The sequence below is a fragment of the Paenibacillus sabinae T27 genome (assembly GCF_000612505.1).
GTDB classification, from domain to species: Bacteria; Bacillota; Bacilli; order Paenibacillales; family Paenibacillaceae; genus Paenibacillus_AQ; species Paenibacillus_AQ sabinae.
This window is the reverse complement of sequence record NZ_CP004078.1, coordinates 604,045-660,000: the sequence shown is the minus strand read 5'-3', so window position 1 is coordinate 660,000 and position 55,956 is coordinate 604,045. Positions and strand designations below refer to the sequence as shown.

At 56.2% G+C, this 55,956-nt stretch carries 41 protein-coding genes, 1 rRNA gene, 1 pseudogene and 3 riboswitches (1 of these 46 only partly in view); of the genes and pseudogenes, 6 read left to right on the top strand and 37 right to left on the bottom strand.

Annotated features, from left to right (window positions below):
• From PSAB_RS03045 to PSAB_RS02990, 12 genes are all read right to left on the bottom strand, one after another.
• Window positions 1-1,171: ribosomal RNA gene (locus PSAB_RS03045) — 16S ribosomal RNA — on the bottom strand (it extends 385 nt beyond the left edge of the window).
• A 308-nt stretch (window positions 1,172-1,479) separates the two neighbouring features.
• Window positions 1,480-2,289, bottom strand: a complete 810-nt coding sequence (locus tag PSAB_RS03040; RefSeq protein ID WP_025333124.1) for a transglutaminase-like domain-containing protein — start codon at window positions 2,287-2,289, stop codon at window positions 1,480-1,482.
• A 13-nt stretch (window positions 2,290-2,302) separates the two neighbouring features.
• Window positions 2,303-2,383, bottom strand: a riboswitch (cyclic di-GMP riboswitch).
• Window positions 2,384-2,455: 72 nt separating this feature from the next.
• Window positions 2,456-2,536, bottom strand: a riboswitch (cyclic di-GMP riboswitch).
• Between the two features lie 105 nt (window positions 2,537-2,641).
• Entirely contained in the window at window positions 2,642-3,301 is a 660-nt protein-coding gene (locus PSAB_RS03035) for a class D sortase (RefSeq protein WP_025333123.1), read from the bottom strand.
• A gap of 12 nt (window positions 3,302-3,313) precedes the next feature.
• Window positions 3,314-3,784, bottom strand: a complete 471-nt coding sequence (locus PSAB_RS03030; protein ID WP_025333122.1) for a GtrA family protein — start codon at window positions 3,782-3,784, stop codon at window positions 3,314-3,316.
• Window positions 3,777-4,781, bottom strand: a complete 1,005-nt coding sequence (locus PSAB_RS03025; protein WP_025333121.1) for a glycosyltransferase family 2 protein — start codon at window positions 4,779-4,781, stop codon at window positions 3,777-3,779. Before PSAB_RS03025 ends, PSAB_RS03030 begins: the two co-directional genes overlap by 8 nt.
• A 34-nt stretch (window positions 4,782-4,815) precedes the next feature.
• Window positions 4,816-8,637 (bottom strand): phospholipid carrier-dependent glycosyltransferase, encoded by a 3,822-nt coding sequence (locus PSAB_RS24905; protein WP_025333120.1) that lies wholly within the window; start codon window positions 8,635-8,637, stop codon window positions 4,816-4,818.
• 350 nt (window positions 8,638-8,987) lie between these two features.
• Window positions 8,988-10,388 (bottom strand): NCS2 family permease, encoded by a 1,401-nt coding sequence (locus PSAB_RS03015; RefSeq protein WP_025333119.1) that lies wholly within the window; start codon window positions 10,386-10,388, stop codon window positions 8,988-8,990.
• A 120-nt stretch (window positions 10,389-10,508) separates the two neighbouring features.
• Window positions 10,509-10,608: riboswitch (purine riboswitch) on the bottom strand.
• A gap of 158 nt (window positions 10,609-10,766) precedes the next feature.
• Window positions 10,767-11,360, bottom strand: a complete 594-nt coding sequence (locus PSAB_RS03010; protein ID WP_025333118.1) for a YdeI/OmpD-associated family protein — start codon at window positions 11,358-11,360, stop codon at window positions 10,767-10,769.
• Window positions 11,361-11,466: 106 nt separating this feature from the next.
• Window positions 11,467-13,005, bottom strand: coding sequence for a glutamine-hydrolyzing GMP synthase (gene guaA, locus PSAB_RS03005; RefSeq protein WP_025333117.1), 1,539 nt, complete (start codon window positions 13,003-13,005; stop codon window positions 11,467-11,469).
• Window positions 13,006-13,526: 521 nt separating this feature from the next.
• Window positions 13,527-16,103, bottom strand: a complete 2,577-nt coding sequence (locus tag PSAB_RS03000) for a DUF4129 domain-containing transglutaminase family protein (RefSeq protein ID WP_025333116.1) — start codon at window positions 16,101-16,103, stop codon at window positions 13,527-13,529.
• On the bottom strand, window positions 16,072-17,553 hold the full coding sequence (locus tag PSAB_RS02995; protein WP_025333115.1) for a DUF58 domain-containing protein: 1,482 nt from the start codon (window positions 17,551-17,553) through the stop codon (window positions 16,072-16,074). The genes PSAB_RS03000 and PSAB_RS02995 overlap by 32 nt, the downstream gene beginning before the upstream one ends.
• A 98-nt stretch (window positions 17,554-17,651) precedes the next feature.
• Window positions 17,652-19,097: a polysaccharide deacetylase family protein gene (locus tag PSAB_RS02990; protein ID WP_084266617.1), complete on the bottom strand. Its 1,446-nt coding sequence runs from the start codon at window positions 19,095-19,097 to the stop codon at window positions 17,652-17,654.
• A 136-nt stretch (window positions 19,098-19,233) separates the two neighbouring features.
• On the opposite strand from PSAB_RS02990, the gene PSAB_RS02985 reads away from it, so the two are divergent.
• On the top strand, window positions 19,234-19,881 hold the full coding sequence (locus tag PSAB_RS02985; protein WP_025333113.1) for a DedA family protein: 648 nt from the start codon (window positions 19,234-19,236) through the stop codon (window positions 19,879-19,881).
• On the opposite strand, the gene PSAB_RS02980 is transcribed toward PSAB_RS02985, so the two are convergent.
• The 5 genes from PSAB_RS02980 to bcp form a co-directional block, all read right to left on the bottom strand.
• Window positions 19,856-21,115, bottom strand: a complete 1,260-nt coding sequence (locus PSAB_RS02980; RefSeq protein WP_025333112.1) for an MFS transporter — start codon at window positions 21,113-21,115, stop codon at window positions 19,856-19,858. The genes PSAB_RS02985 and PSAB_RS02980 overlap by 26 nt on opposite strands.
• A 149-nt stretch (window positions 21,116-21,264) precedes the next feature.
• Window positions 21,265-22,773, bottom strand: a complete 1,509-nt coding sequence (locus PSAB_RS02975; protein ID WP_025333111.1) for a DHA2 family efflux MFS transporter permease subunit — start codon at window positions 22,771-22,773, stop codon at window positions 21,265-21,267.
• Window positions 22,770-23,219 carry a MarR family winged helix-turn-helix transcriptional regulator gene (locus PSAB_RS02970; protein ID WP_025333110.1) on the bottom strand — a complete coding sequence of 150 codons (450 nt, stop codon included), beginning with the start codon at window positions 23,217-23,219 and terminating at the stop codon, window positions 22,770-22,772. Before PSAB_RS02970 ends, PSAB_RS02975 begins: the two co-directional genes overlap by 4 nt.
• Window positions 23,220-23,483: 264 nt before the next feature.
• The gene (locus PSAB_RS02965) at window positions 23,484-27,761 is read right to left on the bottom strand and encodes a 2-hydroxyacyl-CoA dehydratase (protein ID WP_025333109.1); all 4,278 of its coding nucleotides are present in this window, start codon (window positions 27,759-27,761) and stop codon (window positions 23,484-23,486) included.
• Between the two features lie 127 nt (window positions 27,762-27,888).
• Complete coding sequence (gene bcp, locus PSAB_RS02960; RefSeq protein ID WP_025333108.1) at window positions 27,889-28,356, bottom strand: thioredoxin-dependent thiol peroxidase; 468 nt, start codon at window positions 28,354-28,356, stop codon at window positions 27,889-27,891.
• A gap of 132 nt (window positions 28,357-28,488) precedes the next feature.
• On the opposite strand from bcp, the gene PSAB_RS02955 reads away from it, so the two are divergent.
• Together PSAB_RS02955 and PSAB_RS02950 are read left to right on the top strand one after the other, a co-directional pair.
• Window positions 28,489-29,538 (top strand): LCP family protein, encoded by a 1,050-nt coding sequence (locus PSAB_RS02955; RefSeq protein WP_038595502.1) that lies wholly within the window; start codon window positions 28,489-28,491, stop codon window positions 29,536-29,538.
• A gap of 133 nt (window positions 29,539-29,671) precedes the next feature.
• The gene (locus PSAB_RS02950; RefSeq protein ID WP_025333106.1) at window positions 29,672-30,988 is read left to right on the top strand and encodes a glutamate-1-semialdehyde 2,1-aminomutase; all 1,317 of its coding nucleotides are present in this window, start codon (window positions 29,672-29,674) and stop codon (window positions 30,986-30,988) included.
• Between the two features lie 204 nt (window positions 30,989-31,192).
• Here the strand turns inward: PSAB_RS02950 and def are convergent, their stop codons facing one another.
• The 9 genes from def to PSAB_RS02905 all read right to left on the bottom strand — a co-directional run bounded on the left by def (window position 31,193) and on the right by PSAB_RS02905 (window position 38,934).
• Complete coding sequence (def, locus tag PSAB_RS02945; protein ID WP_038596438.1) at window positions 31,193-31,759, bottom strand: peptide deformylase; 567 nt, start codon at window positions 31,757-31,759, stop codon at window positions 31,193-31,195.
• A 105-nt stretch (window positions 31,760-31,864) separates the two neighbouring features.
• Window positions 31,865-33,175, bottom strand: a complete 1,311-nt coding sequence (locus PSAB_RS02940) for a stalk domain-containing protein (RefSeq protein ID WP_226991756.1) — start codon at window positions 33,173-33,175, stop codon at window positions 31,865-31,867.
• A 125-nt stretch (window positions 33,176-33,300) separates the two neighbouring features.
• Window positions 33,301-33,579: a hypothetical protein gene (locus PSAB_RS02935; protein ID WP_025333103.1), complete on the bottom strand. Its 279-nt coding sequence runs from the start codon at window positions 33,577-33,579 to the stop codon at window positions 33,301-33,303.
• A 26-nt stretch (window positions 33,580-33,605) separates the two neighbouring features.
• Window positions 33,606-34,484 carry an inositol monophosphatase family protein gene (locus PSAB_RS02930; RefSeq protein ID WP_025333102.1) on the bottom strand — a complete coding sequence of 293 codons (879 nt, stop codon included), beginning with the start codon at window positions 34,482-34,484 and terminating at the stop codon, window positions 33,606-33,608.
• Window positions 34,485-34,568: 84 nt separating this feature from the next.
• Window positions 34,569-35,339: an enoyl-ACP reductase FabI gene (gene fabI / locus PSAB_RS02925; RefSeq protein ID WP_025333101.1), complete on the bottom strand. Its 771-nt coding sequence runs from the start codon at window positions 35,337-35,339 to the stop codon at window positions 34,569-34,571.
• Between the two features lie 97 nt (window positions 35,340-35,436).
• On the bottom strand, window positions 35,437-36,444 hold the full coding sequence (gene uvsE, locus PSAB_RS02920) for a UV DNA damage repair endonuclease UvsE (protein ID WP_025333100.1): 1,008 nt from the start codon (window positions 36,442-36,444) through the stop codon (window positions 35,437-35,439).
• Entirely contained in the window at window positions 36,441-36,758 is a 318-nt protein-coding gene (locus PSAB_RS02915; RefSeq protein ID WP_025333099.1) for a hypothetical protein, read from the bottom strand. The genes uvsE and PSAB_RS02915 overlap by 4 nt, the downstream gene beginning before the upstream one ends.
• 42 nt (window positions 36,759-36,800) lie before the next feature.
• Window positions 36,801-37,895 (bottom strand): D-alanine--D-alanine ligase, encoded by a 1,095-nt coding sequence (locus PSAB_RS02910; protein WP_025333098.1) that lies wholly within the window; start codon window positions 37,893-37,895, stop codon window positions 36,801-36,803.
• Between the two features lie 19 nt (window positions 37,896-37,914).
• The gene (locus PSAB_RS02905) at window positions 37,915-38,934 is read right to left on the bottom strand and encodes an amidase domain-containing protein (protein WP_025333097.1); all 1,020 of its coding nucleotides are present in this window, start codon (window positions 38,932-38,934) and stop codon (window positions 37,915-37,917) included.
• A 297-nt stretch (window positions 38,935-39,231) separates the two neighbouring features.
• Here PSAB_RS02905 and acnA point away from each other — a divergent pair, with 297 nt between their 5' ends.
• Complete coding sequence (gene acnA / locus PSAB_RS02900; RefSeq protein WP_025333096.1) at window positions 39,232-41,970, top strand: aconitate hydratase AcnA; 2,739 nt, start codon at window positions 39,232-39,234, stop codon at window positions 41,968-41,970.
• 240 nt (window positions 41,971-42,210) lie between these two features.
• Here the strand turns inward: acnA and PSAB_RS02895 are convergent, their stop codons facing one another.
• The 8 genes from PSAB_RS02895 to PSAB_RS02860 form a co-directional block, all read right to left on the bottom strand.
• A complete protein-coding gene (locus tag PSAB_RS02895; RefSeq protein WP_025333095.1) occupies window positions 42,211-43,155 on the bottom strand; it encodes a serine O-acetyltransferase in 945 nt (314 codons plus the stop codon).
• Between the two features lie 94 nt (window positions 43,156-43,249).
• Window positions 43,250-44,845, bottom strand: coding sequence for a family 2A encapsulin nanocompartment cargo protein cysteine desulfurase (locus tag PSAB_RS02890; protein ID WP_025333094.1), 1,596 nt, complete (start codon window positions 44,843-44,845; stop codon window positions 43,250-43,252).
• The gene (locus PSAB_RS02885) at window positions 44,832-45,785 is read right to left on the bottom strand and encodes a family 2A encapsulin nanocompartment shell protein (RefSeq protein WP_025333093.1); all 954 of its coding nucleotides are present in this window, start codon (window positions 45,783-45,785) and stop codon (window positions 44,832-44,834) included. The genes PSAB_RS02890 and PSAB_RS02885 overlap by 14 nt, the downstream gene beginning before the upstream one ends.
• Before the next feature lie 119 nt (window positions 45,786-45,904).
• The gene (moeB, locus tag PSAB_RS02880; RefSeq protein ID WP_025333092.1) at window positions 45,905-47,365 is read right to left on the bottom strand and encodes a molybdopterin-synthase adenylyltransferase MoeB; all 1,461 of its coding nucleotides are present in this window, start codon (window positions 47,363-47,365) and stop codon (window positions 45,905-45,907) included.
• A gap of 4 nt (window positions 47,366-47,369) precedes the next feature.
• Window positions 47,370-47,798, bottom strand: coding sequence for a M67 family metallopeptidase (locus PSAB_RS02875; protein ID WP_025333091.1), 429 nt, complete (start codon window positions 47,796-47,798; stop codon window positions 47,370-47,372).
• Window positions 47,795-48,724, bottom strand: a complete 930-nt coding sequence (locus PSAB_RS02870; protein WP_038595499.1) for a PLP-dependent cysteine synthase family protein — start codon at window positions 48,722-48,724, stop codon at window positions 47,795-47,797. Before PSAB_RS02870 ends, PSAB_RS02875 begins: the two co-directional genes overlap by 4 nt.
• A 245-nt stretch (window positions 48,725-48,969) precedes the next feature.
• On the bottom strand, window positions 48,970-50,076 hold the full coding sequence (locus PSAB_RS02865; protein ID WP_144240464.1) for a hypothetical protein: 1,107 nt from the start codon (window positions 50,074-50,076) through the stop codon (window positions 48,970-48,972).
• A gap of 172 nt (window positions 50,077-50,248) precedes the next feature.
• Window positions 50,249-50,995, bottom strand: a complete 747-nt coding sequence (locus PSAB_RS02860) for an IclR family transcriptional regulator (protein WP_025333088.1) — start codon at window positions 50,993-50,995, stop codon at window positions 50,249-50,251.
• A gap of 410 nt (window positions 50,996-51,405) precedes the next feature.
• On the opposite strand from PSAB_RS02860, the gene PSAB_RS02855 reads away from it, so the two are divergent.
• The gene (locus PSAB_RS02855; protein ID WP_025333087.1) at window positions 51,406-52,431 is read left to right on the top strand and encodes an alpha/beta hydrolase; all 1,026 of its coding nucleotides are present in this window, start codon (window positions 51,406-51,408) and stop codon (window positions 52,429-52,431) included.
• A 77-nt stretch (window positions 52,432-52,508) separates the two neighbouring features.
• On the top strand, window positions 52,509-53,663 hold the full coding sequence (locus PSAB_RS02850; protein WP_025333086.1) for a Fe-Mn family superoxide dismutase: 1,155 nt from the start codon (window positions 52,509-52,511) through the stop codon (window positions 53,661-53,663).
• A 75-nt stretch (window positions 53,664-53,738) separates the two neighbouring features.
• Here the strand turns inward: PSAB_RS02850 and folE are convergent, their stop codons facing one another.
• From folE to queG, 3 genes and pseudogenes are all read right to left on the bottom strand, one after another.
• A complete protein-coding gene (folE, locus tag PSAB_RS02845) occupies window positions 53,739-54,332 on the bottom strand; it encodes a GTP cyclohydrolase I FolE (RefSeq protein ID WP_025333085.1) in 594 nt (197 codons plus the stop codon).
• A 51-nt stretch (window positions 54,333-54,383) separates the two neighbouring features.
• On the bottom strand, window positions 54,384-54,635 hold the full coding sequence (locus PSAB_RS02840) for a YneF family protein (protein ID WP_025333084.1): 252 nt from the start codon (window positions 54,633-54,635) through the stop codon (window positions 54,384-54,386).
• A gap of 218 nt (window positions 54,636-54,853) precedes the next feature.
• A pseudogene (gene queG / locus PSAB_RS02835) lies at window positions 54,854-55,931 on the bottom strand (tRNA epoxyqueuosine(34) reductase QueG); the annotation flags it as partial.
• Window positions 55,932-55,956 lie beyond the last annotated feature (25 nt).

Here is a 55,956-nt window from a genome sequence, read left to right as displayed (position 1 = left end):
AGTCACTCTAGAGTGCCCAGCTTCACCTGCTGGCAACTAAAGTCAAGGGTTGCGCTCGTTGCGGGACTTAACCCAACATCTCACGACACGAGCTGACGACAACCATGCACCACCTGTCTCCTCTGTCCCGAAGGAAAGGACTATCTCTAGTCCGGTCAGAGGGATGTCAAGACCTGGTAAGGTTCTTCGCGTTGCTTCGAATTAAACCACATACTCCACTGCTTGTGCGGGTCCCCGTCAATTCCTTTGAGTTTCAGTCTTGCGACCGTACTCCCCAGGCGGAGTGCTTACTGTGTTAACTTCGGCACCAAGGGTATCGAAACCCCTAACACCTAGCACTCATCGTTTACGGCGTGGACTACCAGGGTATCTAATCCTGTTTGCTCCCCACGCTTTCGCGCCTCAGCGTCAGTTACAGCCCAGAAAGTCGCCTTCGCCACTGGTGTTCCTCCACATCTCTACGCATTTCACCGCTACACGTGGAATTCCACTTTCCTCTTCTGCACTCAAGCTGCCCAGTTTCCAGTGCGACCACAGGTTGAGCCCATGGTTTAAACACCAGACTTAAACAGCCGCCTGCGCGCGCTTTACGCCCAATAATTCCGGACAACGCTTGCCCCCTACGTATTACCGCGGCTGCTGGCACGTAGTTAGCCGGGGCTTTCTTCTCAGGTACCGTCACTCTCTTAGCAGTTACTCTTAAGAGACGTTCTTCCCTGGCAACAGAGCTTTACGATCCGAAAACCTTCATCACTCACGCGGCGTTGCTCCGTCAGGCTTTCGCCCATTGCGGAAGATTCCCTACTGCTGCCTCCCGTAGGAGTCTGGGCCGTGTCTCAGTCCCAGTGTGGCCGTTCACCCTCTCAGGTCGGCTACGCATCGTCGCCTTGGTGAGCCGTTACCCCACCAACTAGCTAATGCGCCGCAGGCCCATCCCCTGGTGACAGATTGCTCCGCCTTTCCGCCTTCCGGTATGCACCAGAAGGTCTTATCCGGTATTAGCTACCGTTTCCGGTAGTTATCCCAGTCCAAGGGGCAGGTTGCCTACGTGTTACTCACCCGTCCGCCGCTAAGTTAATCAGGAGCAAGCTCCATCATAACTCCGCTCGACTTGCATGTATTAGGCACGCCGCCAGCGTTCGTCCTGAGCCAGGATCAAACTCTCCAAAAAGGTAGAGCCGATAGCTCAATCAAACAAACTGACGAGAATTTCTTCTCATTTAATACTCACTCGTTGTTCAGTTTTCAAAGATCAAACTTCTTTGCCGCCGTTCAACTTTTCGTTAGCAGCAACTTTTATAATATATCATGTACTCTTCAGAAACGCAAGCTTTTTTTAAAAAGTTTTTTTCAAGTTATCTTTAAACGCTTGTGCCTCCCAAGAGCGACTCACCTATAATACCTCTTCTCATTGAATATGGCAACCCCGAAATCACAAAAAAAAACAATCCACTTATTGGTTAAGCGGATTGTTTGTGCTTAGTAATACTTCACGGCCGTATATTTACTTGCGCTTTTAATCAGGGGAGCCGTCTTGCCGCTCTTGCCCAAGCCCGCATCAACTGTTGTATCGATAGTGACCCACTTGCCTCCGATGAGGACTTCGTTCCAGGCATGGTACTCAGCTACATAGCTGCTATTGCCCATGACCAGCTTGGCCGGTACATCCACACTCCGAAGCATGGCGGCGAAAAGGGAGGCGTAGTCATAGCAAATTCCTTTTTTGGAGGCAAGCGTATTGTCGATACTCGGCACATAATCATTGGCTACATTAGCGGCCAAAGCGTAATCATATTTAATATTGGAGACGATATAGTTGTAGATGGCGGTTACCTTTTCTTTGTCCGTGGCAGCGTTCTGAGTCAATTGTTTCGCTTTTTGTACCGCTTTGTCCGAGGGACTCCAATTCACATTCTGCACGGAGCTCAAATATACAGCGTTGGGGTCGCTTAGCGAGAGGTCGACCGAGTCGGAATACACCACTTTATATTTATTGCCGCTGGTGTTCTCAAGGATGGAGATGCGATAGGTACCGTTGCCTTGTTGAAGAGGGAAAGATTCATTAGGCTCCGATGCGAACAGGTTGTAGGTATAGCTGCTGCCGTTCTTGGTGATCATCAGTTTGGTGCGCTTGTTCTGCGGAACGTTATATTGAATGCCGACAACACCTTGGCTTAACTCCGAAGCATCCAGCCATTCGGACCCGCTGCTCGCAGCGGCTGCCGGAGTCGCTTCGGCGGAGGCGGCGACGATTAATAAAGCGAGGATCACCGCATACAACTTCTTCATGGATAAAACTCCTTTCGGTAGCTGGCTGCCATCCTGGCGGGAAGGCCCTGTAGCTTTGCGTCCCTGCCTTTCGGCAGGTTTGCCTTTGTCACACAAGCTTTATCTTTATTATTTTTGGAATAAATACCATAATTTATATTAAAACTCAAACAAAAAAGCCTCTTCATTCGGCAGCTGGCTGCCATCCTGACGGGAAGGCCCTGTAGCTTTGCGTCCCTACCTTTCGGGAGGTTTGCCATTTATCGTGTTTAGCTTTTCTACATATATTTTACCATATCAATATCAAATAACAATAGAATAATAGGAAGATATACCTGCTCCATCCGCCTCTTTTAACATTTTTCCGCTACAGTCACGGAAGTTTTGCGTGGACAATAAGCCGATGGGTCGGGTTGATCAGCGGATCGCAGGTAATCAGCGTCAAGATCCGGTCTTTTTTATTGCCCTCCAGCACGGAAATGTCTGTCGGATCAACGATCTGAATATCATAAACGATATAATTATAGACTTTCCCTCTGGTCTTAACGGTGATCGTATCTCCGATCTTCACTTCGTTCAGACGGTTAAACAGTCTGCCTTTGGTATGAGCGCGGTGAGCAGCAATGGCCGCATTGCCTACTTCTCCGAGCGGAGCGGTCTCGGTCAGATGCACGGCTGAATGCCTCATATTCGCTTTGGTGGCTCCTTCAAGCACGGGAAGCTTGGCATCAATCGTATCGATCTCAATCAGTCCGATCGCTTGCTCGCCGGCGTCCGAAGCCCCATTATTATCCGCAGATTCAGATTCTTCGCCCAATACCGATTCATCCGCAAGCAGCTGCGTCACTTTGGCGTATTTGAGCCGCAAGTCGGGATCGACAGAGGTCTGAGCCGTATTCGTTCCTTGTTCAAAGTTCCGTTCCGCTTCCTCCAGCAGCTTCTGCTGCTGCCAGTCTTCGAACCATTCGCTGGCCTTCGGATACAGGAGCAGCAGAACGCCCGCAATAATAATGATATAGGACAGCTTGCGCAAGTTATCTCACCTCTAACGTTGGTCCGCATCCCCTCCGGAGACCGCCTCGCCCGAAACGGACAGGGGCTGCTTCGGGTTCACGAACACCCATTTTCTGCTGCCGACAAAATTGATGATGACCGTAACAAAGGTAACCAGTACCTTCGATACCAGCTCCTTCAGTCCCAGCCGGTCGATTAGCAAGCTCATCAGCAGCAAAGATATACCCAGCACAACCAAATTCAAAACAATAAACCTCATCAGCTGCTTATAATCGAACCCGTCCTCTTTGGACCGCTTCCGGTCCTTGAACGTTATATTGCTGTTTAAAATAAAGCTGTTGGCCGTTCCCGCCCCATAAGAGATGATCTGGCCCACGACATAGTACAGTCCGAGCGAATTCAGCAGCGCGAACACGGCCATATCGACGAGCGTATTCAGCAGACCGACAATATTAAATTTAACGAACTGGATGATTTCGCCGCGCATATTTTTGTTATTCATGAGGCACGCCCTTCCGCGTAAGTCCAGCTTCCTCGCGAAGGAGCTCAGCTTCCTCTTCTTTCAGGCTGGTATAGCCCACGGTCCGGCGGACAATATACAGCGGCCGATCCTTCGATTCGTCGTAAATCCGGCCGATGTATTCCCCGATTACCCCGAGAATCATAAGTACAATCCCGTTAAACAGCAGATTCACCCCTACAATGGAGGCCCAGCCGGGCACGGTGCGGGAGGTGAACCATTTTTGCATCAAGACGAAGAACAGAAAGATAAAACTGGAAAAAGAGAGCGAAAATCCGAGATAAGATGCGATTTTGAGCGGTTTGTGCGAAAAGGACGTGATGCCGTCGAGCGCAAACCGGATCATTTTTTTGAGAGGATACTTCGTTTCCCCGGCAAAACGCTCTTCGCGAACGTACTCCACCATCGTCTGACGGAAGCCGACCCAGCTGACAAGACCTCTGACATAGCGGTTCTTCTCCTTCAGCTCGCGCAGCACATCGCACACCTTGCGGTCAATCAGGCGGAAGTCGCCCGTATCGGTCGGGATATCCACGCTGGTCATGCTACTGAGCAGGCGGTAAAAGAGCTTGGCGGTCATTTTTTTGAAAAAGGTCTCGCCGTGGCGCTTCAGCCGTTTGGCATACACCACCTCATACCCCTGCTTCCATTTGGCAATTAGCTCCAGGATGACCTCCGGCGGGTCCTGAAGATCCGCGTCGATCACGACGACTGCTTCGCCCCGGGCATAGTCCATACCGGCGGTAATCGCGATCTGATGGCCGAAATTCCGCGAAAAATCAATAAGCTTCACATGCTCGTCCCGGACTGCAATCTCCCGGATCATCTCGGCTGAGCGGTCCCGGCTTCCGTCGTTCACGAAAATCAGTTCGTACGCATCTCCGGAACGGTCCATGACTTCTTTCAGGCGCTCATACGTATGGGAGATGACTTCTTCCTCATTATACATCGGGACGATCACGCTGTATCTGGCTTTCATTTCTTTTCCTCCTAAGTTGTGGACAGGTCTGACTCTAGAAGACCCAAGTCGGGAACCAGCGCAGGACGCCCGTCACATAATCTCCGCTAACCTGCAGCCCCGACAGGACGGGATAGAACATCACGAAGAGCAGCGCCGCTCCCGCGACAAACACATAACGAATAACTCTGGACCGCGATTCCGGGAAGTATCCGTCCGACAGCTTCAGCACATAGACCAGCGCCAGAATCAGGAACGGCACCATGGCGAAATAATGGTAAAGGAACGTCTCGCGCGGAACGAGCATCCAGGGAACATACTGGGAAAAATAACCGATCCAAATGACGTACTGCTGCTTCTCCCGGCGCTTCAGCGTTAGCCAGAGCACAGCGAGAATGGCAAACACACCGGTCCACCAGATCAGCGGATTGCCCATTGTCACAATGCTGCTCACCTGTCCTGCCGGCAGGCCTTCCCCGCCGCTGAAAAACCATACCGGCCGCTTCATGAAGGGCCACTGCCACCACTGGGAAGAGAACGGATGGGTAGCCACAAGCTGGCTGTGGTAATCATACATGTCCTTTTGCGCTTGAATGAGTCCTTTGAACGTATAGCCTTCCGGTGTGACGGACAGAACGGGAATAAACGACAGACTGTAAATCACGGCCGGTATCACGACAAAAAAGACAAGGCAGCATGCCAGCGTGATGATCGTTCTGCTCCAGAACGTTCGTTCAGCCTCCCGGCAGGCGGAGGACATTTCCGCGTCTCCGCCCTTTCCGGCGGCAAGCAGGCGCCGGGCGGCCCGGTACTGCCGGAACCGGTCAAATAGCGATATGCCAAGCATTATCGCCAGACCCGCCCCTCCATAAAGGACAATCCATTTGGAGGCGACGCCGATGCCGAAGAACAGTCCGGACCAAAAGAGCGGCCACAGCGTCTTGCGCAGCGGATCACGGTAGAAATTCATAACGGTATAACGCTGCATGAAATAGAACATCAGCATGATGAAGAAGACGCCGTACACATCAATGGTGGCGATCCGGGTCTGCGTGAAATGCATAAAGTCCAGCGCGAACAGCCCTGCCGCAAGCGCCGCGTAGCGCGTCCGCCCGAACAGCCGCAGCGCCATCATATAAATGACAGGCAGCATGGCGATTCCAAACACCGTACCGACGATCCGCCAGCCGAACGGATTGACGCCAAACAGAGTCATGCCGACGGAAATCAGCAGCTTGCCGAGCGGCGGATGCGTGTTCTCATAAGGAACGATGCCATGGGCATACTCATAAGCGGTTCGGGCATGATAAATCTCATCAAAATAGGTGCTGTTCATAAAGCCCGAGTTCGCCGGAATGAGCTGCCGTTCGTCGAACAGGTTAGCCGGCTCGCCTTTTTTGGGAGTTCCTCCCGTATCCGGCGACACATCGGCAACGGCCAGCGGCGACGCGTTGCCTTGCTCATAAAAGGCCATCTCATGCAGGTAGAAGCCCGGGCTATTCACATAGACCCGGACATAACGCGCGGTGGCGTTAAGCTCCTGGCTTTTCCAGATAAAGACGTTGCCGACGTCCTCCTTAATCTTGACGGGTCCGGACCAGGTACCAGGCGTGTCGCCAAACTCCAGCGTAAATTCGCCCGTGCCCACGCCGCCGAATATTCTTACCTTATCCAGCTGCTTCGCGGCTCCCAAATCCACATAGAAGCTTTCACCGGCGGCTGAAGGCGCCCAGACCGTCTGCGGCGAAGAGGACGAGCCGAGATTGACCAGAGACAGCGCGCCATAGAGCAAGGTAATGCCCCCCATCCACAGCCAGTCCTTTCGCACCAGCCTCGGGAATACGCCTCCCGGGCGGCCATGACTTGAAGGACGGAGCTCTCCGGCGAGCGCCAGGTCGGCTTCACGAAGCTGCCGGTCCGTATACGGAAGAGCAAACGGGAGGATTTTTCCCCTAAAGTAAATATCCCACCCGATGTACAGCATGAAGAGCAGCAGCCCGATGTTGGCGATTGATGTGACCAGAACAATGCCGTCCGAGCCCGGATTCTGCCCGGCATTCAGATGCAGCAGCACATAGGCCACATTGACGTACTGGGTCAAGCTCAGACCGAAGAACAGCATCAGCAGCCTCCGGTCCTTGGTCTCCATAAAAACGAATAAACTTAGGATAAGCGCCGGGAACATGTACCGTTCATGCATTTTGGTCCCGACGACAAACATGACCACAATCAGAACCAGACCGATAAAGAAGGACTTGGACAGATCCTTCTTATCTTTGCGGAACGAGTAGACCCCGGCCAAAAGCACGGCGGCGATAATTGCGATATTGCCCCAGGCGCGGAAAGGGATTCCAAGCCATAACCGGTCGATTGGCGCCCAGCTCGGAGCGATAAGCATATAGAGATTAAAAGCGTTGACGGTCGAGTAAGGGTAGGAAGACAGCGTGCTTTTGTAAAGATCAATCAGTCCGCCGAGCCCCCCGTTGTCCCAAAAGAACGGCAAGGTGATCAGGGCAAATGCGGCCAGCCCGTACACTGCACCCTTTAGCAGCTCCTTCCAGGCGCGGTAGTGCAGGAACGCAAACAGCAGCACCGGCGTAAAAATAAGCGCCTGCGGCTTCACCGCCGTGGCGACCGCGAACCAGAGCGCGGAAACGGCCAGCCGTTTATCCGAGACGGCGTTAATGCTGAGCAGCAGGAACAGTACGAAAAAGGCATCCGCCTGCCCCCACACCGCCGAATCCGTAAGTACGGCCGGGTTAAACAAATACAGCGCCGCAAGACCGAGCGCAATCCCGCTCGTAAGCTTCTTGCTTCCGATCCGGTAAATGAACCATCCGGCCGCAATATCCGATAGAATCGCCGGCAGCTTGAACAGCAGCATCTCTCCGGGAGAATCCGGGCTCAGGCCGAGTCCGCCCTGTATGACATGCAGAAGATACAATATATAAAGATACCCTGGAGGATAATCCGCAAACAGGCCTTTCTGGTAAAAGCGTCCCGGGCCTACCTCGGCGAGCCGCTGCCCCCAGAACATAAAGGTCTTCATGTCGTTCATATAGCCCTGCGAAGTCCAGCCGAGCCACAGGCGCAGCAGGAAAGCCGCGGCAAGAACCAAACCCAGCCATAGGCCAAAGTTGCAATTCTCTCTTCGGAGCAGGCGGCGGCTGCGAAGCGCAGTCCGGTACACCCACGCGAACAGGCAGGCGAACAGCGCGGAGAAGAGCAAAATATCCTTGGATGAAATTTTAACCGGCTTTCCCGCCGTACCCGCCGAAGACGAACCGGGATCAAGCGAGAGTACCGAAGCCCCGGCCGGGGCGGAGCTCAGCTCTTCCACGGACAAATCATCGAAGTACGCTTTGCCGGTGGCCAAATTGCCGTACCCGCCGAGGGCGGCGCCGATGCCCATTTCTTTTTGATCCGGGCCCGTCTTGCCCACGAACGTGAGTTGCTGCCAGCCTCCGCCGGTATCCTTGGTGCTTGGATATCCCCCGCCTACGCCGACGACGAAGATATTGGCTCCGATTCCCTCCGCTCCCGCGTTCACCATTTTCACCCAACCGGATATCCGGTAATGGGTGTCCGGCTTGACGGCAACGGTCTGAATCCATTTGGCATGATTCGGCTGCATATTCTCTACAGCGGCTGCGAAGCTGCCGGAATGGACATCTGCAGATTCCACGGAAAGCAGGCTTGCCTGGTCGCCCTGAACCCACACGTCCTTATTCCAGGAAGCGGGCGCATTCGAAGCCGACTCCTCAAAGCCGGAATTTTGCAAAAGATTCCCTTCCGCAAACATTGTTCCCGCAGGCAAGGCAAGCATACACAGCAGAAGCATAAACATCAATTTTGCGGCATTTGGCCACTTCTTCATCCTTGTAACCACCTTCGTATAATCGTCCGAATCTATGTATGTGAGTGTGCTTTATTTTTCCCTCATTTCAATATAATCGAATTGCCATGTGAATTAAAGTCCGGTCTGACTTCCGAAAATACGGTGAATTACGCGCTATATATAAGAAGAAAAGGCTTCGCCGTCCTCTGAAAGAGGAAGGCATCCGTTTCTCGTAAAAATATCAGGTTAAGGATAAGCGCGAAGCTTATACTTTCTGATATTTCAAGAAGAAGCGCCTGACGGCGTCTTTCAAGACGCAAGTACGTTTCTCGTAGAAATAAGAAATGGCCCCTTCCGTTTAGGAAGGAGCCGCATAGGAACCGCCCGGTTTAGCCCTGGCTGCCGATCAGCAAGTAACGAAGGACCACCAGAATGGCCAGCAGCCACATCATCCAGTGGATATCGTATTTCTTTTTGCCTGCAAGGTTAGCTACAAACGCCAGGATCACGTAAGTAACGATACCGAAAGAAATGCCGTTCGCGATGTTGTAGGTAAAAGGCATAATCGCGAGGGTCAGGAACGACGGAATGGCGATAACCATATCGTTAAAATCAATCCGGCGGATGGACTGCGCCATCAGCACGCCGACAATGATCAGGGCCGCCGCCGTGGCGGAGCCGGGAATCAAAGCGGCTACCGGCGCCAGGAACAGGGCAAGCAGGAAGCACACGCCTGTCGTGACGGCGGTAAGTCCCGTACGTCCGCCTTCGGCCACGCCCGCCGCGCTCTCGATGTAAGCCGTTGTGGTCGATGTGCCCAGCATGGCGCCGCCGGCGACCGCAGCCGCGTCTACGAGCATCGCTTTGCCGACGCGTTTTTTACCCGTCTCAGGGTTGTCCATAATTCCCGCGCGCTGCGCCGTTCCGACGAGCGTGCCGAAGGTGTCGAACAGTTCGACGAAGGTGAAGGTGGCAATCGCCGAAATAATGCCGGTATGCAGAATGCCGTTCCAGTCAAACGCCAGGAAGTTCAGCTGCGTGAAATCCGGAACCCATGGCGTAGACGGATTGGACAGGGTGGCAAAATCGACTGCGCCCATCAGCATGCCGATTACTGTAGTGCCGAGAATACCAAACAGAATCGCGCCTTTGACCTCCAGCACCATCAGAATGCCGATCAGTACAAGACCGATGAGGGCCAGCTGAACATTGGTGTTATTAAGGCTTCCAAGATGAAAGACCGTTTCGAAGTACAGCACATCGGTAAACGTATTGGCCGGAATCGCATTGCCCGCCTCTACGCCGATCGTCATAATTCCGCTGTTCTTCAGGCCGATAATCGTGATGAAGAGTCCGATGCCAACCGTGATCGCATGCTTGAGACTGTCCGGAATCGCATCAAGCAGAATCTGGCGTACCCGGGTGATGGTCAGCAGAATGAAGATCAGACCAGAGATGAAGACAGCCGTCAAGCCCATTTGCCAGGTAAACGGATGGGCCGACGTCGCCGAGGACAGGACAACCGATGCGAAATACGCGTTAAGACCCATGCCGGGCGCAAGCGCAACCGGGAAGTTAATGAACAGCCCCATGGCGATGGTGAAAATGCCAGCGGCCAGCGCGGTCGCCAAAAATACCGAATACCAGCCCATATCGATACGACCGAAGGCGGTCAATGTGCCGGGATTCACCGACAAAATATACGCCATTGCCATAAAAGTGGTCAGACCGGCCATAATTTCAGTGCGTACCGAAGTGCCGTTCTCTTTGAGTTTGAAAAAGCGTTCCAAAATGTTCTCCCCCTGTTGTAATTGTTTGAAGCAGCAGCAAAAAAGCCGGCACCCTCGCGGACGCCGGCTTGAAAAAGAGCTTCCCGTAGCCGCCGCGGAACGGGCCGCAGCTTCAAACCGGGACAGCTTTCTTATTTTCGTAGCCAGGCCATTACGGTGACCTCGTAGAAACTCCCGGGCCAATTCCCGGGATTATACGAATATCCTGTTGCTAATGCTTTCTCATTTTAGGCGTATGTGACATGGCTTGTCAATGCTAAAAACGAACAATCCCCGTCATGTTCTTGTCATTGTTCGTTATTATGACAAGTTTTGCCGCAGTCCTAATTTACGAGAACGAATTGCATTGGTTGACGCGATCCGGCGCGTGCTATAACACTAATCATTCAATCCCTTTCCGCCCAGAATTTTCTGCATATATTTTTCAACCCTTGACACTCGCGTTTTGGATTGTTTGGGTTCAGAGAAATAAAGAATGTATGCTCTTTGCCGTCCCGGCGTCAATGCTTCAAAAGCCGTTTTCAAGTCAGGGATTTCATCGAGTTTATTTTGAAATTCTTCAGGAATGTTGAATTCGGTATGCTTTTTAAAATTCACTTCCAGACCGGCCTTCTCGACTTCAATGGCTTCATAAATATAGGCTTTCAAGATGGTTTCCATCTCGGCTATTTCTCGAAAATTGGTGAACCGAATCTGACGCGCCGCCTGCACATTCTCCGTTTGTTGAATTAGAATCCCATGGGTATCCTTTAACAAGGCGCCTTTGTGAAACAGTAGTGCACAATACTCTTTAAATCCATGTATTAGAACGATGTTTTTTTTCTCAAACGTGTAGCAGGGATGCATCCACTTAAAATCTTCGGTCAGCTCACAGTCAAGAATGATCATTCGCAATTTCTCAAATTCTTCCTGCCACTTTTTAGCTTTACTTAAAAATTCATCAACCTTAGGATTCATTCTGCTATTGGTCATCAAAGAACACTCCTTTTCATCATTCCATCTCAGTATGTCATAAAAAAATTACCCTCTTCTATTGCTCAAAATAACGCAATAAAAGAGAGTAATTTTTGCAGCAGGCCTATTCCCACTCAATGGTAGCCGGCGGCTTGGAGGTAATGTCGTAGACGACGCGGTTGACGTTCTCGACTTCGTTGACAATCCGCACGGAGATCTTCTCTAGCACATCCCACGGAATGCGGGCCCAGTCGGCGGTCATGCCGTCGATGGACGTTACGGCGCGGATGCCTACCGTATAGGAGTAGGTCCGGGCGTCGCCCATGACTCCTACGCTCTTCATGTTCGGCAGCGCGGTGAAGTACTGCCAGATTTCGCTCTCAAGACCCGCCTTGGCGATTTCCTCGCGCAGGATGTAGTCCGAATCACGGACAATCGTCAGCTTGTCCTCCGTAACCTCGCCCAGCACGCGGATAGCGAGGCCCGGTCCCGGGAACGGCTGGCGCCATACGATGGCATGCGGCAGGCCAAGCTCCTCGCCAACCTTCCGCACCTCGTCCTTGAACAGCGTGTTCAGCGGCTCGATCAGGCTGAACTTCATGTCCTCCGGCAGTCCGCCGACATTATGATGCGACTTGATCGTCTGCGCCGTGGCGGTTCCGCTCTCCACGATGTCCGTGTACAGCGTACCCTGGGCAAGGAAATCAAAATCGCCGAGCTTGGCCGATTCCTCGTCGAAGCAGTAGATAAATTCGTTGCCGATAATCTTGCGCTTCTGTTCGGGATCGTCTACGCCGGTTAACTTGCCGAGGAAACGATCACGGGCGTCAATCTTGACAACGTGAATATCGAATTTGCCGACGAACGTCTCCATTACGCTCTCGGCTTCGCCTTTACGGAGCAGACCGTGGTCGATGAACATACAGGTCAGTTGGTCGCCGATGGCGCGGTGAATCAGCATCGCGACAACGGAAGAATCGACGCCGCCGCTCAGGGCGCACAGCACCTTCTTGTCGCCAACCTTCGCGCGGATATCTTGAATGGCATCCTCGATAAAGGATTCCATCGTCCAGTTGCCATCGCAGCCGCAAACTTCATACAGGAAATTCTTAATCATCTCGTTGCCGTTCACGGAGTGGCGCACTTCCGGGTGGAACTGTACCGCATACAGCTTCCGTCCTTCGTGGCTCATTGCCGCGATCGGCGCGCTTTCGGTACCGGCATCCAGCTTGAAGCCTTCCGGAAGCAGGGACACGTGGTCGCCGTGACTCATCCATACGGTCTGGCTTCCTTCAAGACCTTTGACCAGCGTCGCTCCGGCTTCGAAAGTCAGATCCGCCTTGCCGTATTCCCGCTTGGATGCTCGCTCGACCTTGCCGCTTAGCTGATGAGCCATCAGCTGCATGCCGTAGCAGATCCCAAAAATCGGCAGTCCGAGATCATAAATGGCCGGGTCCACATGCGGAGCGTCCTCGGCGTAAACGCTCATCGGGCCGCCGGAGAATACGATACCTTTGGGCGAGAGTTCCTTGATCCGGTCGACTGGCGTATTATATGGCAGAAGTTCGCTGTATACGCCCAAATCCCGAATTCTGCGCGCGATCAATTGGTTGTACTGTCCTCCGAAATCGAGAACAACAATAATTTCATTTGGCTTGTTCATTACTTGCCTCCCTTGATTGTTGGATTCATTATACGAGAACGGAATTCGCACCGTCAAGGAAAGGCGGACAGGCTGCGAAGTAATCGCTTACGGATTCTTCTGACGATAAGAGTTCACAGAAGGAGAATGTCTTTCTCAATCGAAAAATACAGCTTCGGCTGACTTGTATATTGAAGTCAATGATTGAAGTCAATGATTGAAGTCAACCATTTCGTGAGCGCTTCTCCCCCGGGGTATATGAATTCGAGATGGACTCGAAGTCAGGTTAGTTGTGATTTATAGTTCTGCCTCTTACAAAACCTACTATAGTGCATGTTTTTCCAGCGAATGCGTATGCCAGCAGGGAAATTCCTACAATTATGCAGGAATTTCGAGGCTGTACCGGCTGCATATGAGGCTGAACGGGTAAAAAACTGTACTTTAGCACGAATATTATTCAGTGGCGACTTCCAGACGCCAAAAGATGTACAATCGCAGGTTATCTGCAAAAAGCAAGAGGTGGGCTTCCAGGCACCCGCCTCTTAGCTCAAATAGAAAGCGATCCGCAGACAATCGCGCATGAATGCTCTTGCGCTCCAGTGAGCCGGCGTCCCCGGTCCTCCGCCAGCCTTCGAAGACTGGCGAAGGGCCGGGAATACCGCCGGAATGACGGAGCCGCCGGCTAAGCGGCGGATGCGCTGCGGGAGGCTGCGCTCAGGGCCGGAGCCCGGTAAGCAGTCGCCAGCCGGGGCGGAGTCCGGCCCGGAACCGCCGGGCTGATGCCGCCCATACGGAGCGGCCCTGCGCAGATCAGGGCCTCCCGCACCACCGTACGCCAGCGCTTCCCACTGGCGGACGAACCGCCGGACGGCTGCGCGCAGTCCGGCATCTTCTATGGGCAGGGACGCGGCATACTCCCTGCCCGTCGCCCCCGGCGGGGGCGGGCCGTAGCGCGCGGCCAGCACCCGCCAAGACAGGGAGGCGGCCAGCAGCAGCCGCTCCCTGCCCGCGCTGCTGTGCCCGAGACGCAGCAGCGCCAGGCTCCACCGCCAGCGCCACGCGGCGGCGGCAAGCAGCGCCGCCGCAGCCGCGGGCGGCGCAGGCGGGCCGCCCCCGGGCAGCGCGGGGGCGGGCAGCGTTCCCGCGCCGGCTGCGGCGGGCGCGGGGGGCTCCGGCGGCGCGGGCGCAGCCGCCGCGGCGACGGGCGGCAGCGCGGCGCCCGCTGCCGAGGCCGGCGTCGGGTCGAAGGGGACCCAGCCCGCGCCGGGGAAATACACCTCGACCCAGGCGTGGGCGTCGCCCTCGGTTACGGCATATCGCGCCGGGCCGCCTCCCGCGAGCCTCCGGCCCGGCGCGTAGCCCTGGACGAAGCGGGCCGGAATGCCTTCGCTTCGCAGCAGGACGGTCATGGCGGAGGCGAAGTGGACGCAGTAGCCCTTCTTCTCCGCAAACAGAAAATCGTCGACAAAGTCGGAGCCCGTCGGGGGCACGCGCGTGTCCAGCGTATACGGATACGCGTTCTGCAAATAGTCGCGGACGGCCAATGCCGCGTCATACCGGCTGCCGGCCGAAGCCGTCAGGCTGGCGGCCAGCTTCTTAACCCGCTGTGGAAGGGTTGACGGCAGCTCAAGATCCTTCGCCCGGACGTCCGGAGGGTCGCTCCCCGCCAGCTTCCGAAGAACCTCGGGATCGCTCTCGGGAAGCCGGGATTCGACCATATATTCCGTCACTTTGGAGGAGCCCGCCAGATCGGGGAGGGCAAAGCTGTCCCTTTCCCCTCCCGTCAACATATAGCCGAGCCGGCTGCCGTCAAGCTGCCGGACGTCCGAGACGGACAGCACCCGGCCCGCTCCGAATACGGGAATGCCGCCCGCGGACGGTGCCGCGAAGCGGAACCGCTGGCGCAGCATCGGCCGGTCAGAGCCTGCGGCTTCCTTGGCGGAAAGTGCGGTCAGGCTGAGCGGCAAGCTCAGGCTCCCGCTCCGGGACCAGCGGCGCCCGTCGTAGCGGTCCAGGCTCTCTCCGCGCCAATAGGCGGACTGGGGGCTCTCCACCGTGAAGACCGGAGCGCCGCTTCGCGTAAGCGGACCGCCAAGCTCGCCGCCAGTGCCATAACCGGCCGTCCCGGTGATCTCCGCCGCGCGGCTGCGCAGTCCCTCCGCCGCCCAGGCTTGCAGCCGCTGGGCGGCCGACTGGAGCGGCTCAATCCGGCCCGGCTGCCCACCCGTCGCCGCCGTCCCGGCCCAGGCGGCGAGTGTCAGACCCGCCGCCAACACGAAAGCGGCGGCGGCCCAGCGGCGAAACGGAATCCATGCAGCGCCGCCGGCTTTGTCCAAGAGGCGCGGCAGCCCGCTCATCCCCTGCATCCAAGCGATAAGCGCTGCGGAAAGCATGATGTCTGCAGACGTATCTCGCCCGAGCCCCTTGTCGAGGATCAGCAAATAGACCAGCGTCACGGATGTGAAGAGCATCGTGCTCCCCCTGAACAGCGCCAGATGCTGCACGGACGAGACAAGCAGGCTCCAGCCGGTCAGCAGCAGAAGCAGCCGGCTCTCGGCGCTTATTTCATGAATTTGGCCGGACAGCAGAAGCACGGCGTCCTTCCCGATACCCGGGAAATATTCGACCGGCCAGGCCGTACCCGTAAGCCCCGAGCATAAATAGAACCAGGACAGCGCAAAAATGGCGAACCGGACCGGAATGATCCGCCAGGACGGTACACGCAGCATCCCGGCGGCGAGCAGCGCCGCAGCCATCAGCGCCAGTACGTCCAGCAGTCTTTCCGTCTCCGTCCCAAGGTTCATCCGGTACAGCGGATGCAGCCAGTCCGCAAACAACCCGAACAGGGACAGGGAGAACAGCGTGCGATAGGTGAGTGACGTTTCGGCTGAAGCGCAACCGGCTCCGCCTGCCTCATGGGAAGAGACACCGGCGGCCCGAACCCCCGATTCCTTGCGACCCGACTGCCAAAGCGGGGCACTGTACAGCGGTGCCCGGTCAGGTACGCTTTGGGGGCTTCCTCCGTCCAAGCGGTACCACTCCGGTCTATCCATCCCGGACAGCGGAAGGCTGTTAGTAACAGGCAGCTTAACGAGCCGACGGTTTGCGGACTTCTCCATCCGTGCTCCCCTCCCCGCTTGATCCGGCCGGCGGGACAGGCTCCAGGCAGTACAGGCCGGCTCCCTGACGGCCCAGGCTGCCGCAGATCGTCGCGGCGGGTGCGGGTCCTGACGCTTCGCTTCCGCCAAGGCCGGGCAACGGCTCCGGCGATGCGTGACCTCCGCCCTGCCCGGGTTCATACAAGGCGGTGATCTTGTCGCTCAGGACCGGAGCGGAATCGGAAACATGCACCCCCGCTTCGGCAGAAGGGCGCCGCTGCCCGGGGCCGGGAGCCGGATTCCGCTTTTCCGGAGCCTTCCTGTCCCATACATAATACAGATCCACCTTGATCCCCTGAGTGAGCAGCCGGGAGATGGTCAGCGCCGCTTCCCGGTCGGGACTGCCTGTGATCACCGCAACGCGCATGCCGGGAATCCATTGCCGGGAAGCGTCTTCGAGCAGTCTGGACAGCGTGCGGGTTCCGTCCGCCGCGATCTCCGACAGGGTATCGAGCACCCGTCCCGGGATGACGCCCAGTCCATCGTATCTGGCCATCCCTTCCGGCCAGCCCCCGGTGAACAATTGGGTGTAGGCGCCCGCGCGTTCCGCGCTAAGCAGCAGACCCAAGGCCGCCGAAACGGCCCGTTCGAAGGGCGGTTCCCACGGCGCGGAATGTCCCCTTGGAGGAAGCGACTCCCACGGTATTTCATAGGAGCTTGGGCAGTTGTCCAGGACGACGCAGAGCATGCGCCCTTTCTCCCTTTCGGGAACGCGGCTTTGGAGGAAGCCGCGGCGGGCCGTATTTTTCCAATGCACCCGGCTCATCGGATCGCCCGGCTGATAGTTACGGATATCAAATCCTTCATCCGGTCTTTGGCGCCCTCGGCTTGGAACTTGGTCCGGCAGCCACCCGGCTCCTTCCTCAGACTGCCTCTTTCCGAGGTAAAGCGGCGACGGCAGCACTTTGAACGAATGACCGGCCTCGGTGGCGGTTGTCCCGGTGAACCAGCCCGGAAGATCGCCCCAGCTGACGCGGCAGCAGAGCAGCTGCTGACGGCCTCTCGTCAGCCCTTCCAGACGGTACGTGTACTGAAATTCGCGCCGGAATCCGGGGAACAGCAGCAGGCGGTGATCCCCGCAGGTCCAGCGCTCTTCTATCATCAGCCAGGGAATCGGCAGACGGGAGCGAAAGCTGAGGCTGACGGCTACCAGCACGCCGTTCCCCGCCGTCGGCTGCGAAGAAGAAAGCGTATGGGCCAGCTCAATCTTTCTTGGACCAAGCGTCTGCAGCAGCAGCCCGCCGAGCATGACGAGCCCGATGAATATTAGAAGGAACAAGAGGGCGGAGCCGCCAAGCGATCCGTACAGTCCGGCGACAATGCCCGCTGCGGCCAGCGCGCGCGCCCATTGGCCGGGCAGACTTATATTCGGAGAAGTGGGAGGAAGACCGGTCTGGCGAATGGATTTCATGGAGTGCATTCTCCTTCCTTATCAAGGGTTTTCTATTATTCTTCCCATGAAAAGGAGCAGACAGACCTTGCATAATGCGGCATCCCGTTGTCACTGATTCAGGATGCCTTCAACGTCCGTGCTTCCGGTTCGTTTGCCACTCCGAGCAACGGGTGTCCCGTGGCCTCCAGCAAATCCCGCAGCGGCAGCCAGATGGCGCCGCCATCAAGCACAACCCCCGAAGAGATCGCTTCCTGCTCCGGTCCGGCGCCGGTCAGAGTGAGCCTGCCACTGGCCGTGTCTGCCGTTATTTTCCGTCCGTTCAGCTCGGCCTGGCCGCTATGGGTGCCGGCAGACCAGCTTACCCGGCCGCCAAACCGCTCGACCACGGAACGAAGCGGGACGATATACCGCCCGTCCTCAACGCGGTATTCCCCGGGCTGAAGGGAGGCTTGCAGCATGCCGGCTTCCACTACGAGTTTTTTTCCGGAAGCAAACAAGGCTGCGTTGGGGAGGACATTGGCTTCGATCCATGCTTCGGCCGGCTTGATTCTTCCCTTGCCGCTCTTGCCCGGATGCGCCTTGAACTGAACCGGCTCCGCCGCTGCGTCCAGTGTCTTGAAGACATACCCCGCCGCTTTATACCGCTTGATGATATCAGGCAGCGCCTTTGCGCTTTGCTCATGCCCCGCGCCGTCATGCAGCAGCAGAATAACCTTGGAGGCCTTCGTATCCGGTATGGAGTTCTTCGTAATTTCCGAGGCGGGCACTCCCCGCCGCTTCGAATCGCCGCTGTCCACCGTCCAGTCCGTCACCCGGTAGCCCGCTTGCTTCATCAGTTGGAAGTAGGTATCATCAAAATGACCAAACGTTCCGCCTGGAGCGCGCACAAGCTGCGGCCGGGTCCCGGTGATGAGGCGGATGGTTTCCTCCGTTTTTTTAATTTGGCTCCAGAACCGGGTAAAGCCGCTGTATAACTCTTTATAGTTATGATCGTAGGTATGATTTCCGATAGAGCTGCCCTGTTCCCGGATTGCGTTAATCCATTCGGGATGCGTTTCCGCCTCGTTTCCCAGCACGAAAAAAGTTGCTTTTACCCGTTCCCGATTCAATATCTCAAGCACCTTGGGGGTAACGGCGCTGGGTCCGTCGTCAAACGTCAGGTAGACTGTTTTGGGCCGGGCGCCTGTCCTAACCGCCGCCGCAGCGGCCTTTACCGGATGCCCGGAAGCTGCGGAGATGCGGGAAACCGCTGACCACTGTGAATGAGAGGGGAGCGCCAGGCGTACGTCCGGCGACGACCCCGCGCCGCCTCCGATTGGCAAGCCTGAGATGGCCTGTCCCTTCGGCGCCCCGGTCGACGCCGGGGCTTGAGAGGAATCAGACAGCGGGCCTCCCTTGTCTATGGCGCCTCCCCCGCCGTCTGCGTCATGAAGTCCTGCGGATTCTTTTCCAAATGGATTGAGCCCCGCTTCACGGTAAATCAGGGCTGCCGCGAGGACCGCGGCGGCCAGCACGAGCCGGACAGCCGTACGGCGGCTGATTCCGCGCTTTTTCCAAGCCATATTCTCGACCTCCAGCATTCTATTGGCTACCTAAGCCTTGTGCTGGATTATATGAGGACAAGCCGCAAAATAGACATGCTCCTTCAGGGGGCAGACCGGCGTCCGCAGTCCATTGTTTTGGAGAGTGACATCAATTATGGAAATGCTGAAATGGATACAGGAATTATTCGCGCAGTATGGATACAGTGTGCTGTTCTTCGGGCTGCTGCTGGAGTTTATCGCTTTGCCCTTTCCGGGGGAAACAACGATGGCCTTTGCGGGCTATCTCTCTTATACGGGGCGGCTTGACTTCATCCTGCTCATTATCGTCGCCTTCTTTGGAACGACCGTGGGGATGACTATTACCTATTTCATCGGTGTAAAAGCCGGTCTGCCGTTCATCCAGCGATACGGCCGGTGGTTCCTCTTCTCGCCCGCCAAGCTTGAGAAAACGCAGCGCTGGTTCGAGCGGTACGGCAGCATTTTGATTTCGATTGGTTATTTTATCCCCGGGGTACGCCATTTTACCGGTTATTTCTCCGGCATCATCGCTCTTCCTTTCCGCAAGTTTGCCCTGTACGCCTATGGAGGCGCGCTGTTCTGGGTCATTCTGTTTGTCGGAATCGGCCGGGTATTCGGTCCTCAATGGACCGCAGTGTTCCATCTGTTCGAGGCTTACGCCCCGTGGATCGTGCTCGCCGCCGTCCTCGCGGCCGCGCTGATTCTCGCCTACCGCTTCCGCTACCGCCGCAGACCTAAAGTTCTTGGCGCCATGAGGGTTAAAGAGTCCTCGAAGGAACGCTGACTTCCCCGCCCCTTCCGCCTCTGATCCATACGTATGCCCCCAGCGCAATCGCAATTGCGGCAAAGCAGGCGCCCCCCGCGAATCCAAGCGTACGGGGGTCCGTTCCGGCCAGCAGCCAACCGGCCAGCAGCATGGACAAGCCTAGCAGTGTATTGGTCACCGCAGTGAGGAGCCCGAACAATACAGGCTGCCATTTGGCGGGCGTCTCCCGCATCAGCAGCGTGTCGAGCGAAGCGCCGCCGATTCCCGAGGCCAGGGACAGCAGCACATACAATCCGCAGGCAGCCCAAAAGCCTCCGGCCGCGCTGATTCCCATCAGCAGCAGACCTTCCAGCAGCAGCCCTCCCAGCGCCGCCGTCAAGAAGTTCCGCTTGATCCATCCTCCGGCCCAGAAGCTGAGCGTAAGCCCGGCGCCGAGCGCTGCATAAAAAGCCCCCACCCCGATATCCCCGGCATAAAACACCCGGATGGCATACACGCTGATCAGCACATTGTCCAGCCCGTTCACCAGCGGAACAAGCAGCTCATATCCAAGGACCGTCTGCAAAACAAGGCTCCCGGCCACCAGTGAGGCCAGCCCTTTCCGGCGGGATACGTTGCCGGGCTCCGACTCATTACCCCGAACCTCCTCTTCCCTGCCTTCCGGCGCGCTGCTTGGAAACGAAATGCCGGAAATGATCGCCGCCGCAGCCAGAAACGAGCATGCATTCAGCACGAATGCCGTCTCCGGTCCGAGCCAATGGGAGACGAATCCCCCCGTCAGCGCCCCCAGAATCAGCACACACCCGGTCATCAGCTGCTCCATACCGTTAATCCGCATAAGTGCGCTCCGCTCCGCAAGCAGCGGTATCGATGATTTGCGGACCGGCGCGTAAATCGCCTCGCCCGCGGCGAGCACGAAGCTGGCGGCGTAGAGCAGCCACAGCCGGTCTCCACTCGTCACCCACAGGAAAGAGAGCGCGAAAGGAACGCGGGCGATATCGGTCGTCATCATAACGGCCTTGCGCGGCAGCTTTCCGCCCAGATATCCCCCGAGGGGGGCCAGCACAAGGGAAGGAAGCAGCCGGATGCCAAGCGACAGCCCTACGGCCATGCCCGATCCGGTCAGGCTTAGAATCAGCGACAGCATTGCAACCTGGCTGAAGCGATCCCCGATCCCGTTGATCATCCCGGCGGAGAACAGCCTGTAATAGCCGACGCTTACGCCATCACGGCCGGACGTACTTTTTTTCATAATCTCCATCCTCTCAAACCACAAATTAAATAAATATCTAATTAGATAATAATCAAATATACTGCCGATAGCAATCCCTCTTTCCCTTCTTACACAGAAAAAAGACCCCTCCCGGTTTTACAACCTTGGAAGGAGCCCCTCTTGCGTTATTATTCTTTTTCAGTCACAGTTTCGTTCCCGGTCTTCAGAAAATCCGGCTGCGGCGATGTTTTGCGGATGAAGAAGGCCAGTGCAAGTCCGGCCACCGTCACCCATGTTGCAATGACAAAGGCATGCGTAATCCCGTGAATCATCGCTTCCTGCGAGAACTTGGCGAAAGCCAGCTTGTCGGCTTGTGAGATTTGGCCGCTTACTACGGCGTCGGTAATTTCGCTCTTCGTGCGGTTCGTCATTAAGGTGACAAACAGCGCCATTCCGAGCGCCCCCGCTACAGTCCGCAGCGTATTGGCCATCGCGGTTCCGTGCGAGCTGAGGCGCTGCGGCAGCTGGTTCAGACCGGCGGTGGTAATCGGCATCATCAGCATGGACAAGCCGAACATCCGCACCGTGTAAGTCAGAATCAAATGCGTAAACGTGGTCGAATCGGTCAACTGGCTGAACTCCCATGTCGTAATGACTGTAATGACCAGACCGACGATCGTAAGCCACCTGGCCCCGATTTTATCAAAAATCATGCCGGTGATCGGAGACATAATCCCCATCAGAATCGCTCCCGGCAGCAGCATGACGCCGGATTCCAGCGGTGTAAATCCGCGGATCTTCTGCAGGTACAGCGGCAGCAGGATCATGCCGGAATACATGCCCATCGTGACGATAATGTTAATGACGGTGGTGAGCGAATACATGTTGTAGCGGAAAATGCGGAATTCGAGCATCGGCTTATCCGTGACCAGTTCTCTCCATACGAGCAGGGCGAGTCCGATCACACCCACAGTCAGCGAGAGGATAACCGTGATGCTGTTCCAGCCGTCGGTTCCCGCGTCGCTTAAGCCGTACAGCAGTCCGCCAAACCCGAGTGTCGAGAAAATAACTCCCGGCTTATCCAGCTTGGGCGATGTCTTGACCGTCACGTTCTGCATAAACTTCACGCCCAGCAGCGTGGCAAAAATAGCGAGTGGCAGCACAATATAGAACAGCACCCGCCAGGAATAGTTCTGAACAACCCAGCCTGAGAGAGTCGGGCCAACGGCCGGCGCAAAAATCATGGCGACCGCCATCAGTCCCATCGCTTTGCCGCGCTCTTCGATCGGGAAGATCATCAGAAATACGATGTTCATCAGCGGCATCAGAATGCCGGCACCCGCGGCCTGGATGACCCGCCCGACCATAATCACCTCAAAGCCGGGCCCGAGTGCACAGACCAGCGTACCGATTGAAAATAAGGACATAGCCGTAATAAACAGGGTGCGCGTCGTAAACTTCTCGGTAAGATAGGCGCTGACCGGAACAAATACCCCGTTCACCAGCATAAAGCCGGTGGTCAGCCATTGGGCTGTATTGGCCTCGATGCCAAGGCTGTCCATCATCTTCGGCAGAGCGACGTTCATCAGCGTCTGATTCAGCAGCGCGACGAACGCGCCGATCAGGAGCGCCGCGATGATCGGGCCTCTGCGGATATTTTTTGCCGCCACTGCAGCGTTTGCGGTTATCGTGCTCATAATTCTGACTGTTCTCTCCCTTGTTCTAATATTTCAATAATCCGGCCATGAATCCGGAGCAGCTCCTTCACGTCTTCCCGGGGAATGTGAGTCAGCGGAAGCAGATGCTTCCTCAGCTCCACTTCGCTCTTCTCCCAGATTTCCTTGCCTTTCTCTGTCAGCGCGAGCCGGAAAATACGGCGATCATCCTCCGCCCGCTTCCTTGTAATCAATTCCGCCTTAACCATCCGTTCAACCAGTCCGCTCACCGAGCTGTTGCCGAGATACATCCGTTCCGCAAGCTCGGTTACCGACATCTCCGAGCAAAGCGAAAGCTTGCGCAGCACCATCAGCTGGGCGGGAGTAATGCCGAACTGCTCCGCGTCCTTCCACAGCAGCTGCTGAAACGAATGGCTGATGCGCCGGAAGGAGGACACGATTTCGTCAAGCTGTTCCCTGTCATCCATCTATCTTGATCCTCCATCTATTTTAAACCTATATATTTCGTATGCGAAATATTTTACTGCTTACTTAAATTTCCGTCAACCGGGCACTGAAAGTTTCCAAGAAGAAATGCCTGACGGCGTCTTTTAAGACGCAAGTACAAGAAAAAGAGACCCTGTCCCTCCGGACAGAATCTCTTGATTATTTTTCCATAATAAAAGCGGACGGTTCGCTCTCAAAGCACAGACGGTACAACATAAATGCCGCGCCGTCCTTTCCCTTGGCTGCTAAGCCCGGGCCGTCTTCAGCTGCGACCCCGCCTTGGGGCCGCTTGATTCCTCAAAGAACGCCCCGCCGTTCTCGAGCTCGGCCGCAATCGACATCATCAGCTTGATCCGGTTCGTCTGGTTCACGACACTGACCCCTGCATCATAATCGATCGCGGCGATATTCGCGCTTGGATACAGCTCTTTCAGGCCTTTCATCGTCCCGCGCCCGGTAATATGGTTCGGAAGGCAGGCGAACGGCTGGATGCAGACGATATTGTTGACGCCGTGGTCAAGAAGCTCCATCATCTCGGCGGTCAGGAACCAGCCCTCGCCCATCTGGTTGCCGATGGACACGAGCCGTTCGGCCTTCTCGGCCAGACGGTAAATGTTCTTGTCCTTATGAGCGACCCCCGCCTCTTCAAGCGCAGCCGCGATCGGCTTACGGTACATCTGCAAATACGAAATGAGCAGCGGGTTGATCAGTCCGAGCGTTTTGTTCTTGCCGAACTGCTCCGCCCGGTAAATCGGATTGTACAGGCAGTAGAAGATGAAATCGAGAAAATCGGGCAGCACCGCTTCCCCACCCTCGGCTTCGATCAGCTCGACAATCCGATTGTTGGCGTCGGGATGGAACTTGATCAGAATCTCGCCGACGACGCCGACCCGCGGCTTAACCGCAGACGTCAGCGGCAGGCGGCTGAATTCGGAAGCAATCTCGCGGGCGAGCTTCTTGTAATCGCGGAACGAGAAGGATGACAAGCTGTCCTTGCAGCGCTCCATCCCCTTCCGGAACAGCGCTTCGGCGCTCCCCGGAACCTTCTCGTAGGGTCTGAAGCGGTGCAGCAGCCGCATCAGCAAGTCGCCGTAGCACGCCGCGGCGAACATCCGGTTGATCATCTTGAGTCCGATCCGGAAGCCCGGCTGGTTCTCCATACCCGAAGCGTTCAGCGACAGCACCGGAATCTTCTCAAGACCCGCATCCTTAAGCGCCTTGCGCAGCAGGGAAATGTAATTCGTTGCCCGGCAGCCCCCGCCCGTCTGCGACATGATGACCGCTGTGCGTTCCGGATCGTAATCCCCGCTCTGCAGAGCCGACAGGATTTGACCGATCGTCACAATGGCCGGGTAGCAGGCGTCGTTATTGACATACTTCAGGCCTTCCTCCGTCTCCTCGGGGCCGGACTTCTCAAGCACTTTAAGCCGGTATCCGAAATCCCGGAACACCCGCTCGAACAGCTCGAAGTGGACCGGCGACATCTGCGGCGCAAGGATCGTATAAGCCGACTTCATGTCTTTGGTAAACGGCACAGTCTTTCCGGCAGCTTCGGCCCGAAGCGGCGCTTCCTCGCCGTTCTCCCGCTCGCGCATCGCCGCGAGCAGCGAGCGCAGGCGGATGCGGGCCGCTCCCAAATTGCTGATCTCGTCGATCTTGATCAGCGTATACACCTTGCCCCTCCGCTCCAAAATATTCTGCACCGCATCGCAGGTAATGGCGTCGATGCCGCAGCCGAACGAGGTAAGCTGCACCAGCTCCAGGTCACTGCGCTCAGCGGCGAGCCGCGCGGCCCGGTAGATCCGGGCGTGGTAGGTCCATTGATTGACCACGCCCAGTTCGCCCTCGGCGCTCCCCAGATGGAAGACGGCATCCTCGGTCAGAACGGCCAGCCCCATGCCGGTAATAAGATCTGCGATGCCATGGTTGATTTCAGGATCAGCGTGATACGGATGCCCGCACAGCAGAATGCCCTTGATGCCGGTCTCTTCCAGGAACGCCAGCGTCTCCTCGCCTTTCCGGCGCAAGTCGCTCTTCGCCCGCTCCGCTTCGGCCAGCCCGGCCTGAATGGCGGCGGCAATCTCATCCTTCGGGATATCCGGGAACGTGCGCGCCAGCCCTTTCGTCAGCGCCGAAATGTCATCAAAGGTCAGGAACGGGCTGACAAGCGGAATGCCCTTCTCTTTGAGGCCGTCCATATTGTTGCGGATGACTTCCGGGTAGGAGGCGACGACCGGGCAGTTAAAGTGGTTGTCGGCGGCTTCATCCTCTTTCTTCTCATAAACGATGGCGGGGTAGAAAATAAAATCGACGCCCTTGCCGAGCAGGCTCTGCACATGGCCGTGGGCCATTTTGGCCGGATAGCAGACCGCTTCGGACGGAATGGTGTCCATGCCGCTTTCGTACAGCTTTTTGTCCGACTTTGGAGACAGTACCACCTTGTAGCGAAGAGAGGTAAAGAACGCATGCCAGAATGGATAGTTCTCGAACAGGTTCATGGCGCGCGGCATTCCGACAACGCCTCGGACGGCCTCCTCATCGGGGAGGGGAGCGTAATCCAGGAAGCGTTCGTATTTATACTGCATCAGATTCGGCAGCTTGTTCTTTTCTTTCTTCCCGCCGGCTCCGCGTTCGCAGCGGTTGCCGGTGACATGGAAGCTGCGGTCCGGGAACCGGCTGATCGTCAGCGGGCAGTTGTTGCCGCAGCGGCCGCAGCGGCCCTGCGTCACCTCATAGGCAAAGCTCTCCAGCTCCTCAGCGCCGAGCAGCGTGCTGACGCCGCTCTCCGCCGCGTTCTCTCTGGCGAGCAGGGCGCAGCCGTAGGCTCCCATCACGCCGGCGATATCCGGGCGTATGACGGTTCTCCCCGTCAGTTGCTCAAAGGCGCGCAGCACGGCTTCATTGTAGAAAGTGCCTCCCTGCACGATAATGTGTTCGCCCAGTTCATCGAATCTGCGGATTTTGATAACCTTCTGCAGCGCGTTCTTGATGACGGAGTAGGCCAGCCCGGCCGAAAGATCGGACAGGGACGCCCCTTCCTTCTGCGCCTGCTTCACCTTCGAGTTCATGAACACGGTGCAGCGGGAGCCCAGATTGACGGGCTTCTCCGAATGCAGCGCGGCCTCGGCGAACTCCGAGACGCCAAGACCAAGCGCCGAGGCAAAGCTCTCCAGAAAAGAGCCGCAGCCCGCGGAGCAGGCTTCGTTCAGCATGAGGCTGTCGATGGCGCCGCCGCGGATTTTGATGCATTTCATGTCCTGGCCGCCGATGTCGAGAATAAAATCGACCTCCGGCATAAACTTGGCGGCCGCTTTATAATGGGCAACCGTCTCCACTTCGCCGCCGTCGGCCTTCAGAGCCGCCTTGATCAGCCCCTCGCCGTAGCCGGTCGCATAACAGCCGGCAATATAGCAGCCGTCCGGCAGCAGCCGGTAAATCTCCTTCAGCGCTTCGCTGACCGATTTAAGCGGATTTCCTTGATTGCTCCCGTAATATGTATACAAAATCTCATCGACGCTGCCCGTAAGCACAAGCTTCGTTGTCGTTGAGCCGGCGTCGATGCCGAGATAGCACGGTCCGCGGTAAGAGGACAGATCGGCCCGCACCGCCCCGGCCTCCGAATGGCGCCGCCGGAATTCGTCAAGCTCGGCCTTCGTCTCAAAGAGCGGCGGAAGCTCGCCGTCCTCGGAGCGCTCCGACGCAAAATCGACGGCCGCGATCCGGGCCCGCCACTCCGCAAGCGGCACAGCGGCCCCGCCGCTTTCCGACAGGGCCGAGCCGATCGCCACGAAATACTGCGATCTCTCCGGGAACAGGATGTCGTCCTCGGCAAGCTCGAGCGTCTCAACGAACCGGGCCCGCAGCTGGGACAAGTACGTCAGCGGACCGCCCAGAAAAGCGACGCGGCCGCGAATCGGACGCCCGCAGGCCAGTCCGGCGATCGTCTGATTGACGATGCTTTGGAAGATCGAAGCCGCCACATCCTCGCGGCGCGCCCCTTCATTCAGCAGCGGCTGAATGTCGCTCTTGGCAAAGACGCCGCAGCGGGAAGCGATCGGATAAATCCGCTCGTGACCCGCCGCAAGCGCGTCGAGCCCGGTAGGGTCCGTCTTCAGCAGAGCGGCCATCTGGTCTATAAAAGCGCCCGTCCCGCCCGCGCAGGCATTGTTCATCCGCTGCTCGATGCCGCCGCTGAGATAGATCAGCTTGGCGTCCTCTCCCCCAAGCTCAATGGCGGTATCGCAGGACGGAAGCAGCTCGCCGATCGCTTTCGTGCAGGCGATGACCTCCTGAACAAAAGGCACATCCCCCAGCTTGGACAGAGATAGGCCCGAAGAACCGCTTACCGCGAGTACCGCGTCCCTTCCCGGGAATAGGGAGATGACCTTATCCAGCAAAGTGAGCACCGCTTTTTTGATATCGCTGTAGTGTCTGACATAATCCTGATGGACAATCTCGCTTTGCTCCATGACAACCAACTTGGCCGTAGTCGATCCGACATCCAGTCCGATCCTCAGCTGCATCCTGCAATCACCATGCCTTATTGAAATTTTTAACTTTAGGAAAAATATCACATAATAGGCTAATGAAAGCTATTAAAAATGTAACAATTAAAAATGTAATTGACCGGAGGTAACACCGCCTGCCGACCTATTCTCCGTCAAGGCGCGCCGCAACCGTCTCCGCATGCCCCTTTACCCGCACCTTTTTCCACATATCCGTTATCTTGCCCGACTCGTCGATCAGGAAGGTGGAGCGCACAATGCCCATAAATTCCTTGCCGTACAGCTTCTTGAGCTGCCATACCCCATACTGCTCGCTTACTTTGTGGTCTTCGTCGGACAGAAGCAGAAAAGGCAGTTCATTCTTCGCGATAAACTTGGCGTGCGACTGAAGGCTGTCCGGGCTCACGCCGAGAACGACGGCGCCCTTTGCCGTAATCCGGTCATTGACGTCCCGGAATTCACAGGCTTCCTGGGTGCAGCCCGGGGTCATATTTTTCGGATAAAAATAGAGCAAAACCTTCCGTCCTCTGTACTGGCTCAGGCTTACCTCGCTTCCGTCCGAAGCGGGCAGCGTAAAATCAGGCGCCTCTTGTCCGATGGTTAGTTCTTCCATAGTTTATGCACTCCTCCGATTTGTTAATCCTCTTAAAACGGGTACTGTCCCGCCAAATAGGACCTAGAATTGATTGTAACCATAAAAGAAATTATAATGTAGGGAATGCGAATGTGAAAGGAAGAGCGATTAATGCCGCCACGATCGAAACGACACGCAAAAAAGCGAAAGTCCAGGAAACCGTTGCTTTGGAGCTTCAGTCTCCTTCTCCTGCTCTTGGTCGGGGGAGCTGTGTATTACTTCACTTCCATCTATCAAGGCCTTGACGGCCTGCAGAAGCAGGGCGAACAATCCCCTTTTAATAATGTGAAAACGGTAGATGCCGACACCCCCGAACCCCCGAAATGGGAAGGTACAGAGCCGGTGAATATCCTGCTGATGGGCGTGGATGCGCGCGGCGTGAAAAAGGGTGAAATTCCGCGTTCCGACACAATGCTGGTCGTGTCCCTCGATCCGGTGAACAAGAAAGCCCACGTCTTCTCCATCCTTCGGGACACCTATGTGCCAATTCCCGATCACGGCGAGGACCGTATAAACACAGCGATCATTTACGGCCCCAACACGGCGATGCAGACGGTCAGCGATCTGCTAGGCCTTCCGATTCAATATTATGTCTACACTGACTTTCAAGGCTTTATCAAGCTGATTGATGCGGTGGGCGGCATTGATTATACAGTTGAGAAGGACATGGTCTACAAGACCAAGGCCGACGGCCCCGAATACGATATCGATCTCAAAAAAGGCTATCAGCACCTTGACGGCAACATGGCGCTGCAATATGTACGCTTCCGGCACGACGCCACTTCGGACTTTACGCGCACCCAGCGCCAGCGGGCCTTTCTGAGCGCCGTGGCGGACAAGCTCAAGAGCACCACATCGCTCGTTAAGCTTCCCGGCATTTTGTCGCAGGTCAGCCCCTATATCGACACGAATCTGTCCATCAACGATATGTGGAAGCTGGCGAACGTCGGTTATGGCAGCAGCGTGGCCGGCAGCGAGCAGATCCCGCCGATGAACCTCCTGAAAGAGGAGACCATCCGGGGCTCGTCCGTGCTGGGCGTCCGGGATTACGATGAACTGAAGCAGTTCGTGCAGGAAACGATGGCCAAGAAGGAACCTGTGGCCTCTCTGTCTCCATCTTCATCGCCTTCCGCCACGGCGGGAAGCGACAGCTCCCAGTAATTATCCTGCCGCTGTCTTTCGGCGGTGGCTTGAACAATTGGCGCTTCACCCTGGCAACGGGCGGACAACGGCATGGACCGTTGTTCGCCCGTTGCCTTGCGCCATCCCTTAAAACGAAAGGATGACTATTGTTATGAATCGTTCCACCTCAGAACAGCTGTATCAAGAGGCTCTTAAGCATATCGTCGGAGGCGTCAACAGCCCCTCCCGTTCCTTTAAAGCCGTAGGCGGCGGAGCGCCCGTCTTCATGAAGCGCGCCTCGGGCGCCCACTTCTGGGACGAAGACGGCAACCGCTATATCGATTATCTGGCGGCCTTTGGCCCGGTCATTACCGGGTTCGCCCACCCGCATATTACGGCCGCGATCACAAGAGCCGCAGAGAACGGCGTGCTGTACGGCACCCCAACGGCGCTGGAGATTACCTTGGCCAAAATGGTCAAGGAAGCCATTCCGTCACTGGACAAGGTACGGTTCGTCAATTCCGGCACCGAGGCAGTCATGTCGACGATCCGGGTCGCCCGGGCGTTCACCGGCCGCAGCAAAATCATCAAGTTCGCCGGCTGCTACCACGGCCACTCCGACCTGGTGCTGGTTGCAGCGGGCTCCGGCCCGTCCACGCTGGGCATCCCGGACAGCGCCGGTATTCCGGTGAGCATCGCGCACGAGGTCATTACCGTGCCGTTCAACAGCCTGAACGGGCTGCGCGAGGCCCTGAACCGGTGGGGCGACGACGTCGCCGCCGTCATGGTCGAGCCGATCGTCGGCAATTTCGGCATAGTCATGCCGAAGCCCGGGTTCCTGGAGGGCATGTGCAAGCTGGCGCATGACAACGGCTCGCTCGTCATCTACGACGAGGTGATTACCAACTTCCGTTTCCACTACGGCGGCGCGCAGAATTACGCCGGACTGGATAATCACGAGCAGATCGTACCTGATCTGACGGCGATGGGCAAAATCTTCGGCGGTGGTCTGCCGATCGGCGCCTACGGCGGCCGCAAGGAGATTATGGATCAGGTCGCGCCGCTCGGACCGGCGTACCAGGCCGGCACGATGGCGGGCAACCCCGCATCCATCTCGGCTGGCATCGCCTGTCTGGAGGTACTCCAGGGAGCAGGCGTGTACGAGGAGATGGAGCGGCTGGCCATCCGGTTAACGGACGGACTGAAAGAGTCGGCGGATCGGCACGGCATTCCGCTGACGATCAACCGCATTCGCGGCGCCTTCTCGACCCACTTCTGCGATCATCCCGTGACCAACTACGACGAGGCCCAGGACACCGACGGCGAAGCGTTCGCCAGCTTCTTCCGCCATATGCTGGATCGGGGCATCAACCTGGCGGCCTCGAAGTATGAAGCGTGGTTCCTGACCACGGCTCACACCGACGAAGACATTGACGCTACGCTGGAAGCGGCAGAAGCCTCCTTCCGCGCCATGAAGGAAGAGCGATAAACGTAACCGCAAGCAGCGGATCAGCACCGTTCAAAGGCAGAGCAGTACCGCCTTTGAACGGCTTTTTTTTGCATCCGGGCCGTCTCCAGATTAACGCGTAAAAAAACGACCGTCGCCCCGATCGAGGATAGCTACGGCCGCCTTGCTTCTTAATCTGCACTTTTTTCAGAAAATTATTCACTGCAAGTCATTTCATTTCAAGCTTTAATCTTCATCCCGGTCGTACAGGCTGCGGATCGGTACGCCCTGCGGAAGCTTGAACGGATTCTCTTTATTGATCCGGTCGTAGAACATCTTTCCGTCCAGATGATCCATCTCATGCTGGATGATGATTGAAGTATAGCCCTTGAACCGAAGCTGGACCTCTTTGCCCGCGGCCAGATCATACGCTTTTACTTTGACCGACTCATATCGCGGCACAAAGCCCTGAATCGGCCGGTCGACCGACAGGCAGCCCTCGCTATCCGGCAAATAGATCATCGCCAGGGAATGGCTGACGATTTTGGGATTGACCAGAGCATGCTCGATCAGCGCGCCGGTCTCGTCATGGGAATACATAACAAACATCCGCTTGTTCAGTCCGATCTGATTGGCCGACAGCCCCACTCCGGAACGCAGCTTATACCTCGCGGCCATCTCCTCGTCCTGGCTGTTCTTCAGAAACTGAAGCATGCACAGCAGCGTTTCGCGGTCCTCCTCCGTCAGAGGCAGCTTAACCGGCTCCGTGATGATGCGAAGCGCCGGATGCCCCTCTCTTACAATATCATCCATCGTAATTACATAATCCTTCGTAAACTTTGCGTCAGACACCGTTGCTCTCCACCTTTGCTTCACATGATGAACTTTTAATACGCGCTTGCTTGATTATTAATATATTTAAGGGTTGATAAAAGCGGTACGCAGCTGCGCGCTGTATTCCACATCAAAGCCCAGACCCGAGGCGAGGGCGGCCAGTGGCAAATAGGTCTTGGCTTCCTTGCCGTTCTTTTGCAGAAAAGCCGGAGTGTCTATCACGATCTTGCGGCCGTCCGCCAGGATCGTCTTGGAGCCGATCGTAATGACGACCGTCCGTCCGCCGTATACAATGGTCGCGCTGGACGTCTTGTTGTCCCACTTTCCGCCTGCTCCCATCGCTTTGAGCACATCCGCCAGCGCAAGGAAATTCTGGCCGCTGCGGACGACCGGTTTGTTCGGCGTGTTCAGCTCCTGGCTGTTCACGACAATCGTCATCGGCCGCTGCGAGGCGGAAGGTGTCAGGAAGGAGGCCGGCACCCGGTAGTCGCCCCAGACCTCTTCGGTGAACGCCTTGGCAATCGTCTCGTAGCCAAGCTGGGTTGGATGGAAATCGGAGTCAGCGATGATATGCGTCAGCGATCCCTCCTGGCCCGCAAACCGCGAGGCCGCATGGGCGACCAGCACGGGAGCGCCTGGTAGCGTCACGCTTGCGGCCAGACGGTCGGTAGCCTGCGTAAAGCTTGCGGCGGCGCTCATCAGCTTCGCGTAGCTCTGGCCGGCATAGAGCTGCGGAACCGGCTGATACTGGTCGGCGATGATAATCGTCGCATTCGGATTTATCGCCCGCAGGTTCTCCAGCGCTGCCGTGACATTGTCCGTGTAAGCTGCCAGCAGCTCTTGCACGCGAGCCTGAAGATCGGCATCTGACAAGTCTTTGGCCTGCTGCAGCAGGCTGCTCACATCATTGCCGCCGATCGTGATGGTTATCAGCTTCGCTGCGGCAATATCGGCCTTGGTCTGCTCTGCCTTAGCTGCAAACGAGGGCAGGCGCGGATCGGCGATGCCAGGCTGGATGCTGTCGGCCGTAATGGCCGTGCCGTCCTTGATCGCCGCCGTAAGCTGTCGAAGCCCTGCGGTCTTCAGCCCGAGAATGCCGTAATTGCCAAGCTCTGCCCGCTTGCCGTGAAACCAGGCCTGCTCCAGCAGCCGCTCCGCGTAGCCGTAGGGCGTAGAGCTTATCGTCATGCCCGGTTCATAGCCTGCCGAAACGGAGTCTCCCAAAGCCACGATGCCGAACGTTTCCGGCTGCGGCGTTTGTTTGGCGGCTGCCGAAACGCCCGGGGCAGAGGTGCCCAGCAGGGTGGCTGCGAGCAGCAGGAAGCTGGCGGCGTTTATCCATTTTTTCCGCAAATTGATCATCATATCCCTCCAAGTCTGCAATGATTCTTCCATTCTATCATTCCATTTCCTGTAAAGGTAGATCTCGGCGCCGAGCAAAAAAAGAGCCAAGGTTCCACATCACCGCGCCCTTGACTCTTTCTCTTGATTATATATGATATTACGCTAGCCACTCGCCTTCAGGGGCTTCCTTCCTGGTCTCCCGCCGATTCGCGAGTAACGGAATCCTGCCGCTTCCGCGTCCGTTCCAGGTATTTATCGTACCGGTCGTCCAGCTCGCGGGCGATTGAACGGTACCGCTGTGTTTCCTCCACAATCGGATCAAGCGTTGTCTGAATACGGATTTCGTATTTCGGCGATATTTGGCGAAGCTCCCTTGCTTCCCGGCTGCTTTGTTCCAGCTCGCCCTCGTTCAGCATTTCGCTCAAACGGCGCTCCAGATCTTCCTTCCCGCTCACTAAAAGCCCGCCTCCTTTCGCTCTTGCTAGAATCCGGTCGCTCCCGCTTCCTTCAGCGAAGATACGATGTCCTCATGGATATGCCCGTTGCTGGCCACGACATGGCGTGTGCCGATATGGTACGGGTTGCCCTGCGTATCGGTAACCTGTCCGCCGGACTCCTTGACCAGCAGCACACCTGCGGCACAGTCCCAAGGGCTCAGGCCGACTTCATAGTAGGCGCTGACCCGTCCCGCAGCCACGTAGGCCAGATGCAGGGCGGCGGAGCCTCCGGCGCGGATGCCCCGGACCTTCGGCAGAATGTTCTGCAGAGCGGCCAGATTGGCCGGCTGCGCAACCTGCCGGTCCGGCGGGAAGCCGAGCGCGATCAGGCTGTCGCCAAGCGAAGTTTCCGAAGAGACGGCGGTCTTGACGCCATGAACGTAAGCGCCCTTGCCTTTTTCGGCCACGAACATCTCATCGCGCACCGGGTCGTAAATGACGCCGACCGTCAATTCACCGCGTACGGCAAGTGCAATCGACACCGCGTAAAAAGGAAAGCCATGGACAAAATTCGTTGTCCCGTCCACCGGATCGACGATCCAGAGGAACTCATTCTCTTTCGCTTCCTCCAGCGCGGCGGTCACGGCATCGGCACCGGGCACCACTCCCTCTTCGCCCAGAATGGCGTGATCGGGATAATGCGTCAGCACAAGTCTGCGGATCATCTGCTCCGCGCCTTTGTCCACTTCCGTTACCAGATCCTGAGCCGATGACTTCGTTCCCAGCTCCTTAACCGTTCCCTGTCTGCTCTTAATGAACTCCCCGGCTTTGGCGGCCGCATTGATGGCTACCGCTGTGTAACCTTTGCTGGATACGACATAGGGCTCCCGCTCATTCCTGCTATTAGGATTTAAAGAACTCATCTCTTCACTCCGCTTTCTTAAACTTGATAGCCGGGCGTGAGATCCCTTCGCAGCTCGCGGGGACCTTGCCGTCCGGCCCGCTTGCTAACCTCCGATGATGTGGTACCCGCCGTCGACATAGATTACTTCTCCGGTAATCCCTCGCGACAGCTGGCTTATCAGGAACATTGCCGTATCGCCGACTTCAGCGGCATCGGTGCCGCGGCGAAGCGGCGCTTTTTCTTCCACGACGCGCAGAATCGAGTTGAAATCGCTGATGCCTTTGGCAGCCAGGGTGCGGATCGGTCCGGCGGAAATGGCGTTCACGCGGATGTTGTCCGGACCAAGATCGCTTGCCAGATAGCGAACCGAAGCTTCAAGCGCTGCTTTGGCTACGCCCATGACGTTATAATTGCGCATCACGCGCTCCGAGCCCATATAGGTCATCGTAATGATGGACCCGCCCTCGGTCATGAGGGGATGCAGCCGCTGGGCGACAGCGACCAGCGAATACGCGCTGATGTCATGCGCCAGCGCAAAGCCGGAACGCGAAGTGGCGGCAAAGCGGCCTTCCAGATCCTCTCCCTTGGCGAAGGCAATGCTGTGCACAATACCGTGCAGCACGCCGAAGTTCTCTTTCAGCTCCTCCGCCAGCTTGTCGATATCCTCGTCCACCGTCACGTTGCACGGCAAAATGACCGAACCGGGGATGGTCTCGGCCAGCTTGCGCACCCGGCCCTCCACACGTTCGCTTTCATATGTAAAGGCCAGGCGCGCCCCCTGTTCCGACAGGCTCTTGGCAATCGCCCAGGCAATGCTGCGGTCGTTCGCCACGCCCATCACCACAATATTTTTTCCGGTCAGCAGTTCTCCCATTTCGTATACTCCTTTAATTGTTAAGATATAGGGTAAACCGAAGTTTCCTTCAACGTACCGCATTTGCGGCTACTTATCAAGTCGTCATTGCCATATTCTAGGTCTCAATGCGAATGCTTGCTCCGTCCAGCACAGTAATTCCGCTCCCTGCGCCTTCCATTCCTTTCAGCGTCTCCATCAGCTCAAACAGCGCGCCGTCCTTCGCCTTGGCTTCGATCATGACATCCACCGCCGCCGTATCCGCCGCAATCCGCTTCAGAAAAGCGAGCAGCGGCGCCGGGTCCACGTTATCGGCATGGCTGCGGGGATCGGACGGGCTGCGGGGGCTTGAGACATGAATCTTGGGCGGAAGGGGCCGGTCGCTTGGGGCATCCTTCTGAGCCAGCGGCGTCTGCCAGGTCCGGCTGATGTCCGGCCACAGCTCCCAGGGAAGCTCTCCCTCGTTATTCACCCATTGATGATGGAGATCGAGCACCATCGGGAGACCAAGCGTCTTGCAGACTTCCAGCGTCTCTACCGCGTTGAACGTCTTATCGTCGTTCTCAAGGGTAATGCGCTCCTGCAGTTCCGGCGCAAGCTCCCGGAAGTTCTGGGCGAACCGGGCCGCCGCAAGGGGCTTATCCCCGTACGCGCCGCCGATATGAATATTGTTCTTGGCCGTAGCCGGAAGCTCCATTGCGGACAGCATGTCCGTATGGTGACGGAGGTCGCGGACGGAACTGGCCAGCACCTCGGGCCTTGGCGTACTCAGAACGGTAAAATGATCGGGATGAAAGGACACCCGTATCCCGTTCTCTTTAATATATTGGCCAACCTCGGCAAAATCACCGCCCAGCGCGGCAAAAGGGTTCCAATCCCGCAGCTCCGGATGCGTGGCCAGAGGGACCAGCTTCGAGGTCAGCCGGTATACTTTGATATCCGACGCCCGGTTATGCCTCAGCAGCCTGAGCGTGTTATACAAATTGCCCCTGGCGATCGACTCAAGGCGGCGAACCGCCGCCTCGCGGTCGTCCAGCTTGCGAAGCGAAGTCATGGTCATCGTCTTGGACGGTGAACAATCTTTGATCACAGTGGACATTGCGACATAACCGAAGCGGACGATCATTCCCGCTCTCCGAAGAACATCTCGTCGGCCAGAGCCGTCTGCACTCTGGATTCCTCATCATTCAGCTTGCGGACCAGTTCCATCTCGACCGCGGTGACTTCATGACCCTGGAAATTGATCTCCGCGATGGACGCCGAGATTTTGACGATGGCCACGGCGACGTTGTCCGGCGTATAGGCAATAACCTTCTGCCCGGTCGGAAAGATGCGGAACCCTTGCTTCAGCATTTTACAGCGCCCGTATTCCAGCAGTTCATATAATTCCTGTTCATTCTTGAATTTACAGACCGAATTGAACTCTGTTTGAAATCCCATGATACCTTCTCCTTTCCGGCCGGATCATCCGCCTATTCTCTATTATTGCTCGTTATCGTATTTCAAGCCCTGCTTAAGATTATACCGCTCGAGCGCCAGCGCGATCATACGGTCCAGCAGAGCCTGATAGGTTACGCCCGTCTCCCGCCACAACAGGGGGTACATGCTGAACGGCGTGAAGCCGGGCATCGTGTTGACTTCGTTGATCAATATTCTGCCGTCGGATTTGCGGACGAAGAAATCGGCCCGTGTAATCCCGCTGCCTTCAATTGCGCGAAAAGCGGCTATCGCCAATTCCCGCAGCCGGTCGGCGGTCTCCGGGTCGACGGGAGCCGGAATCAGCATTTGCGACTTGCCGTCGATATATTTGGCCGCATAATCGTAATATTCGCCGGAGGAGACGATTTCGCCGGGAACGGATGCCTCCGGCTCGTCATTGCCCAGCACACTGACCTCCAGCTCCCGCGCCTCGACGAACTCCTCGATAATCACCTTGGTATCGTAACGGAAGGCTGTCTCGACAGCTTTGATCAGGGACTCCTTGGCGACAGCCTTGGAAATGCCGACGCTTGAGCCCAGATTTGCGGGCTTGACGAATACCGGATACCCCAGCTTATCCTCGACCTCGATGATCAGATCATGGCTCTTGCGCTTCCATGTGCTAGCGTGAAAGTAGCAGTACTTGCACTGCTCCAGCCCCGCCTCCGCGAACAGCTTCTTCATGATGACTTTATCCATGCCCGCCGCCGAAGCCAGCACACCCGCTCCGATATAAGGAATATTAGCCATCTCGAACAGGCCCTGAATCGTCCCGTCTTCCCCGTTCGTGCCGTGCAGCAGCGGGAACATCACGTCAACCGCTCTTTCGCCGCCGTCCAGCCCGCTGAATACAGCGTTCAGCGCCTTGCCCGTATCCGCGGACTCTCCTTCCAGCTTAAGCTGCTCCAGCCGACTGAAGGGGGCCTGCAGCTTCTCCCCGATCTTCCACAGTCCCTGCTTCGATATATAAAAAGGCAGAATCTCATATTTATCGTAGTCAAAAGCGTTCATCACGGCAAAAGCGGTCTGCAGCGATACTTCGTGCTCCCCCGATTTCCCGCCGTACGCCAGGCCCACGGTCAGCTTTGCATTATCCATCCCTTAACCTCTCTCTGAATTATAAGTAGTCGTAAATGTGAAAAAAACGATAAGCCGTTCTGTCGGTCCAGGCATAGGAATCCCGATAGTCCCAATAGCGATGGCGGCTGGGAACCGTATGCGCGTTGACAAGCGGCATGCCTCCCGCGTCAAACGCCGTAATGACGGTGCTGTGCTGATAGCGGCCGTCTCCGTCCCAGTCATACTGAATGACGTCTCCAAGCATCAGCTGCTCGGGACGCTCCACAATTTGGGCGCGCAAGCCTGAGCGCCGCTCTCCATCCAGGTAACGGCGGAGACTGTCCGAGACTGCCCAGCTGTAGCTCCACCCTTCCTGTCCGCCTACATAACCTTTGTACCACCAGCCCGTTTCTCTTTTACCAGTATAGTTGATCGGTGCTCCCCCTGCAAAGAGACATTGGGATACGTAATTGGTGCAGTCGACGGCGAATGTTTCATATTCCGGATTAAAATCATTCCACCACCGGTCCGCATAAGCCGCGGCGTCTTCCCGGCGGTAACGGACATCGCGGGTAGCAGTGGAGAGCACCCTGCGGCTGAGCAGAGGGCCCGGAAGTGACGGCTGGCCGAACGCTTCTTCAAGGGTATGAATTTCTACGCTGGCGGCTCCCCCCTTGCCCCTTCGAAAGCTCCGCTCCGGAATGTCGCGCTCCACACCAGCCAAGGTCCACCCAGCCTCTCCGTTCCCGCCCGCAAAGATCAAGCGCTCCCGCTCCACCTTGTCCTCACGGTGCGTGATCCCGCCTTTCTCATAGAAAAAGGCGCTGTGCAGGGCGACTTCCGCCAGGATGTCCCCCTCATTCCGCTGCGCGGACCGCAGCACCTTCACCCCCGTCTCGCAGCGCCGGGGCTTAATCCCCCTGTCCTCGTACCATTTCGCCATTCTCAGGCCGCGCTCCCGCTGCCCAAGATCGAGCCCAAAGCCGCTCCCGGAGAAGACCTCGGTTTCAGGCACCACCCGGCTTTTGTTGTATTGGTCTACATATATATACAGACTTTTCTTCCATTTCTGATCCATTGTCCTTTTCCCGCCCCTTTCCCCACCAATCTAAATTACGCCGCACTTACGCGCTGCCCGTAAAAAAACTCCGATAAGCAAATCTGGTTAAGCTCTACCAGGGCAGTATGCTGCCGTACTATATATATGAGGCGGAACGGGCAGCTATACGGACAATAAATCAGGGGCCGAAGGGATGCGGATTTTTCGGATAAAATTGAAGGAAAAAACTTTACTCCCCCTCCTGTAACCGTTATACTAAAAGGCAGAGATGAATATGAAATGGAGTTTCAACAGATGAAACAAGGAGGCAAATTCATGCCAAGCAAGGATAATTTCAATTTGGCCCGCTCGCTCACGTCGGGCGGCACAACGTACCGCTACTATGATCTTCAAGCGCTTGAACAGCAGGGACTCGGCAATATCTCCTCCCTTCCTTTTTCCATTAAAGTGCTGCTTGAGGCGGCCGTCCGCCAATTCGACGGAAGAGCCATTACAGAAGAGCATGTCAAACAGCTTGCCGGCTGGGCGGGCGACATCGACCGCGGGAAGGAAATCCCCTTCATTCCGGCGCGGATCGTGCTGCAGGATTTCACCGGCGTACCGGTGGTTGTAGACCTAGCGGCCATGCGCGACACTGTAAAAAAAGCCGGCGGTGATCCGAAGCAGATCAATCCGCTCGTGCCGGTCGACCTCGTCATCGACCATTCGGTCATGGTTGACGCCTTCGGCACCAAGGACGCGCTGGAATACAATATGAACGTTGAATTCGAACGCAACGAGGAACGCTACCGGTTCCTGCGCTGGGCGCAGACGGCATTCAACAACTTCCGCGCCGTTCCTCCGGCAACCGGCATCGTGCACCAGGTCAACCTGGAGTATCTGGCTTCGGTTGCGGCCACGAAGACCGTGGACGGCGAAACGACCGTGTATCCGGATTCGCTGGTAGGCACCGACTCCCACACAACCATGATTAATGGTCTGGGCGTTGTAGGCTGGGGCGTCGGCGGCATTGAGGCGGAAGCCGGCATGCTGGGGCAGCCGCTCTATTTTGTGACCCCTGACGTAATCGGCTTCAAGCTGACAGGCAGTCTGGTGGAAGGCGCTACGGCAACCGATCTGGCACTGACCGTTACCCAAATGCTGCGCAAAAAAGGCGTGGTCGGCAAATTCGTCGAATTTTACGGCCCGGGCCTTGCCAATATCAGCCTGGCCGACCGGGCGACGGTCGCCAACATGGCGCCTGAATACGGCGCGACGATCGGCTTCTTCCCTGTGGACGACGAGACGCTGTTCTATCTTCGTAGCACAGGCCGTTCTGATGAGCAGGTCGAACTGGTGGAGACGTACTACAAAGCTCAAGGCATGTTCCGTACGGCGGAAACGCCGGACCCGGTATTCAGCGATACGATTGAACTGGATCTGGCCTCGGTTGTGCCAAGCTTGGCGGGACCGAAGCGTCCTCAGGACCGGATCGAGCTTACACATATGAAAGAGAATTTCGAAGGCATTATCCGCACTCCGATCGACAAAGGCGGTTACGGCCTGAGCGACGAGAAAATCGCGCAAAAGGTCGAGCTTCAGCATAAAGACGGCAGCAAAAGCGAGCTGTCCACCGGCGCAGTCGTCATCGCGGCAATCACAAGCTGTACGAACACCTCGAACCCAAGCGTTATGCTTGGCGCGGGTCTGCTTGCCAAGAAAGCCGTCGAGCGCGGCCTGACCAAACCGGGCTATGTCAAGAGCAGCCTGACGCCGGGTTCGCTCGTCGTGACGGATTACCTGGTGAAGGCAGATCTCCTGAAGCCGCTGGAAGAGCTCGGCTTCTACGTCGCCGGCTACGGCTGCGCCACCTGTATCGGCAACTCCGGACCGCTTCCGGATGAGGTGGCCCAGGCGGTTGCGGCGAACGATATGACCGTGGCTTCCGTCATTTCGGGTAACCGGAACTTCGAAGGACGCGTGCACGCCCAGGTCAAGGCGAACTATCTCGCTTCTCCGCCGCTGGTTGTGGCCTATGCGATCGCGGGTACGGTTAATATCGACCTGCAGAACGATCCACTCGGTTATGACTCGCTCGGAGAGCCGGTCTACCTGAAAGACATCTGGCCGACAAGCGCTGAAATCCGCGAAGCGATTCAGTTGTCGGTCAGCCCGGAAATGTTCCGCAGCAAATACGAGAACGTCTTTACGGCCAACGAGCGCTGGAATGCGATTCCCGTTCCGGAAGGCGAGCTCTACGAATGGGACGAGAAATCGACGTATATCCAGAACCCGCCGTTCTTCGAGCATCTGGCCGACGGACTCGGCGACATCGAGGATATCAACGGTGCGCGCGTACTCGCCCTGCTGGGCGATTCGGTAACGACCGACCATATCTCGCCTGCCGGTAATATTACAACGTCCGGCCCTGCGGGCAAATACCTCAGCGAGCACGGCGTTGAGCGCAAGGACTTCAACTCCTACGGCTCCCGCCGAGGCAACCATGAAGTCATGATGCGCGGAACGTTCGCCAACATCCGTATCCGCAACGCGGTTGCTCCGGGAACGGAAGGCGGCGTCACCACCTACCTGCCGACCAACGAAGTGATGCCGATCTATGACGCTTCCATGCGCTATCAGGCTGACGGACAGAACCTCGTCGTTATCGCGGGCAAGGAATACGGCACGGGCAGCTCGCGCGACTGGGCGGCCAAAGGCACGTTCCTGCTGGGCGTCAAAGCCGTCATCGCCGAGAGCTTCGAGCGGATTCACCGCAGCAACCTTGTCGGCATGGGCGTGCTGCCGCTGCAGTTCCAGGAAGGCCACGGCTGGAGCAATCTGGGGCTGACGGGCCGCGAGACCTTCGATATTAACGGCCTCAGCAATGACGTACAGCCTGGACAAGAGCTGACGGTTACCGCCACCCGCGAAGACGGCACGAAGTTCGACTTCCCGGTCATCGCGCGGCTGGACAGCATGGTCGACGTCGATTACTACCGTAACGGCGGCATCCTGCAAACGGTGCTGCGCCAAATGCTGGCGGACGCGTCTCCTACTGCCGCTAAAGCGGAGTAAGATAAGGAACGGCGCGGGCATATCCCGTGAGGCCATTTCGGGCATGACCCGCCTAACCTGCTAAATAAAATGAAACGAACCCGTCCTTCCACCGATTATGGAGTGGAAGTCGGGTTCGTTTTTTTTTGAAAATATAAGAATTTATAAGCTGAGCGCTTATCATTTTGTCTTATATTTCTACGAGAAACGTACTTGCGTCTTGAAAGACGCCGTCAGGCGTTTCTTCTTGGTAACGGAGCTTCAAATCACCCAATCCCAGGTGAATTCCTGCGGGAATTCTTGCGGCGCCTGGCCTTTGATGATCAGTTCCGGGTTCCTTACAGTCACTTTCGCGCCGGCAGGCACGGACTTGAAGATGGAGACATTGCTGCCGATCACGACCCCTTTGCCGATAACGGTATCCCCGCCCAGAATGGATGCGCCGGAATACACTGTCACATCATCCTCAAGCGTCGGATGGCGCTTTTTCCCATACATCGAATGACCCTCCCGGAGCGATAAGGCTCCCAGCGTCACCCCGTGGTAAATCTTCACCCGATTCCCGATCTCCGTCGTTTCTCCAATCACCACCCCGGTACCATGGTCGATAAAGAAGGAACTGCCAATCTTCGCCCCGGGATGGATATCAATACCTGTGACGCTGTGCGCATATTCGGTCATAATCCGAGGAATAAGCGGGACAGACAGCAGTTCCAGTTCATGGGCCATACGGTAGATCCCCACCGCGAATAAGCCGGGATAGGAGAAAATGATCTCGCTCAAATCATTGGCCGCCGGATCTCCGTCGAAAGCGATTTGGGCATCGGTGGCCAGCACGCTCCGAATCCGCGGAATTTCCGCCAAAAATTGATGGATGATTTCCTCCGCCTCCGGTATTACCTCTTGGGAGGAATGGGAATTCTGGCCCCTCCGGTACAGCAAAGAACGGCCAATCTGGTCGGACAGCTTCTCCTGAATCTGTATGAGAACAGAGCCAATATGATACTCCATCGTCTCATCATTCAAGTCCTGCTTGCCGAAATAACCGGGGAACAGCAGTTCCCAAACCAAATGTATGCTCTCAATTACCAGCTTACGGCTCGGAAGCAGCGAATAATCCAGTAAAGGATTAATCGGTTGTTCCCGATAGCTGGCCGCAATCTCCGCAACGAGACGGTTCATTCGGTTGTCATTAATGCTGCTCAAGACTCAACCTCCTTTCCCCCTGCTTCAATGGCATCGTCCGGCGCCGGAGATAACAGGGGATTGACTGCGGATACCGCAGCCGTTTCAGTACGCTTCAGCTATGCTTCAGCTTCAACAGCACAGACGTCAAGGCGTCAATTTCCCCGCAGGTGTTATAGAGTGCCAGCGACGGTCTTACCGCGCTCTCAAGCCCGAATCTGCGGAGAATCGGCTGAGCGCAATGGTGGCCGGAACGAACGGCGATCCCTTCATTGCTAAGGGCCTTGCCGACTTCCTCCGTCGTATACCCTGAGAGAACGAAGGACAGCACGCCCGCTTTTTCCTTTGCCGTGCCGATGAGCCGCAGGCCAGGGACGCGGGAAAGCGATTCTATGCCGTATTCGAGCAGAAAATGTTCATATCGGTTAATCACATCCAGGCCGATTGAGGAAACGTAGTCCAGCGCCGCGCCAAGTCCGACCGCATCCGCAATATTACCGGTTCCCGCTTCAAAACGGGCCGGAGCCGGGTGAACAATGGTCTTCTCAAACGTTACATCCACGATCATATTGCCTCCGCCCTGGTAGGGACGCATGGCTTCTAGCGCTTCGGGTTTGCCGTAAAGAACGCCGATTCCCGTAGGACCAAATACTTTATGACCCGAGAACACGTAAAAATCGGCATCCAGCGACTGCACGTCCACTTTCAAGTGGGAGACGGCCTGCGCGCCGTCAACCAGCACTTTGGCGCCGTAACGGTGGGCCAGGCTGACCATCTCCGCTACAGGAGTAACCGTACCAAGCGCGTTGGATACATGCGTCAGGGAGACGAACTTCGTCCGGGAGCTCAGCAGCTTCGCATATTCGTCCAGCAGGATTTGTCCGCTCTCATCGACAGGCGCGACACGGAGCTTCGCCCCGGTCTCCTCGCAGACCAGCTGCCAGGGCACGATGTTGGCATGATGCTCCAGCCACGTGATGAGAATTTCATCATCTTTCTGCAAATGATGTCTGGCATAGCTGCTTGCGACCAAATTGATTGCCTCAGTCGCTCCCCGGACGAACACGATTTCCTTCTCCGAAGGGGCATTCAGAAACCGGGCCGCCTTCTCGCGGGCGCCCTCGTAAGCATCCGTGGAGCGCGCCGCCAGCTCATGAGCCGCGCGGTGCACATTGGAATTCTCATGCTCATAATAGTACTTGATCCGTTCAATAACCTGCCGGGGCTTATGGGTCGTCGCGGCATTGTCCAGCCACACCAGATCTTTACCGTTCACCTTCTCCGCCAGAATCGGAAAATCCTTTCGCACCGCGTTTACATCAAACGCCCCGAAAGATAGCGAAGGAGCCGAAACGGCGGATGCAGCTTGGCTGCCTGACAAGAACTCAACCGACGGTGCATAGCTGCCCGGCAAAGAGCTTGTCCCTAGATTGTCCGATTCAAAAGCACCGGGAATCGCCCGCAGAAAGTCCGCCTCGGTCCATAATCCATGGTACGGTTGCGCCGCAGGGTAACCCCCCTGTACGGACGGTGTAAAGGTTGGAGGCGAAGGAACCGTATTCTGAACGTTTTGAACGGATGGTGCAAGCTCCGGAGCGGATGAAGCGGCCGCAGCCGCTTCCCCGGATGAAAATTCCGGAAAGTATGCACTCGCCAGCGCCGCCAGGACGGATGGGTCCGGAAGGGATGGATGATTGCTATTCGTAGTCATAGTAGTTACCTACATCCACATCTTCCAGCACGCCTACCGCGTCATCCGCAAGAATGGCAACGGAGCAGTACAAGGAAAGGAGATACGAGCCGATGCCCTGCTTGTCGATACCCGTAAACCGGACCGAAAGCCCGCGTGACTGCTCGCCCGGAAGACCGGTTTGATACAAGCCGAGAACGCCCTGCTTATTTTCTCCGGTGCGCACCAGCAGAATATTCGTTTTGCCCGCCTGGCCTTTCGGGTTCTTATGACCGTCGACGAACAGCTTGTCCGTAGGAATAATAGGGATGCCTCTCCAGGTCAGAAAATGCGAACCAAAGATCTGCACCGTTTGCGGCGGAACGCCGCGTCTTGTGCATTCCCGGCCGATGGCCGCGATGGCCCGCGGATGAGCCAGGAAATAGGAAGGCTCTTTCCACACCTTGGAGATTAACTCGTCCAGATCATCCGGCGTCGGCGCACCGTTACGTGTCTGGATGCGCTGGGAAGGCGCCGCATTTTTCAAAAGACCGTAATCATCGCTGTTGATGAGCTGGCTTTCCTGCCTTTCCTTGATGCTCTCAATGGCAAGCCGCAACTGTTCCTGAATCTGGTTGAAGGGGCTGCTGTATATGTCCGATACGCGGGTATTGACGTTGATAATCGTCGAAATGGAATTCAGCACGTATTCGCGCGGGCTTGTACTATAATCGACAAAGCCTTCGGTAATATTCGAGGTGTCGCCGGTACTGCACAATACATCAAGCGGCGTATCGCCTTCCTGTACCTTGTTCAGCCGGTAAATCCCCGTTTCAAGTCCCTTCCAGTCGAACAGCCTTGTGATCCAACGCGGTGTAAGGGAATCGAATTGCGGTGCAGATTTAGTAACATTTGCCAGTTGATAAGCTGCCGATGAACCGAGCGCCGGTACGGCCAGATTGCCATTGTCTTGTTCGGACATAGTAAAGCCCCCTTAAGATAATAATGAAAAATATATAATATGGCCCATATGCTCGCGTGCATAAGCGCATTGGTTCAGCAATGGGCCTACTATAATGAGTTTTATAAGTCAGATATGCATCAGTACTGCGCAATCCGGGGATCTATTTCCTGCGCCCATGCATTCATGCCGTCTTTCAAATTCAGCAGTCTGCCGTTATAGCCGGAATCCCGTAAAGTACGAATCGCCATCACGCTGCGCTGGCCGATTTTACATATGACGATCGTATCGCGTTCGGGATCGAGCTCCGCTTTGCGGCGAACGATCTGCCCGAAAGGAATGGCTTTCGTTCCCGGTAGCTTCCCTATCGCAAGCTCATGAGGCTCCCGGATGTCAAGGATTTGCACCTCTTCCCCGCCATCAAAGCGTCTTTTCAGCTCGATAGCCGTGATCTCCTCGATTGGCTCCTCTTCGGCAGGCTTCTTCAAACCGCAAAATTCTTCATAATCAATAGGGGATGTAATGGTAGGATGTGTTCCGCAAATGGGGCAGTTCGTGTCCTTGCTGAGCTTAAGCTCCCGAAACTTCATCTTCAGCGCATCGAACAGCAGCAGCCGATTGATTAGAGGTTCACCTTTGCCAAGGAGCAGCTTGATCGTTTCATTTGCCTGAATGCAGCCTATGATGCCGGGAAGAACGCCGAGTATGCCGCCCTCGGAGCAAGTGGGGACAAGTCCGGCTGGAGGCGGCTCCGGATACAGACAGCGGTAACAGGCTCCTTCCTGTGCATAGAACACGCTGACCTGTCCTTCGAACCGGAATACGGAGCCGTACACGTTCGGCTTGCCCAATAAAACGCAGGCGTCATTGACCAAATACCGCGTCGGGAAATTATCCGTTCCATCCACGACCACATCGTAATCCTTGATAATGTCGAGGGCGTTCTCACTGGACAGTCTCTGTTCGATGGCAATGACGTTTACTTTCGGATTAATGCTCTTGATCCGGTCCTTTGCAGACGCGATCTTCGGTCTGCCGATATCGCGCGTGCCGTGAATAATCTGGCGCTGCAAATTCGTCTCATCCACGAAGTCAAAATCGACAATGCCGAGCGTCCCGACGCCAGCGGCGGCCAAATACATGGCGATCGGCGCGCCCAGTCCCCCGGTTCCGATCAGCAGTACCCGGCTTTTCTTGAGGATGCGCTGCCCTTCCACGCCGACCTCCGGCAGAATAAGGTGCCGGCTGTACCGGGTAATTTCGTCTTTGGTCAGTTCGGGAAGCCCGCCAAGGTCCGGGCTCCCGATTCCTTCCGTTTCCGTCGGCGAGCCGCCGGCAATGGAAGGCACAAGCATTACGTCGTCTCCATCCGACAAGGCTGTCTGCAGGCCGTTCTTTTGCCGGATATCCTCTTCATTCACGTAGATATTCACATAGCTGCGCAGCTGGCCCTGATCGTTAAACAAATGCCGCCGAAGATCGACATATTGTTCGGTTAGTACAGCCAGCGCCTCTTCAACCGTGGCCGCCTCCAAACCGATTTCCGACAAACCGTCCGTAAAAGAGCGCAGGGCGGTAGGAATAAGCAAACTTACTGTCATACGGCTAATCCTCCCTATTAATGGTTTCAGAATAGAACGCGGAACGGTCACTGTTCAGCTCCCAGGAAGTCAATTCTCCCGCCCGCCCCCCCGCAACCGCGACAATCAGATAAGAGTAAGTCGGCCAGGCATGCTCCAAGTCGAACGCCGAGGGACGCGCAGGATGATCGGGATGCGAGTGATAGAAGCCGAGAACGTCCAGCTTATGCTTCCGGGCGTACAGCTCGCTTCTCATGATATCCTCCGAAGTGATGAGAAAGCGGTTATGCCTGGCCTGCTCTTCCCGCGAATTGGAAATCGGAAGCAGCTCGCTTACCACCTTCGTCTGATCCTCACCCAATTTGCCGAACACAATACCGCAGCATTCATGCGGGTAATCCTCCTCGGCGTGTTTATTGATTTGGTCGATATGCTCCCGCTTCAGATGGATCATGTTGCATCCCCCCTTATCCACAGGTCGTCGCTTAAATATCGAAGCCCGCTGTCGCATAAAATGGTAACGACGACTGATCCGGGAGGGACGGTAGCAGCCAGCTTCAGCGCGGCGTGCACATTGGCCCCGGAACTGATTCCCACCAGCAGCCCTTCTTCCCGCGCCAGCCTGCGCGTCATGGCGTACGCTTCCTCGGTTTCAACCTCGATCAGCCCGTCGGCTACCGACTGGTCGTAAATCCCCGGCTTAAGCGTCGTTGCCAGATGCTTCATTCCCTCCAATCCGTGCAGAGGCGAATCCGGCTGCATCGCAACGGTCTGGATCGCGGGATTAAGCTCCTTCAATCTTCTGGAGGTTCCGATAAAAGTTCCTGACGTACCCATGCCGGCGATAAAATGAGTAACCTTATGATCCGTCTGTTCCCAGATTTCCGGGGCGGTCGTCTCGTAGTGCGCTTTCCAGTTCGCATCATTATTGTATTGATCGGGATAAAAATACCGGTCGGCCTCAAGCTCCGCTATCCGCTTGGCTTCAAGCTGAGCGCCATCCGAGCTTTGCAGCGGGTCCGTCTCGATAATTTCCGCGCGGTAAGCCCGCAGAATCCGCTTGCGTTCGACATTCGCGTTACCTGGAAGACACAGGGTCACTTTGTATCCGAGAGCCGCACCGATCATTGCGTAAGCAATGCCGGTATTGCCGCTCGTCCCGTCGATGATGGATTTCTCCTTGGTCAACTGCCCTGACTGGATTCCCTGCAAAATCATGGCCTTCGCGGCGCGGTCCTTGACCGAACCGCTCGGATTAAGCTGCTCGGCCTTCACATACACGCTCACGTCGGTTCGCCCCAGATCCTTCGTCACATTCACAAGACGTATAAGCGGTGTATTGCCGATAGATTCAATAATCCCGTAATGGTTATTTGCCAATGTGAAGTCCCCTAACCTGCTGGCTTTTTCGCCAGTTTCTCCGCATCCATACCATGTCCAACTATTCCGAGCAATATTGTAGGAATAAGTTGATTTCATTATAGCAGTTCGACATTTTTCTGTCTAGCGGCTTCTTTGAAAAAAAAGACATTTTCTCCTTCGAATAGACAAGCTGCAGGCATACAAGAAGGCGCGGGACTCCCGTGTTCGGACCCGCGCCTTTTTTTTAAAAATAACATATATTATTAATGAACCGGATAAGCAGTAATTGAGGCTTTGCCCGAGTGGTATTCCAAAAAGTAGCCAATCCCCGCAGCCGCATTGTAACCGGCAAACTTGGACTCGCTGTTGCCCGGCCAGGCCTGATTCGTTACAATCTCCGACCCATTTGCCGAATACAAGGACCAGGTATGCTCCGCCAAATCCCCTACAAATAACTGATTGTTAATGAGCTCCGTTTGCCACCCCGAGTGATCGCCCTTGTCGGCAAAAACTCCTTCCAGCACCTTGCTCTTGATCCCCTTATCCGCATTAATGATTTGGTAGTAAGGCTGGATTTCAGTAGATTTGGGACGAAGGACATTTGGCGGAAATGGCTGGTACACCGATTCATACACATTGGAGGTAAACAACAACGCATTTCCCCCCCCGATTTCAAGGTTGAAATTCGTGTTAAAGTCCTTGAAAAGAGCCTCTTTCTTCGTATATAGATTCACTGCTTTCGCAAAATAAACCTGGTTCATAATGCCCGATGCCATATACTTTATTGCCAAGTAAGGATAGCCCTGAAAATCCCAATCCAGCACACTAACAGACTCCCAACCGTTGTCCACGACCTTGGCGTCATAGCTGACACTCGGCTTCTTCCAAGGATATTGGTATAGATTAAAATCGTTTAATCTTTGAAGCATAATTCTTTCATTTGCTTTTCCGGCAGGGGCTACCCATTTGATCTTATCCCCATCCTTAAGGTTTAGCGGGATGGTTGTTTTAGAGAGAATGGCTCCCTTATAAGAAAACACGGTTTTCGAGATCGTATTCCGGTTTGTTTTCTTCAGCAGCACAATCTTCTCAGGCTGTTTCACCACCTCCACGTCAAGCACGGGAGAAGCGTCGTCTGAAAGACTCGTAAATTTATTTGCTTGTAAATCGGCTAACAGCACTTTCCCAGCTGTACGGTCAACCAGAACGGCCGCATGATCACCGGCTGAAAGGATATCCGTGGAACCAAGGCTTGGGGGCAAGCTCTCGTCGGCGTATGCGTAGTTAGAAAATAGAACCGTTACTAAAACGATGGAGCACCAATAAGCTAACCTTTTCATCATAACCTCCCTATCATCATCCACATGCAATTCAAATTGTATTCCAATTTATGTATAATTCCCATGCCGCAAATGTACTATATCGCACTGCACATCTATGAAAATATAGCCGCCGAGCGCATGTCCGGATTAAAAAAAACGGCGGCAGTTCAGGACCCCGCATTCACGTCCATTACTGCCACCGGTTTTTATATTAGATGAGTCAGGGCACCATAAGCCCCATTTCCGCCGCCGCTTCCTTCAGCACGCCCGCATATTCGACCAGCGTCTCGCGGGCAAGCCTGTTGACCGGCCCGGACAGCGACAAGGCGGCGGCGATTTCGCCGCTCCGCCCGATAACGGGTACGGCCACGGCGGCCGCTCCTGGCTCGCGCTCCTCAAAGCTGGTCGCATAGCCGGCATGCAGCACTTCTTTCAATTGGTCCGCGTAACGCTTGCGGTCAATAGCCGGGGGCCAGTCCTCGCCTTCAAGCAGCTCCTGTTGGACTTCCGGCGGAGCGTAGGCGGCCAGCACCTTGCTGGATGCCCCCACGGTCAGCGGCAGCCTTGCGCCGATCTGCGCCACACGCCGGATCGCCTGATTGCTCTGCACCGCCTGGATGCGCACCCGCTCAAAGCCGTCACGCAAATATAAACTGACCGTCTCCCCAAGCCGGTCACGCAGGCGCTCCATTGCGGGCAGCAGCAGCGTTCCCGGGTTCTCCGAAACCGGCAGATGGGTCGAGAGCTCCCAAACCCGGATGCCGAGCCGGTATTTTTCCGTCGCCGGATTGCGGGTAATGAAGCCCCGGTCCTCAAGCGTCGTGAGCAGCCGGTGCACCGTGCTTTTGTGCAGGCTGATGCTCGCGGCAATTTCGGTCAGGCTCAGATCGCTGTCTCTAGTAAAACACAGCAGAATATCAAGCGCACGCTCCACGGCGCGCACCGTTAGCTTACGGTCGTCGTCCACGGATATCTCCCCTTCATGTTTCACTAAATGAAACACGGTTACAATATTTATAGTCATTTCTATCTTAGCAAAAGTCTGTGAAAAGTCCAGTATCTTCATCTCGAGGCAGGTCCTGCGACTCAGTTTACAGTTGCATTACAAATGAGGCACATTCATTGACTTTGCCTTAACAGAACCCTACGATTAAACACAGGAGTGCAAACGAATCCACTATTTTCGGAGCGAGTTTTGCTGAAGAATTCACTGCTGCCTGCACTCGCAAAACTTAGCCTATGCTTTCGAAGCGAGTTTTGCTGATGAATAACTGTAGCTTTTGCGCTCGCAAAACTTAGCTTATGCTTTCGAAGCGAGTTTTGCTGATGAATTAATTGCTGGCCTATGCGCTCGCAAAACTTTTAGGAGGGGACCTTATGGATCTTGCAACATCTCGCGCCGGCACGCCGGTCTCCCCAAGGCCGCTGGACCGTCCGTCCAATCAACAGCCGCAGCTGTCCCTGCGGATGATTCGCATAAAGCATGTGATTGTGGCGCTGCTGTTGTCCGTTTTCTTTTTTTTAACATTCTGTTTCATCTCGCTGCACGCTTATATTACCTGGGTGCTGTCCAATCCGACGGTCGCTCCGGTGTTCTCCAATCCGATGCTGGCCAAGGGACTGAAATATGAGGACGTAACCTTTCCGGCAAGCGACGGCAGCCGCAATATTCAGGGCTGGTACATTCCCGCCGACAAATCGGCCAAGACGATCGTATTCAGCCACGGCTATGGCGCCAACCGCGAGGAATCGTGGGTTCCGATGTACGATCTTGCCCATTTTGCGCACCGTCTGAATTTCAATGTCATTATGTTCGACTACGGCTTCGCTTCCCAAAGCAATAAAGATGTGGCAACAGGCGGCAAAAAAGAATCCCGCGAGCTGCTCGGCGCCATTCAGCTCGCGAAGCAGCGCGGAGCGAAGGAGATCGTCGTATGGGGATTCTCCATGGGCGCAGGCACCGCCTTGCAGGCAGGGCTCGTTACCAAGGATGTGGACGCGATGATTCTGGACAGCACCTTTCTGCTGGAGCCCGATACGCTGTATCACAACATCAGGCAAAATATCGATCTTCCGCGTCATCCTTCGCTTGAAATTATGGAGCTGCTCTTCCCTGTGCTGAACGGGACCGGACTGAATCAGATTCCATACGGCAAGGTTAAGGCGGAGGATTATCCTTTCCCGACTTTGTTCATGCATGGAACGTCGGATGAAAAAGCGCCTTATCCAATCGCCGAAGCGCTGGCCGCCCATCAGACCAATCGGTATTCCGATTCCTGGATTGTCAAAGACAGCCATCACGAGCTGCTGTTCCGTGAGCATCCCCGCGAATATCTGCGCCGGGTGTCCGCCTTCTTGAGCAATGTCCCGCTGGCCAAAGCCCAGAGGGAGAAGCAGCAGTAGAGCTAAGTCTCACATAGTACAACCCTCATCCTTCATACTCTATAGGGAAAAGACATATTACGGGAGGGCTGTACGTCATGCAGTATGTATATGGGCCACCGCCGGCGGTGCACGTATTGAATGAAATTGCATTCTGGAAAAATCAGGAGAAGGAGAACGCAGCACTGATCAAGCTCGCCGTTCCCGAACTGGAGGAGCCTTACGTCAAGCTGCTGGATGAATGGAACGCCGTTTTCGGCGCTACGGAGCATAGCGCCCGGAGCCTGCTGGAGGCGGCGCTTTCGCCTGCGGCGGCCGGGAGCGTGGATCCCGCCGAGATTAACAGACTGGCGGCGGTATCCGTCGAACAATCCCGCGAATTTATTCGCCACCTGCAAGCCTTGAAAGAACAGAGCCCGGACCTAAGGGCAGAGACGGCGGAGACCTTTCTGCCTCATGTTATCCGCGAGACGGAATATTTTCTCGGCGTCCTGGGCGGGCTCGGCCATCCCGTCAACCATTTCGGAGACTTACGGGATTATGCCGCCGATCTTCCGCCCGGGCCATTTGCCGTCGGCACGGCTGCACAGGACCCGGAGCTTGCTTCCGCCCACCGCGACCTGCCGTCCGTGCCGATCGGAGGGCATAAGCTCCCCCCTCTGCCGTATCCTTACAACGCCCTTGAGCCGTACATCGACGAGAAGACGATGCGGATTCATCACGACATCCATCATAAGAGCTATGTGGACGGCCTGAACAAGGCGGAGAAAAAGCTGGCGGACGCCCGAAAGAGCGGAGATTTCGATCTAGTCAAGCATTGGGAGCGGGAGCTTGCCTTCAACGGGGCCGGTCATTATCTGCATACGATATTCTGGGACGAAATGTCTCCGCAGGGCGGAGGGCGTCCGACCGGAGCTTTGCTTGCGGCCATCGAGCGGGACTTCGGAAGCTTTGACGCCTTCAAGAAGCAGTTCAGCGAAGCCGCCGAGAAGGTTGAAGGCGGGGGCTGGGCCATTCTCGTCTGGAGTCCGCGCAGCCGCAGACTCGAGATTCTGACGGCGGAGAAGCACCAGAACCTGTCCCAGTGGGATGTCATCCCGCTGCTCGCCCTCGATGTCTGGGAGCATGCCTACTACCTGAAGCATCAGAACAAGCGCGGCGATTATATTCAGGACTGGTGGAAAGTTGTAAACTGGCCTTATGTATCCGAAAGATATGCCGCGGCAAGCAAACTCGCCTGGAAGCCCTACTAATAAGAACCCCACAATCCCTAAAAAATAAACCGGCCCCCTGAAATCAACATGGGGCCGGTTCGCTGCATACGTCCGTTATTCTTTAATTAACGACAAAAATTCCGCCCGGGCTGCAGGGTTCTTACGGAAAGTCCCTCTGACAGCCGAAGTGACCGTCTTACTGCCCGGCTTCTTGACGCCCCGGGCGCACATGCACAGATGCTCGCCTTCGACGACGACCATGACCCCGTGCGGATGAAGCACTTCGGTCATGATATCGGCGATTTGCGAGGTAATGCGCTCCTGCACCTGCAGGCGGCGCGTCACGGCTTCCGTAAGCCGCGCCAGCTTGCTGAGTCCAGCGATGCGTCCGCTCGGAATGTACCCGATATGCACCTTGCCGAAGAAAGGCGCCATATGGTGTTCGCACTGGCTGTAATAGACGATATCCTTGACGATAACAAGCTCTTCATGGGACTCGTCAAAGGTAACGCCAAGCGCCTCTTTCGGATCAATGGAATAGCCGCCGAAAATCTCCTCGTACATCCGCGTTACCCGCGCCGGAGTCTCCAGCAGCCCTTCCCGTCCGGTATCTTCGCCGATCAGCTCCAATATTTTCTGAACATGGTACTCTATCTTCTCACGGTTAGCCGATACGGTTTCGTTCACATAATCTTTGATGCCGCCCATGAAACTTCCTCCATTCATGCCGTCCCGCTAACAACCTGAGAAGCGGGCCGGTTACTTGCTCTTTCTTTTTGGCCCTTTGCCACCGGCAGGACCGCGTCCCCCCATGTTCTGATTCTTCATCATTTGCTGGGCGCGCTGCATTTGCTTACTGTTCAAATTATATCCCATCTGCTTAGCGACCTTTTGCAGCATTTCCGGATCGTTCTGCATGCTGGTCATTTGCTTGCGCAGATAATATACACCAATGAAGAAGCCGCCAATCAGCCCCACGACCAGTGTAATAATCGGAAGAGCAATATCCATTTAAAAACCCACCTCTGAGTTGTATTGTGGCACGCCTAATTTAACGCGCGCGAATCTATCATAGCATTTCGGGAACTGGACAGCAATTGGAATATCCGCTCCTGTCCGGGCTCTTTATTTTCAAGCCTCCGCATGCCCTGCCAGCTTGCCCCGGGCTCGGTTCAGGCGCCGGACGACCTCGTCATCCCGCTCGCTCTCAAGCGCAAGCTCCACGGCCGCAAGCGCCGCTTCGCCGCCTATCACGCCAAGCGACCAGGCGGCCGCGCCGCGCAGCTCCGGACGCGGGTCCCCAATCAGCACTTCCGTCAGCTTCGGCACGGCGGAAGCATCCTTGAAGTTGCCGAGCGCGATGACGGCGTTGCGCTGGATCGGCTTTTTGCCCCTCCAGGCAGCGGCGCTGCTTCCGAACTTCTCCTTGAATTCCCGGTTGCTGAGGTCAAGGATCGGCAGAAGCAGCGGCTTCGCCTGCTCGGGATCGGGCAGAAGCCCGGGATGATGGTCCCAGTTCTTCCCCCGGTTGTGGGGGCAGACAATCTGGCACGTATCGCAGCCGTAGAGACGGTTGCCGATCTTGGACATATACGTTTCGTCCAGAAAGCCTTTCGTCTGGGTCAGATAAGAGACGCAGGCCTGAGCGTTCAGCTCTCCGGGTCCCACCAGCGCGCCCGTCGGACAGGCGTCAATGCATTTGGTGCAGGTGCCACAGCCTTCCGTCACAGGCGTATCAGGCGGGAATGGGATATCCGTGACCATTTCGCCTAAATAGATCCACGAGCCCCATTTCAGAGAAATGATCGAGCAATTTTTGCCGCTGAAGCCGATTCCCGCCCGCTGAGCGACCGCCCGGTCGACCAGAACGCCGGTATCCACCATGCTCTCCAGCACCGCGTCCGGCACCCGCTGCCGGATAAAGGCTTCCAGTCGCTCCAGCGCCTCGCGCAGCACGAGATGATAGTCGCGGCCCCAGGCCGATCTCGCCAGAATACCCCTGCGTTCGCCCGGCTCGGACTTTGGGGGCTTGTCCATTTTGGACGGGTAGGCAACCGCAATGGCAATAATGGACTTCGGCTGCCCTTCCCTCAGGGCCGGAATCGTCCGCTTGTCCAGATCCGGCTCCTCAAAGCCCGAATCATAGCCCTTGTCCCGGTGCTCCTGCAGCAGATCCTTCAAAAAAAGAAACGGCTCCGCCGTCGCAAATCCAATTTCGTCAATGCCCAGCGACGGCGCCGCCTCCTTCATTTCCTTCTTTAATTCTTCCCACCTTGAGGACGGGGGCGAATAAGATGCAGATTTCATGTTGTTCAACCTTCCGCCTCCTTTG

Excerpts from the sequence above, each read along its gene's own strand:
- PSAB_RS03010 (WP_025333118.1), bottom strand. The coding sequence starts at position 11,360 with ATGACCAATAGCAGAATGAATCCTAAGGTTGATGAATTTTTAAGTAAA.
- PSAB_RS02985 (WP_025333113.1), top strand. The coding sequence starts at position 19,234 with ATGGAAATGCTGAAATGGATACAGGAATTATTCGCGCAGTATGGATAC.
- PSAB_RS02855 (WP_025333087.1), top strand. The coding sequence starts at position 51,406 with ATGGATCTTGCAACATCTCGCGCCGGCACGCCGGTCTCCCCAAGGCCG.
- bcp (WP_025333108.1), bottom strand. The coding sequence starts at position 28,356 with ATGGAAGAACTAACCATCGGACAAGAGGCGCCTGATTTTACGCTGCCC.
- PSAB_RS02970 (WP_025333110.1), bottom strand. The coding sequence starts at position 23,219 with ATGGATGACAGGGAACAGCTTGACGAAATCGTGTCCTCCTTCCGGCGC.
- PSAB_RS02850 (WP_025333086.1), top strand. The coding sequence starts at position 52,509 with ATGCAGTATGTATATGGGCCACCGCCGGCGGTGCACGTATTGAATGAA.
- PSAB_RS03025 (WP_025333121.1), bottom strand. The coding sequence starts at position 4,781 with ATGAAAGCCAGATACAGCGTGATCGTCCCGATGTATAATGAGGAAGAA.
- acnA (WP_025333096.1), top strand. The coding sequence starts at position 39,232 with ATGCCAAGCAAGGATAATTTCAATTTGGCCCGCTCGCTCACGTCGGGC.
- PSAB_RS02890 (WP_025333094.1), bottom strand. The coding sequence starts at position 44,845 with ATGACTACGAATAGCAATCATCCATCCCTTCCGGACCCATCCGTCCTG.
- PSAB_RS02980 (WP_025333112.1), bottom strand. The coding sequence starts at position 21,115 with ATGAAAAAAAGTACGTCCGGCCGTGATGGCGTAAGCGTCGGCTATTAC.
- PSAB_RS02950 (WP_025333106.1), top strand. The coding sequence starts at position 29,672 with ATGAATCGTTCCACCTCAGAACAGCTGTATCAAGAGGCTCTTAAGCAT.
- PSAB_RS02885 (WP_025333093.1), bottom strand. The coding sequence starts at position 45,785 with ATGTCCGAACAAGACAATGGCAATCTGGCCGTACCGGCGCTCGGTTCA.
- folE (WP_025333085.1), bottom strand. The coding sequence starts at position 54,332 with ATGGGCGGCATCAAAGATTATGTGAACGAAACCGTATCGGCTAACCGT.
- PSAB_RS02905 (WP_025333097.1), bottom strand. The coding sequence starts at position 38,934 with ATGGATCAGAAATGGAAGAAAAGTCTGTATATATATGTAGACCAATAC.
- PSAB_RS02840 (WP_025333084.1), bottom strand. The coding sequence starts at position 54,635 with ATGGATATTGCTCTTCCGATTATTACACTGGTCGTGGGGCTGATTGGC.
- PSAB_RS02975 (WP_025333111.1), bottom strand. The coding sequence starts at position 22,773 with ATGAGCACGATAACCGCAAACGCTGCAGTGGCGGCAAAAAATATCCGC.
- PSAB_RS02990 (WP_084266617.1), bottom strand. The coding sequence starts at position 19,097 with ATGGCTTGGAAAAAGCGCGGAATCAGCCGCCGTACGGCTGTCCGGCTC.
- PSAB_RS03030 (WP_025333122.1), bottom strand. The coding sequence starts at position 3,784 with ATGAATAACAAAAATATGCGCGGCGAAATCATCCAGTTCGTTAAATTT.
- PSAB_RS02995 (WP_025333115.1), bottom strand. The coding sequence starts at position 17,553 with ATGAAATCCATTCGCCAGACCGGTCTTCCTCCCACTTCTCCGAATATA.
- PSAB_RS24905 (WP_025333120.1), bottom strand. The coding sequence starts at position 8,637 with ATGAAGAAGTGGCCAAATGCCGCAAAATTGATGTTTATGCTTCTGCTG.
- def (WP_038596438.1), bottom strand. The coding sequence starts at position 31,759 with ATGGATGATATTGTAAGAGAGGGGCATCCGGCGCTTCGCATCATCACG.
- guaA (WP_025333117.1), bottom strand. The coding sequence starts at position 13,005 with ATGAACAAGCCAAATGAAATTATTGTTGTTCTCGATTTCGGAGGACAG.
- PSAB_RS03000 (WP_025333116.1), bottom strand. The coding sequence starts at position 16,103 with ATGGAGAAGTCCGCAAACCGTCGGCTCGTTAAGCTGCCTGTTACTAAC.
- PSAB_RS02940 (WP_226991756.1), bottom strand. The coding sequence starts at position 33,175 with ATGGAAGAATCATTGCAGACTTGGAGGGATATGATGATCAATTTGCGG.
- PSAB_RS03040 (WP_025333124.1), bottom strand. The coding sequence starts at position 2,289 with ATGAAGAAGTTGTATGCGGTGATCCTCGCTTTATTAATCGTCGCCGCC.
- PSAB_RS02910 (WP_025333098.1), bottom strand. The coding sequence starts at position 37,895 with ATGGATAATGCAAAGCTGACCGTGGGCCTGGCGTACGGCGGGAAATCG.
- uvsE (WP_025333100.1), bottom strand. The coding sequence starts at position 36,444 with ATGATCGTCCGCTTCGGTTATGTCGCAATGTCCACTGTGATCAAAGAT.
- PSAB_RS02915 (WP_025333099.1), bottom strand. The coding sequence starts at position 36,758 with ATGGGATTTCAAACAGAGTTCAATTCGGTCTGTAAATTCAAGAATGAA.
- moeB (WP_025333092.1), bottom strand. The coding sequence starts at position 47,365 with ATGACAGTAAGTTTGCTTATTCCTACCGCCCTGCGCTCTTTTACGGAC.
- fabI (WP_025333101.1), bottom strand. The coding sequence starts at position 35,339 with ATGGGAGAACTGCTGACCGGAAAAAATATTGTGGTGATGGGCGTGGCG.
- PSAB_RS02930 (WP_025333102.1), bottom strand. The coding sequence starts at position 34,484 with ATGAGTTCTTTAAATCCTAATAGCAGGAATGAGCGGGAGCCCTATGTC.
- PSAB_RS02965 (WP_025333109.1), bottom strand. The coding sequence starts at position 27,761 with ATGCAGCTGAGGATCGGACTGGATGTCGGATCGACTACGGCCAAGTTG.
- PSAB_RS02875 (WP_025333091.1), bottom strand. The coding sequence starts at position 47,798 with ATGATCCATCTGAAGCGGGAGCATATCGACCAAATCAATAAACACGCC.
- PSAB_RS02955 (WP_038595502.1), top strand. The coding sequence starts at position 28,489 with ATGCCGCCACGATCGAAACGACACGCAAAAAAGCGAAAGTCCAGGAAA.